Origin of the sequence: Streptomyces sp. NPDC006655, from assembly GCF_040703965.1 — a bacterium.
Classification (GTDB): Bacteria; Actinomycetota; Actinomycetes; order Streptomycetales; family Streptomycetaceae; genus Streptomyces.
The window spans coordinates 111110-166646 of sequence record NZ_JBEYJU010000001.1; the positions used below are offsets into that span (position 1 = coordinate 111110).

Genomic DNA, 55537 nt, shown 5'->3' on the forward strand with positions numbered 1-55537 from the left:
GGTCCTTGAGGGGCAGTTCGAAGCCGGGCGGCAGCGCGTCGCGGGAGGGACCGATGATGCCACCGCCGCAGGTCTTGTAGCGGGGCAGTTCGGCCTTCTCCAGCAACAGCACGCGCCGTCCCGCGACCGCCGCCGCGTAGGCGGCCGAGGCGCCCGCGGGTCCCGCGCCCACCACGACGACGTCCCACACCCGCTGCGCGTCGTCCGCCTGCACGTCGTCCGCCGAAGAATTCTCGCCGCTCACGATGGTCCGCTGCTCCGATCAAGCCGTATCAAGCCTTGTCAAGCCGTATCAAGCTGTGGGCCGGGCCCCGTCGGTCCCTGTCCGTGGGCCGACACCTGTCACCTGTCCCCCCGCATCCTACGGCGGAGATCGCCGCAGGCCACTGTGGGAGGATCGGTGGACACACCAGTTCAACGTCGCACCCACGAGGAGCGTGCCCATGCCGTCCAATCCGGTCGCCGAGACCGTCGCCGCCCTGCTGCCCAGGGCCAAGGCGGAGCTCGCCGAGCTGGTGGCCTTCAAGTCGGTGGCGGACTTCGCCCAGTTCCCGAAGAGCGAGAGCGAGGGGGCCGCGAACTGGGTGGCCGACGCGCTGCGCGCCGAGGACTTCCGGGACGTCGCCGTACTGGACACCCCGGACGGTACCCAGTCGGTGTACGGCTACCTGCCTGGTCCGGAGGGTGCCAAGACGGTCCTGCTGTACGCGCACTACGACGTGCAGCCGCCGCTGGACGAGGCCGCCTGGACGACCCCGCCCTTCGAGCTGACCGAGCGGAACGGCCGCTGGTACGGGCGCGGTGCCGCCGACTGCAAGGGCGGCCTGATCATGCACCTGCTGGCGCTGCGGGCGCTGAAGGCGAACGGCGGTGTGCCGGTCCACGTGAAGGTGATCGCCGAGGGTTCCGAGGAGATGGGCACCGGCGGCCTGGAGCGGTACGCCGAGCAGCACCCGGAACTGCTCACGGCGGACACGATCGTCATCGGTGACACGGGCAACTTCCGCGTCGGGCTGCCGACCGTGACCACGACCCTGCGCGGCATGACCCTGGTCCGCGTCCAGATCGACACACTCCAGGGCAATCTGCACTCCGGGCAGTTCGGCGGCGCCGCCCCGGACGCCCTGGCCGCGCTGATCCGCGTGCTGGACTCGCTGCGCGCGGAGGACGGTTCGACGACGGTCGACGGGCTCACGCCGGAGTCGGGCTGGGAGGGTCTGGAGTACGACGAGGAGCAGTTCCGCAAGGACGCGAAGGTGCTGGACGGCGTCGGGCTGATCGGTGACGGGTCGGTCGCGGACCGCATCTGGGCCCGTCCGGCGGTCACGGTGCTCGGCATCGACTGCCCGCCGGTCGTCGGCGCCACCCCGTCGGTGCAGGCCGGCGCCCGCGCCCTGGTCAGCCTGCGGGTGCCGCCGGGCGTGGACGCGGCGGAGGCGAGCAAGCTGCTCCAGGCCCATCTGGAGGCGCACACGCCGTGGGGCGCGCGGGTGCGGACGGAGGCGGTCGGCCAGGGCCAGCCGTTCCGTGCCGACACCGCGAGCCCGGCCTACCAGGCGATGGCCGACGCGATGAAGGTCGCCTACCCGGGCGAGACCATGCAGTACGCCGGTCAGGGCGGTTCCATCCCGCTGTGCAACACCCTCGCGAGCCTCTACCCGCAGGCGGAGATCCTGCTGATCGGCCTGAGCGAGCCGGAGGCACAGATCCACGCGGTCGACGAGAGCGTGTCCCCCGAGGAACTGGAGCGGCTGTCGGTGGCGGAGGCGCTGTTCCTGCGCAACTACGCGGCGGGCTGAACCGCTCCGTCCCCGGCAGGGGACCCTCGTCTCCGGACGGGGGTCCGCTACGGGGTCGGGCCGTCGGCGGACCGGGTTCGGCACATGAGGAGAACCGGCCGCGCGCACGGGGACGACGAACCGGGTGCCGGCGGGCCACTTCCCCGGCTTGCCGCTGCCGCATCACTGGCGGGTACTGCCGTCCGCCCCGCTCCCCCTTCCCGACGAACTGGACGAACTGGCGGACGCCGAGGGGGCGGTGGCGCACGGGGACGGTGCCGCGGGTCTACGGGCACGTGTCCAGGAGCTGCGGGACCCCACAGCGAGCCTGACCCGGTGGGGTCAACCGACCGGGACACCGGCCTCGAGGTAGAGCGCGGCGCCGCGTTCACGGGCCCGCAGCGCCCAGCGCAGTCGTTCGTAGCGCACCGGCGGCAGCAGCTCGGCGGCCTCCTGCTCGGTGACGAAACGCCAGTCGCGCAGCTCCGGCCCGGGCAGCACCAGCCGGCCCGCCTCGGCCGAGTCCAGTCGGCCGCCGTCGAAGAGCAGCCGCAGTCCCCCGTAGCGGGGCGGCGTGGGCCGCTCCCAGTCGATGACCAGCAGCCCGGGCGTCTCCTCCAGCCGTATCCCGGTCTCCTCCTGGACCTCGCGGACACCCGCCTGCGCGGGAGCCTCGCCGGGCTCGACGACGCCGCCGGGGAACTCCCAGCCGGCCTTGTAGGTGGGATCGACGAGGAGGACGCGGTCGTGTTCGTCGAAGAGCAGGACGCCCGCGGCCACGGTCTCGGCGGTGGGTTCGGGCGTCTGCACGATGTCGCAGACCGCGGCCTCGCCCCGGTCCACGGCCGCCGCGATCCGCACCGCCGTCTCGTACGGGGTGAGTTCGCTGCTGTCGACGAGATGGGCGTCGGCGCTGATCCAGGAGGCGAGGGCGGCGCGGTAGGGCTCGATCCGGTCGTACGACCACTGCCGGACCCGCATCTCGCCGTCGGGGAGGTCGAGCGGGATCTCCCGCCCGGCTATTCGCTCGCGCAGGATCGTTTCGGCCGGTGCGAGGCACAGATGGCGGACAGGTATCCGGCGGGCGGCGAGGCCGCCGAAGATCTCGTCCCGGTACTCCTGGCGCAGCAACGTCATGGGAACCACCAGGTTTCCGCCCAGCTCGGCGAGCATCGCGGCCGCCGTGTCGATCACCAGCCGGCGCCAGATCGGCAGGTCCTGGAAGTCGCCGACCTCGGCGAGGCGCTTGGCCGGCAGCAGCTGTGTCAGCGCCGCGCCGATGACCTCGGGGTCGAAGAGCGTGCTGTTCGGGATCAGTTCGATCAGTTCACGTGCGGTGGTGGTCTTCCCCGCACCGAACGCGCCGTTGACCCAGACGATCACGGACTCCCCCTCTTCTGTTCGGCCCCCTGTGGCTTGCCCGCTCCACCCTGCCACGGAAACCAGTTCCCGTTGAGGGCGCGCATGACGAAGTGCCGGTGTTCCGCCGCGGAACACCGGCACCCCTGACCGCCCCTGCCGCGCCGGGCTACTCCTGCCCCAGGAAGTCCGGGTCGACGTGGAAGCTGTCCTGGCTCACCCCGGGGTCGACGTGTTCCAGGGTGTCCGAGACGTTCAGGTCGCCGAGCGATCCGTTGTCCGCCGAGTGGGACGGGGTGATGGCAGCCACGACGAATCCGGTGGCCAGGCTGGCGATGGCGAGCATGCTGCGCTTCTTCATGCCCGTTTCAACTGCGCGAGGCGAAAGGAGTCACGGGCGGCCCCGCGAGCGGAGCAACGAGCAGCCCCGGAGACGGCACCCGTCCAGGGCGGTCGATCTCCACCGAACTCTTTCCAACAGAGTCGACCACGTCCTACCGCAACCGCGCACAATGATCAGGCGTCACCGAAGCCTGGTCGGCTGGACCTGAACTCCGGCCGACCGGGCTCGACGCCGTCCCGAGCGCCGCGAGCGTCTCAGACCCCGGCCGCGGTCGCGTCCGGCCTGCGGGCCAGCGCGGCGGCGGCGGCACCCACCAGACCCGCGTCCGTGCCCATCTGGGCGGGCACGACGGTCAGGCGCTGGACGAAGGAGAGCGTCGCGTAGTCGGTGAGCGCCTTGCGCAACGGCGTGAGGAGGATGTCCCCCGCCTTGCCCACACCCCCGCCGATGACGGCGATGTCGATCTCGACCAGGGTCGCGGTGGCCGCGATCCCCGCCGCCAGCGCCTGCGCGGCCCGCTCGAAGGACGCCACGGCGACCGGGTCGCCTGCCCGGGCGGCGGCCGCCACGGCCGCCGCCGAGGTGTCACCGTCGGGACCGGGCCGCCAGCCGTCCTCCAGCGCGCGGCGGGCGATGTTCGGGCCGCTCGCGATCCGTTCGACGCAGCCACGCGATCCGCAGGGGCAGGGGTCGCCGTCGAGATCGACACTGATGTGGCCGATGTGACCGGCGTTGCCGGTGGGCCCCGGGTGCAGCTTGCCGCCGAGCACCAGACCGCCGCCGACACCCGTCGACACCACCATGCACAGCGCGTTGTCGTGGCCGCGGGCCGCGCCCTGCCAGTGTTCGGCGGCCGTGATGGCGACACCGTCGCCGATCAGCTCGACGGGCAGCCCCCCGGCGGCCGCGCGCACCCGCTCGACGAGCGGATAGTCCCGCCAGCCCGGCACGTTGACCGGGCTCACGGTACCGGCGGAGGCGTCCACCGGGCCCGCGCTGCCGATCCCGAGCGCACCGGCCCGCTCCCACAGCGGTGAACCGGCGAGTTCGCCGACCACCTCCTCGACGGCCCCCATGACCGTCTCGCCGTCCTGCTGGGCGGGCGTCGCGCGCTGGGCCCGCGCCTGGATCCGTCCGTGGCCGTCCACCAGCGCGCCGGCGATCTTGGTGCCGCCGATGTCGAGGGCCGCCACGAGGTCGGTGTGCATCAGGTCAGATCTCCCCGTCAACCATGAGTAGCCGAGTAAAGAACAGGCCGGTCAAGCGGTGGGGGCGCAGGCCGGAGATTGCGGTGGACAGTCTCCCTTGCATCTGACAACGTTGTCCAGGCTCTATGCTCGACGCCACATCCTCATACAAACGCATGAGCTTGTGTATCCCTGATACAAACCTTGAGCCAGGACACCGACCCGTGGGCCCCGTGCCTCCCGTGGACGACAGGACAGGACGCCGTATCGTGCCCGAGACCTCCCGCCGCGCAGACCGTCTTCCCGGCTCCCGCTATGGGACCCGGCCGACGATGAAGGACGTGGCGGCGCGGGCCGGCGTGGGCCTGAAGACGGTGTCCCGGGTGGTCAACGGCGAGCCCGGGGTGACCCCGGACACCGAGCGCCGGGTCCAGGAGGCGATCGACGCGCTCGGCTTCCGCCGCAACGACAGCGCGCGGGTGCTGCGCAAGGGCCGGACCGCGAGCGTCGGTCTCGTCCTGGAGGACCTCGCCGACCCGTTCTACGGCCCGCTGAGCCGCGCGGTGGAGGAAGTGGCCCGTGCGCACGGGGCCTTGCTCATCAACGGCTCCAGCGCCGAGGACCCGGAGCGCGAGCAGGAGCTGGCCCTCGCGCTGTGCGCGCGGCGGGTGGACGGTCTGGTGGTGATCCCCGCCGGGGACGACCACCGGTATCTGGAGCCGGAGATCAGGGCGGGCGTGGCGACGGTGTTCGTGGACCGTCCGGCCGGGAAGATCGACGCCGACGTGGTGCTGTCCGACAACTACGGCGGCGCCCGGGACGGGGTCGCCCATCTGATCGCGCACGGCCACCGGCGGATCGGGTTCATCGGGGACATGCCCCGGATCCACACCGCAGCCGAGCGGCTGCGCGGCTACCGGGCCGCGATGGAGGACGCCGGGATACCCGTCGAGGAGGCGTGGACCTCGCTCGGGGTGACGGATCCGGAGCGGGTGCGCCGGGCCGCCGAGGAGATGCTGTCCGGGCCCGCCCCGGTCACGGCGGTCTTCGCGGGCAACAACCGGGTGACGGTCACCGTGATCCGGGTGCTGGCGGAACTGTCCCGCCCGGTCGCCCTCATCGGCTTCGACGACATCGAGCTCGCCGATCTGCTGCACCCCGGGATCACGGTCGTGGCCCAGGACTCGGCTTTGCTCGGCCGGACCGCCGCCGAGCGGCTCTTCCGCCAGCTGGACGGCACGCTCATGGCGCCGGAGCGGATCGAGCTGCCGACCCGGTTGATCACCCGCGGCTCGGGCGAGCTGCCCCCGGCGGACTGAGCCGCGCATGACGGGCCGTACGCTCGCGGAACTCGGCCTCGACAGGGCGCCTCGTGACCATCCGCTGAGCTACCCGGGCAGTTGGCCGGCGGACTCCGGACTCCTCGACGGCGACCGGCTGTTGCCCCTGGACCGACTGGTGCACGACGACGGCCGGGTGCCGGTGCTCGCGGTCGGCTCCAACGCCTGCCCCGCCCAACTCCAGCACAAGATGGCCGAGTCCGCGGTCGTCGGGCCGATCCCCATGGTGCGTGCCCGGGTGACGGGCCTCGCCGTGGGTGTCTCCGCGCACGTCAGCCGCCTCGGCTACGTCTCGGCGTCGCCGTTCCGATCCGCCACGGCGGTACGCGAGTTGTTCGTCGTGTGGCTGGACGGACGGCAGCTGGAGGTGATCGACGCGAGCGAGGGCGTGCCGCTGCCGGACGGCAACTTCCGTCGGGCCTGGCTGCCCGCCCCGGCCGTCCACGTCGGCCTCGCGGACGGCACCACGCTCCCGGGCGTGCACGCCTACGTCAACCGCCACGGCGTCCTTCACGACGGCACCGGCGCTCCTCGGCGTCACCCCGGCCAGCGCCCCCTCCTCACCGAACTCCTCGCCGGTTCGGCCGAGTTGCGGGAGCTGTTCGGGAGCACGCCCGAGGAGTTCTGCGCACGGGCGCGGGCCGACTCCGCGCTGTGCCGACGGGGTACCCGGCTGTTCGCCGAGCGGAGCTGGACGGTCGGGTCGGGTCTGGAGCGGTACGTGGACGTTCAGCAGACGGGGAGTCCGGGGAGCGGCTCGTCGTTGTCGCCGCCCTCGATGTAGACGTCGCTGATGTACACGCCGGTGTTGCCGCTGTCGTCGTCGGTCTCGGCCCACCAGACGTTGGTCCACCGGCCGTGTGTCGCGCGGCGGCCGAGGTCTGCCTGGCAGGAGAACGCGTGGGCGCCCGGGTGGACCTTGCCGACCACGTCTCCCGAGGTGGAGTAGGACTTGGCGGCGCTCCGGACCTCGCAGGTGTAGCCGCCGGTGCCGGTGGCCTGGCAGGCCGGAGTGACCGTGACGGAGGGGCTGGAGGTGGCGGGCGTGGTGGCCGAACTCACCGAGGGGCCGGGGTCGGAGGCGTTCGACGACGGGGCTGAGGCGGACGGGTGGACCGACGCCTTGCCGTCCTTGGGGTGGAGGGTGCCGCCGGTCGGGGCGGTGGTGGTCTCCTCGCCCTGCCCCAGGGGGTCCGGCTCGACCGAGTGCCCGGTCCCGGCACCGCGGACGCTCGCCGAGGCGCCGGCCGGGGCCGAGAAGGGCGGGGCCGCGTCCGGCTTCGCCGGGTGCCCCTTGTCGTTCAGGACGGCGATGGTCAGACCGAGGGTGGCGAGGACGACGGCGACGGCGATCGTGGCGAGCCGGCCGGCCCGGCGGCCCGGCCGACGGTCCCCGCGGCGCCCCGGGTGCGGTGGGGCGGGTCTCGACCGGCCGTCGGGCCCGGGGCGCCGCGGTGCGCGCCCTAAGCCGCGCGTGGCCTCCTGCTCAGCCGCCTGCCCGTCCACCGCGGGAACGTCGCCCGGCCGCCCCTGTGCCGCCGTCTCTCCGCCCGTCTCGGCGTCCCCGACGGGCACTCCGGCGGCCACCACACCGCCCGGCCGCCCCTCGACCGCCCCGCCGCCGGCCACCTCGGCTTCACCCGACCGCCCCTCGGCCACCCCGACGTCGACCGCCTCGACCTCACCCGACCGCCCCTCGGCCACCCCACCGCCGACCGCCTCGGCCCCGGCCACCCCCCGCCCGGCGGGCACCCCCGCCTCGACCGGCTCAGCTGCACCCGACGGCCCCTCGGCCACCCCGACGTCGACCGCCTCGACCTCACCCGACCGCCCCTCGGCCACCCCACCGCCGACCGCCTCGGCCCCGGCCACCCCCCGCCCGGCGGGCACCCCCGCCTCGACCGGCTCAGCCACACCCGACCGCCCCTCGGCCACCCCGACGTCGACCGCCTCCGCCTCGGCCACCCCCCGCCCGGCGGGCACCCCCGCCTCGACCGGCTCAGCCACACCCGACCGCCCCCCGGCCACCCCGACCTCGCCCGACCGGCCCTCGGTCACTCCGATGCCGCCCATCTCGGCCCCGGCCACTCCCTGCCCGGCGGGCACCCCCGCTCCGGGCTGCCGGGTCGGCGCGCCGACCGGCGTTCCGAGGGACCCTGGGTGCCCCCGCAGGGCCGTCGTCGGGGTGTCCTGGTCCGGTTCCCGCGCCACCGCCCGCAGCAGCTCGCAGGCCTCCTCGGCTCCCGGTCGGGCTTCGGGGCGTTTCGCCATCAGGCGCCGCAGGACGGGGGCGAGCGGTCCGGCCCGGTGGGGCTCCGGGAGGGGCTCGTCGACGATCGCGGTGAGCGTCGAGAAGGTGGACGTACGGCTGAAGGGCGAGGCTCCCTCGACGGCCGCGTAGAGGGCGGCGCCGAGCGCCCACACGTCGGCGGCGGTGCCGGGCTCGGCCCCCCTCGCCCGCTCGGGGGCCATGTAGTCGAGCGAGCCGACGAGTTCGCCGCCGCGGGTCAGATGCGTGGCGGAACCGTCACCGGGGTCGGCCATGGTGGCGATGCCGAAGTCGGTGAGGACGACCCTGCCCGAGCGGTCGAGGAGGATGTTGCCCGGTTTGACGTCCCGGTGCAGGACGCCGACCCGGTGGGCCGCGGCCAGGGCGTCCAGGACCTCGGCGCCGATGCGGGCGGCCTCGCGCGGGCCCAGGGTGCCGCGCTCGCGCAGCACGTCGTCCAGAGAGGGTCCGTCGACCAGTTCCATGACGATGAGCGGCCGGCCCTCGACCTGGGTGATGTCGTGCACCACGATCACCGCGGGATGGCGCACCCGGGCGGCCGCCCGTGCCTCACGCTGCATCCGCAGCCGCAGGTCGGCCAGTTCGGGCCCCGCGCTGTCCGTGTAGGCGCGCAGTTCCTTGACGGCGACCTCGCGGCCGAGGACCTCGTCCACGGCGCGCCACACCACGCCCATGCCCCCGCGCCCGAGCCGGGCCACGACCCGGTACCGCCCGGCCAGCAGGCGCCCGGTCCCGTCAGCCTGTCCGTACGTACCCGACACCACAGCCCCGCTCCTGACACTCCGTGAATGGCGCACCAGAGTACGGGGCGGTGACAGGGACGGTTCAAGTGGCCCGCACATGCTGTGACTTGGCCGCTACCTGACCGTGCCGCGACGCCGCCCGACGAGGGTGTGGACCAGGCCGGGGTCGACGAGGGGAAGCTAGTGGGCGGAAGCCGTCAGGTCGCCGCGCCGGGGTGCCGCGAAGCTCTCCAGGTCGGCGCGGGTCAGACCGGTCAGGCGGGCCACCTCGGGGATGTCGAGGGCACCGCAGTCCAGGCCGCGCAGCAGATAGCCGCCGAGGGCCTTGGCGGTGGCGGGCTCGTCCATGACGTCGCCGCCGGTGCGGTTGGCGTACCGGGCGAGGCGGGCGGCGGCCTGCTCCAGGCCCTCGCGGTAGAAGGCGAAGACGGCAGCGTACCGGGTGGGGAGGTGACCGGGGTGCATGTCCCAGCCCTGGTAGTAGGCGCGGGCCAGGGCGCGGCGGGTGAGGCCGTAGTGCAGCCGCCAGGCTTCGTGCACGTGGGCGGTGGGCCCGACCGGCAGTACGTTGGTGGAGCCGTCGGACACGCGGACCCCGGTGCCCGCCGCGGCGACCTGCATGACCGCCTTGGCGTGGTCGGCGGCCGGATGGTCGCCGGCCTGGTAGGCGGCCGAGACGCCGAGGCAGGCGCTGTAGTCGAAGGTTCCGTAGTGCAGTCCGGTGGCGCGGCCCTCGGCGGCCTGGATCATCCGGGCGACGGTCGCGGTGCCGTCGGCGGCCAGGATGGCCTGGCTGGTCTCGATCTGGATCTCGAACCCGATCCGGCCGGGCGCCAGGCCGTGCGCCTTCTCGAACGCCTCCAGGAGCCGGACCATGGCGGTGACCTGCTCGGGGTACGTCACCTTGGGCAGGGTCAGCACCAGCCCGTCGGGCAGGCCGCCGGCCTGCATCAGGCCGGTGAGGAAGATGTCCAGGGTGCGGATGCCCCGGTCCCGCACCGCGGCCTCCATGCACTTCATGCGGATGCCCGTGTACGGCGCCGCGGTTCCGTTCCGGCAGGCCTCCGCCGTCAGCCGGGCCGCCCGGGCCGCCGTCGCGTCCTCCTCGGGGTCGGGGCGGGGGCCGTAACCGTCCTCGAAGTCGACGCGCAGGTCCTCGACCGGCTCGCGTTCCAGTTTGGCGCGGACCCGGGAGTACACGGGTTCGGCGAGGTCGTCGGAGAGGCCGAGCACGCGGGCGAAGGAGGCGGCGTCCGGGGCGTGTTCGTCGAGGGCGGCGAGCGCCCGGTCACCCCACGAGCGGATGGTGCCTGCCTCGAAGGCGTCCGCGGGGACGTACACGGTGTGGACGGGCTGGCGGGTCCCGGGGTCACCCGGATAGCGGCGCTCCAGTTCGGCGTCGACGGGCGCGAGGGAGGCGCCGACCTCCTCGCTGACGGCGCCCGCGAGGCTCGTCGCCACCTTCTCCTGCTGGCCCTGGCCCATCCCACACCCTCCTGTTTTCCACTGTACGGAATCAACAATCCGTTGATTGAAGTTATCCGGGGGCCTTCGCGGCGGTCAACACCATGTCCACGGGACGACACGCCCCCATCTGGGCATGTTCACGCTCATCACACACCTGGGTATCACACTGCTCGTCGCCCGCCCGTCCGGCTTGTGCCCCCTGAAGGAGCCGTCGTGCCGAACCAGCGCCGAGTCACCCGTCGGCTGGGACTGCAGGTCCTGTTGGCCGCAGCGGTCACCCTGCCCCTCTCCAGTGCCGCCGTCTCCGCCTCGTCCGCCTCCTCCGCGGCACCGCGCGCCCGCCGGACCGCCGCCCTCGCGGCACCGGCCGGGCCGGTCCCCCGCCTCGACGTCATGACCTTCAACCTGCGGTACGCCGACACCGCCGAGCCGAACAGCTGGGCCGACCGCCGGCCGGTGATGCGCGAACTGCTGCACCGGGCGCGGCCCCAGGTGATCGGCACCCAGGAGGGGCTCTACCAGCAGCTGCTCGACATCGACGCCGACCTCGGGCCGCACTACGACTGGATCGGCACCGGCCGCGAGGGCGGCAGCCGGGACGAGTCCACCGCCGTCTACTACGACCTGCGGCGGCTGGCTCCCGTGGAGCACTACACCTTCTGGCTCTCCGACACTCCGGAGGTCATCCGCTCCAACACCTGGGGCGCCGCCTTCCCCCGCATCGTCACCTGGGTCCGCTTCCGCGATCTCGCCGACGACGGACGGGAGTTCTACGTCGCCAACACCCACTTCGACCAGCGGAGCCAGTACGCGCGCGAGCGCAGCGCCACGCTCCTGGCCAAGCGGATCGCCGAGTTCGACCCGACGCTGCCGGTCGTGGTGACCGGCGACTTCAACGCCTACGCCCACAAGAACCCGGCCTACGACACCCTGCTGGACTCCGGGCTCGTCGACACCTGGGACGCGGCGGAGCACCGCGGCCCCCGGTACGCGACCTTCCACGGCTACCACCGGCTCAAGCCGGACGGCGACCGGATCGACTGGATCCTGACCTCGCCGGGTGTGACCACGCACCGGGCGACGATGGACACCTTCTCGATGCACGGCCAGTTCCCGAGCGACCACCTGCCCGTACAGGTCTCGCTGAGCCTGCGCTGACGAGCCCGGGCCGATGAGGCTGCGCCACACGAAGAGGCCCCCGTGACCGGTGCCGGTCACGGGGGCCTCGGGCAGCCTGGCGGCGGTCAGCCCTTGCGGGCCTTGACCTCGTCGGTGAGCTGCGGGACGACGTCGAAGAGGTCACCGACCACGCCGAAGTCGACCAGCTCGAAGATCGGGGCCTCGGCGTCCTTGTTGACGGCCACGATCGTCTTGGAGGTCTGCATGCCCGCGCGGTGCTGGATGGCGCCGGAGATGCCGTTGGCGATGTACAGCTGCGGGGAGACGGACTTGCCGGTCTGGCCGACCTGGTTGGTGTGCGGGTACCAGCCGGCGTCGACGGCGGCACGCGAGGCGCCGACGGCCGCGCCGAGGGAGTCCGCGAGGGCCTCGATGATCGCGAAGTTCTCGGCGCCGTTGACACCGCGGCCGCCGGAGACCACGATCGCGGCCTCCGTCAGCTCCGGACGCCCGGTCGACTCACGCGGGGTACGGCCGGTCACCTTGGTGCCGGTCGCCTGGTCCGAGAAGGTCACCTCGAGCGCCTCGACCGCACCGGCGGCCGGGGCGGCCTCCACGGCGGCGCTGTTGGGCTTGACCGTGATGACCGGCGTGCCCTTGGAGACACGGGACTTGGTCGTGAAGGAGGCGGCGAACACCGACTGGGTGGCCACCGGGCCCTCGTCGCCGGCCTCCAGGTCGACGGCGTCGGTGATGATGCCCGAACCGAGGCGCAGCGCCAGACGCGCGGCGATCTCCTTGCCCTCCGCGGAGGAGGGGACCAGGACGGCGGCCGGGGACACGGCGGCGACGGCGGCCTGCAGCGCGTCCACCTTCGGCACGACCAGGTAGTCGGCGTACTCGGACGCCTCGTGGGTGAGGACGCGGGTCGCGCCGTGCTCGGCGAGCGCGGCGGCGGTCTCCGCGGCGCCCGCACCGAGGGCGACCGCGACGGGCTCGCCGACACGGCGGGCCAGGGTCAGCAGCTCCAGGGTGGGCTTGCGGACGGCACCGTCCACGTGATCGACGTAGACGAGGACTTCAGCCATGGGATTGCTCTCCTGCGAAACGAAGTTGAGGTGCGGTCGGCGACTGCGGGGCTCAGATGAACTTCTGGCCCGCGAGGAACTCGGCGAGCTGCTTGCCGCCCTCGCCCTCGTCCTTGACGATCGTGCCGGCGGTACGGGCCGGACGCGCGGCGGCGTCCTCGACCTTGGTCCAGGAACCCTCCAGACCGACCTCCTCCGCCTCGATGTCGAGGTCGGACAGGTCCCAGGAGGTCACCGGCTTCTTCTTGGCCGCCATGATGCCCTTGAAGGACGGGTACCGCGCCTCACCCGACTGGTCGGTCACCGACACGACGGCCGGAAGCTGCGCCTCCAGCGTCTCGGAGGCGGCGTCGCCGTCCCGGCGGCCCTTGACCGTGCCGTCCTCGACCGAGACCTCCGAGAGCAGGGTGACCTGCGGGACACCGAGGCGCTCGGCCAGCAGCGCCGGGACGACACCCATGGTGCCGTCGGTGGAGGCCATTCCGGAGACCACCAGGTCGAAGCCGGCCTTCTCGATCGCCTTCGCCAGCACCAGCGAGGTGCCGATCGCGTCGGTGCCGTGCAGGTCGTCGTCCTCGACGTGGATCGCCTTGTCCGCGCCCATCGACAGCGCCTTGCGCAGCGCGTCCTTGGCGTCCTCGGGACCGACGGTCAGGACGGTGACCTCGACGTCGTCGTCCGAGTTCTCCGAGATCTGCAGCGCCTGTTCGACCGCGTACTCGTCGAGCTCGGAGAGCAGACCGTCCACGTCGTCACGGTCGACGGTCAGGTCATCGGCGAAGTGCCGGTCGCCAGTGGCGTCGGGCACGTACTTCACAGTGACAACGATCCTCAGGCTCACGCCGGCTCTCCTACTGCATCGTCTTTTCTGGGCTGCCTCTTGCAGGCAGCATAGGCTCCTGAAGCGGCTGATCCCGGTCGGGGCGGCCGCGCGCTCCGAACGAAATATTACTCGTCAGTACACTCAGTTCGTTCCCGCTAAGCAAGCGCTTTGAACTGTGACCTTCGCAACGCAGCGTAACCGGAACCCGACGGTCTCGCGGAACCCGGGGCGCGTGATCAATCCCGCAGACCGCTGAAGCCGCCCTGGTGGTAGAGGAGCGGGCGGCCGGCCCTGGAGGGATCGCCGAGGACCACCTCGGCCAGCACGATGCGATGGTCGCCGGCCGGCACCCGGGCGACGATCCGGCAGACCAGCCAGACCAGCACGTCGTCGAGGACGGGGACACCCGCGTGCCCCTCGCGCCAGCCGGTGGACGCCCCGAAGCGGTCGGCGCCGCTGCGCGCGAAGGTGGCCGCGAGCTCCGCCTGGTGCTCGCCGAGGATGTGGACGCCGATGTGCTCGGCGGTGGATATCGCGGGCCAACTGGAGGCGCCCGTGCCGATGCCGAAGGAGAGCATCGGCGGCTCGGCGGAGACGGACACCAGGGAGGTGGCGGTGAAGCCGACCGGGCCGTCGGCGTCGGAGGCGGTGATCACCGCGACGCCGGCCGCGTGCCGCCGGAAGGCGGAGCGGAGCAGATCGGGAGAGGCGAGCTGGGGCGTGCCGAGGTCGGGCGTGGCCGTCATGGAGTTTTCCTTCTGCGGGAGGCGGTCTTCGGGTCCGTCGCTGCTCAACAGCCCGGACAGCGCGCGCTCGCGGTGCGGGCCAGGTCCACGTGGACCCGCCCGAAGAGAAGGAGTTCCTGAGGAGGCATACGGTCAGGCTGACGATAGGTGGTGCGCCCAGTCAAGTACGTCCCGGCATATGGGAGCTGCCTCACCGTCATCGGCACGTCCGTCAGACCGCCTCTCCCAGCGCCGCGATGACATCCGCCCTGCGGGGCTGTCCGGTGGCCCGGCGCACCACCCGCCCCTGCGCGTCGAGCACCAGTACGGTGGGCGTCTTGAGGATGTCCAGCGCGCGCACGAGGTCGAGATGCGCCTCCGCGTCGATCTCGACGTGGGCCACGCCGGGGACCATCCCCGCGACCTCGTCCAGAACCCGTCGGGTGGCCCGACAGGGGGCGCAGAACGCGCTGGAGAACTGCACCAGCGTGGCCCGCTCGCCCAGTTCGCCGCCGAGTTCCGCCGCCCCGAGCCGCTTCCCCTCGTCCCGCCCGCGCACCCGTACCCTCCCGCTCCGCCGCCTGTGCAGCACTCCGTAGACGCTCGCCGCCGCGAGCACCGCCACGCACACCACCAGTCCGGTCACCATCCGGACAGGTTGGCACGCGGCGGCCCGTCACCGGCAGCAGCGTTCACAAGACTGCAAAGATTCCCGGCCCCACCGCGGCCTCCGGGGCGGAATCCTTGGTTCATGGACATCGACGCACGTGGGCCGCGGTTCGGCGCGGCCGTGACGACGGTCGTGCTGGCCGCCGCACTGATCACCCGCAGCCCTTGGATCCTGGCCTGGCAGACGCTGGCGTTCGCGTTCGGCGCGGCCGGCGGGGTGGGCCGCTCACCGTACGGCTGGGTCTTCCGGACCGCCGTCCGCCCGAGGCTCGCTCCCCCGACGGAGTTCGAGGCGCCGGAGCCGCCCCGGTTCGCGCAGGCGGTGGGGCTGGTCTTCGCCGGGCTGGGTCTGGTCGGATTCACCCTCGGCCCCGAGTGGTTGGGGCTGGCGGCGACCGGGGCCGCGCTCGCCGCGGCTTTCCTCAACGCGGCGTTCGGATACTGCCTGGGGTGCGAGATGTTCCTGCTCGTGCGGAGGCTGACGGTACGCGCGGAGTAAAGGGTGGTTAAAAGGACGAGGTGGATCACTAGGCCAACGTGACGAGGATCTCGCCGCTCCCCGGCACCAGGACTGGCTCCCCGTCCGTTCTTCGGGCACGATCTGCGAGACGCCGTTAACCTACGGCTGCGTAACTTACCGCCGGGAGCCCCTTTCCCAGGCAGAGCAGAAAGGGTCCGTCCCGCCCATGGCAGAGCTGGTCTACCGTCCCGTCATCGGTTTCGCCAAGACGCTGTTCAAGGTCTGGGACCTGAAGATCGACTGCCAGGGGTCGGAGAACATCCCGCGCTCGGGCGGTGCGGTGCTGGTGAGCAATCACATCAGCTATCTCGACTTCGTCTTCGACGGCCTGGCGGCACTGCCGCAGAAGCGCCTGGTGCGGTTCATGGCGAAGGAGTCGGTCTTCCGGCACCGGATCTCAGGTCCTCTGATGCGGGGGATGAAGCACATCCCGGTGGACCGCGCGCAGGGCGAGACGGCGTACCAGCACGCGCTCGACTCGCTGAAGTCCGGTGAGATCGTGGGGGTCTTCCCGGAGGCGACCATCTCCCAGTCCTTCACCCTGAAGAGCTTCAAGTCGGGCGCCGCCCGCCTCGCCCAGGAGGCCGGGGTCCCGCTCGTGCCGATGGCACTGTGGGGGACCCAGCGCATCTGGACCAAGGGCCAGCCGCGCAACTTCAAGCGCAACCACCTCCCCGTCACCATCCGGGTCGGCGAGCCGGTCGAGGCACCCCGCGACCAGTACGCGGGCGCCATCACCCGTCGGCTGCGCGGCCGCGTCCAGGAGCTGCTGGACGCCGCCCAGCGCGCCTACCCGGCCCGCCCGAAGGACACCACGGACACCTGGTGGCTCCCGGCCCACCTGGGCGGCTCGGCCCCCACCCCGGAGCAGCTGAAGGCAGCCGAGGCGATCTGAGCCCCACCGCGCCCCGGCCGCGCACCCGGGCCCCGGCCTGGGGCAGGCTGTTCGAGTCCGGCGGCAGGCGATTCCGCGCACTGCACCGCACCGCACTGCACTGCACCGCACTGCCCCGCACCGCACCGCACCGCACCGCACTGCACCGCACCGCACCGCACCGCACTGCACTGCACCGGGCAACGTTCGCCCCGTCGCGGTACCCGGCACACTCCCCCAGCTCCGGCCGAGGGACTCCCCGAGCAGGGTGAGCGCGGGCGCCGTCCGTCCCGCGTCAGAGTGCGGCGGGCAATGTCTTCCAGAGGTGCGCGCGGTCTCGTGCCGCTTTCAGGGCGCCGAGCACGGCCGGGTGCGGTTCGGCGTACAGGAGCGGATAGTCCACCTCGTCGCGCTGCCGGTCCGGGATCCAGGCCAGCCGCTCGCCGTCGAGGGAGAAGCGGGCGTCGACGCCCGGTTTGTTGCCGCGCGGGTCCTGCCGGTGCCAGGCGCCGTGGAAGCGGACGGCGACCAGACCGTGCACCGCCCATCCCGTACCGTCGTCGTGCGCCAGCCGCTGGTAGCACAGGGCCGCCGGGATGTCCTCGGCCCGCAGCAGGGCGGCGAGGGCGTGGGCCTTGGCGTAGCAGATGCCCGTGCGCCGCGCCAGGACGTCCGAGGCGCGCCAGGTGACCCGGGGGTCGCCGGAATCGGCGGAGTGCGGGATTGCGTCCCGTACGAACTCGTACGCCGCCCGCGCATAGGCATACGAGTCGTCCGCCTCCCCCGCCAGCCTCGCGGCCGCCTCACGCACCACCGGGTGGTGGTGGTCGATCGCCTCGTCGGCGGCCAGATATGCGGACAGGTCGGTGGTGTTCTGGATCAGCTCCATGGCGGCACAGCATAGAAACGCGATCACCCGAGCGTCAATGATTTTTCAGGTGACCGCATATCTATGCAGTTACAGGCGCGCCATCTCCTCCTTGAGCGCGGCCACGAACGCGTCCACGTCCTCCTCGGTCGTGTCGAAGGCGCACATCCAGCGCACGTCGCCGGCGGCCTCGTCCCAGAAGTAGAACCGGAACCGCTTCTGCAGGCGCAGACTCACGTCGTGCGGGAGCCGGGCGAAGACACCGTTGGCCTGCACCGGGTACAGGATCTCCACGCCGTGCACGGCACGGACGCCCTCGGCGAGCCGCTGGGCCATGTCGTTGGCGTGCCGGGCGTTGCGCAGCCACAGGTCCTTGGCGAGCAGGGCCTCCAGCTGCACCGACACGAAGCGCATCTTGGAGGCGAGCTGCATGGACAGCTTGCGCAGGTGCTTCATGTGGCTGACCGCGTCCTGGTTGATCACCACGACCGCCTCGCCGAACACGGCGCCGTTCTTGGTGCCGCCCAGGGAGAGGATGTCCACGCCGACGGCGTTGGTGAACGTGCGCATCGGAACGTCCAGGGAGGCCGCCGCGTTGGCTATCCGGGAGCCGTCCAGGTGCACCTTCATGCCGTGCGCGTGGGCGTGCTCGCAGATCGCGCGGATCTCGTCCGGGGTGTAGAGGGTGCCCAGCTCGGTGCTCTGGGCGATGGACACGACCTGCGGCATCGCCCGGTGCTCGTCGTCCCAGCCGTACGCCTGCCGGTCGATGAGCTCCGGGGTGAGCTTGCCGTCGGGAGTGGGCACGGTGAGCAGTTTGAGGCCGCCCATGCGCTCGGGGGCGCCGCCCTCGTCGACGTTGACGTGCGCGCTCTCGGCGCAGATCACCGCGCCCCAGCGGTCGGTGACCGCCTGGAGCGCGACGACGTTCGCCCCGGTGCCGTTGAACACCGGGAAGGCCTCGGCGGTGGCCCCGAAGTGGCTGCGGACGATCCGCTGGAGGTTCTCGGTGTACTCGTCCTCACCGTAGGCCACCTGGTGGCCGCCGTTGGCCAGGGCCAGGGCGGCCAGCACCTCGGGGTGCGCACCGGCGTAGTTGTCACTGGCGAAACCGCGGACCTGCGGGTCGTGGTGGCGACGCGCGTCGGTCTTCGGAGGGTTCACGGCTTCTCGGTCAGCCACAGACGGTTTCCGTTCACTTCGGCGGCGGACTTGCTCCAGACGCCTTCGATGGCCTCGGCCAGGTCCTTGACATCGGTGAAGCCCGCGAACTTCGCGTTGGGCCGCTCGGCACGCATCGCGTCGTGCACCAACGCCTTCACCACCAGGATGGCAGCGGCCGAGGTGGGGCCCTCGGGCCCCCCGGCCTTGCGGAAGAAGTCGGCCAGGGCGAGCGTCCACGCCTCCGCGGCGGCCTTGCCCGCGGCGTACGCGGCGTTGCCCGCGGTGGGCCTGCTCGCGGCGGCCGCGCTGATCAGGACGTACCTGCCGCGCTCGCTGCGCTGCAGCGCCTCGTGGAAGGCGAGGGAGGTGTGCTGCACGGTCTTGACGAGGAGCAGTTCCAGGAAGTCCCAGTCGTCCAGGCTGGTCTTGGTGAAGGTCTCGCTGCCCCGCCAGCCGCCGACCAGGTGCACCAGGCCGTCGACGCGGCCGAAGTCCTTCTCGACGTGGGCGGCCCAGTCCCGGGTGGACCGGAGGTCGAGCAGGTCGACCGTGTCCCCGATGACGCTGGCGCCGCCGGACGCGTAGCGGGCCGCGTCCACGGCCTCCGACAACCGCTGCGGGTCGTTGTCCGCCCCCACGACGGTCGCGCCCGCCTCCGCCAGACGCAGCAGCGTCGCCCTGCCCGCGGGGCCGCCCGCGCCCGCCACCGCGATCACTGCACCACTGAGAGACCCGTTGCCCACCATGTGCTTCCCCTCTTGAGCGGAGTTCCGCGGCCGCTCGCTCACGCGGCGACCGGCTCGGCGCTGTCCGCGGTGATGCCCTTGGTCTCGGCGATCACGTTCTTCAGCTTCTTGGACAGGGCCTCGTAGAACATGCTCAGCGGAAACTCGTCCGGAAGCACGTCGTCCACGAGCTTGCGGGGCGGCAGGCTCAGGTCGAGGGCGTCGGGGCCCTTGGCCCACTTGGAGCCGGGGTGCGGGGCGAGGTAGGTGGCGACCAGTTCGTAGCCGGCGAACCAGTGGACGAGCTTCGGGCGGTCGATGCCGTCCTTGTACAGCTTCTCGATCTCGGCGCAGAGCTGGTTGGTGACCAGCGGGGCGCGCTCCCAGTCGATGGCGAGCTTGTTGTCGGTCCAGCGGACCACGTCGTGCTTGTGCAGGTAGGCGAAGAGCAGCTGGCCGCCGAGCCCGTCGTAGTTGCGGACCCGGTCGCCGGTGACCGGGAAGCGGAACATGCGGTCGAAGAGCACCGCGTACTGCACGTCACGGGCCTGCGGGACGCCGTCGGCCGCCAGCTTGACGGCCTCCTTGAAGGCGGTGAGATCGCAGCGCAGCTCCTCCAGGCCGTACATCCAGAACGGCTGGCGCTGCTTGATCATGAACGGGTCGAACGGCAGGTCGCCGTGGCTGTGGGTGCGGTCGTGGACCATGTCCCACAGCACGAAGGCCTCCTCGCAGCGCTTCTGGTCGTGGACCATGGCGGCGATGTCCTCGGGCAGGTTCAGGCCCAGGATGCCGACGGCCGCGTCGGTGACCCGGCGGAACCGGGCGGCCTCACGGTCGCAGAAGATGCCACCCCAAGAGAAACGTTCCGGCGCCTCGCGCACGGCGATGGTCTCGGGGAAGAGGACGGCGGAGTTGGTGTCGTAGCCGGCCGTGAAGTCCTCGAACTTGATGCCGCAGAACAGCGGGTTGTCGTAGCGGGTGCGCTCCAGCTCGGCCAGCCAGTCCGGCCAGACCATGCGCAGCACGACCGCCTCCAGGTTGCGGTCCGGGTTGCCGTTCTGCGTGTACATCGGGAAGACGACCAGGTGCTGGAGGCCGTCCGCGCGGTCCGCGGCGGGCTGGAAGGCCAGCAGCGAGTCCAGGAAGTCGGGCACCTGGAAGCCGCCGTCCGCCCACGTACGGAGGTCACGGACCAGGGCCCGGTGGTACTGGGCGTCGTGCGGCAGCAGCGGCGACAGCTCCTCGACGGCATCGACCACGACGTCCACGGCCCGCCCGGCGTCGCCGCGTCCCGGCGCGCCCTCGGCGGCGAAGTCGATGGAACCGTCCTTGGACTGCCATGGCCGGATCCGCTCCACGGCATTCTTGAGCACGGGCCACGCCGGGTGCTCGACCACCCTGGTCACGGGAGGAACCTGCTCCTCCGAGCCCACCTGCACAAGAACTTCCGTCATGATCCATCCTCCACGGGAGATGCTTCCGTTAGGACACCGTATGCATACGGGGTTTCTCCCAGCAAGGGGGCCCTCAGGAAATTATCCTGCACCACCGCATCTTCACCGCGCTTTTTCCTGTGTGAAACCGTGAATGCAGTCACATCCACGACCGGAGGTGAAGGTGCGTCAGTTCCGGGGCACCGCATGGATCCGGCCGGTCAATGCACGGCGCAACGCGCCCACGCCCGGGTGACCGCCAGTGGGGTCAGGGACCAGACACCGCGCGCCCGGCGCTCCAATCCCCCCGTGTACATACGGGTTCATCGTGACGGGCGGCCATTAGGCTGCGCCCAGCCGCGTGGACAGCCACGTCCCGTCGTACGGTCCGCGCGCACCCCACCGCCGCCGTCGACGGAAGCGAGATGAATCTTGAACTTCCTTACCATCGGTCATCGCGGAGTCATGGGCGTCGAGCCCGAGAACACCCTCCGTTCCTTCGTCGCCGCGCAGCAGGCCGGCCTTGACCTGATCGAACTCGATCTGCACCTCAGCAAGGACGGCGCCCTGGTCGTCATGCACGACGCCGAGGTGGACCGCACGACCGACGGCTCCGGCCCGATCGCCGAGAAGACCCTGGAGGAACTGCGCGCCCTTGACGCGGGCCGGGGCGAACGGGTGCCGGTGTTCGAGGAAGTCCTGGAGGCGGTGCAGTCCCCGCTCCAGGCCGAGATCAAGGACGTCGCGGCGGCCCGCGCGCTGGCCGAGGTCATGCAGCGGCGGGACCTGGTGTCCCGGGTGGAGGTGTCCTCGTTCCACGACGAGGCCGTCGCCGAGATCGCCAGACTGGTGCCGGGGGTACGGACCGCGCTGATCGCCAGCCGGTACGGCACCGACGTGGTGGAGCGGGCCCGGGAGGCGAGGGCGGCGACCCTCTGCCTCGACATCCGGCGGCTGACCCTGGAGGTCGTCGAGCACGCCCGCAAGGCGGACCTGCGGGTGATCGGCTGGGTGGTGAACACCCAGGACCAGCTGCGGCTGGTCCGCGCCCTGCAACTGGACGGCGCGACCACCGACTACCCGGAGATCAAGCGCACCGCCCGCTTCACCGCCTGAGCTCACCCCACCCGGGGGTCACACCAGGGGCTTGACCAGCAACTCGAACCGCAGATCGGCGCGCAGCGGGATACCGAAGCGCTCGTCGCCGTACGGGAACGGGGTCATCTCTCCCGTACGGCGGTAGCCGCGCCGCTCGTACCAGGCGATCAGGTCGTCGCGGACGGAGATCACCGTCATGTGCATCTCCGTGGCGCCCCAGTCCTGCCGGGCTCGGCGCTCCGCCTCGGCGATGACGGCCTTGCCGAGGCCGGCACCCTGGAGGGCGGGGCTGACCGCGAACATGCCGAAGTAGGCGTGGGTGCCGCGGTGTTCGAGCTGGCAGCAGGCGACGACCCGGCCGTCCCGCTCGACGGTGAGCAGTTCGCTGTCCGGCGACTTGATCACCTGGAGGACGCCCTCGGGGTCGGTCCGCTGCCCGTCCAGGATGTCCGCCTCGGTGGTCCAGCCGGCCCGGCTGGCGTCGCCCCGGTAGGCCGACTCGATGAGCGCGACCAGCACGTCCACGTCGGCGTCGGTGGCGGCGCGGAAGGCAAGTGCGGCGGGGGCGCTGTCCATGGTGTTGTCCACGGGCTCCATGGGCGGTTCTCCGATCTCGGGCGCGGTGAGCCGGGGACGAGCCTATCGCCGCTGTTCGGCTCCGGGATTCCGGGGATCGTCCGCGGCCGGGCACTACGCTCCGGTCCCATGGTGCACGTACTCAGCAGCCGTACCCTGGTCCACCCCACCGACCCCGAGCGCTCCCGCGCCTTCTACGGCGAGCAGCTCGGCCTCCCCGTCTACCGCGAGTTCGGTACCGGCCCGGAGCGGGGCACGGTCTATTTCCTCGGCGGCGGATTCCTGGAGGTCTCCGGGCGCTCGGACGCCGCCGCCGCACCGGCCGTGCAGCTGTGGCTCCAGGTCGCGGACGCCGCGGCGGCGCACGAGGAGCTGGTGGCGAAGGGCGTCGAGATCGTACGGCCGCCGGTGCGGGAGCCGTGGGGCCTGGTCGAGATGTGGATCACCGACCCGGACGGCATCAGGATCGTGCTGGTGGAGGTACCGGCCGACCACCCCCTGCGCTACCGGCCGGGGATCTGATGCGCTACCGGCCCGGGGATCCGGCGGCAGGGGCTCAGACCCGCAGCGCGCCCATCCTGCCCTCCAGCCGGCCCAGCAACTCGGCGAGCAGCCCGGCGAGTTCGCCCTGACCCTGCGGGGCCAGGACGGACAGGACGGCCGTCTCGTAGCCGAGCTGCTCGGGCAGGATGCCGTCGACGAGCTCACGGCCGGCGTCGGTGAGGCGGAGGTGGGCGACCCTGCGGTCCCGGGCGTCACCACGCCGCTCGACCAGACCGCGCTCGGTGAGCTGTTTGAGGCGTTTGGTGACGGCGGCGCCCGAGGAGAAGGTCTCCTTGGCGAGTTCGCTCGGGGTCAGTTCGTGGCCGGTGCGGCGCAGCGCACCGAGCAGGTCGAACTCGGGGCGGCTGAGGCCCGCCCGGCGCAGCGGGGCGTCCTCGGCCTGCTGGAGGAGGGCGGCGCAGCGGTTGATGCGGCCGATCACTTCCATGGGCCCGGTGTCCAGGTCGGGATGGACGGACCGCCACTGCCGGACGACCGCGGCGACGGTGTCGTCCCGGCCCGCGGTCCCGTCCGGGCCCCGCGTGGCCTCGCCGGCCGCGTCCGGTGCCCCGCTCCCTGCCGCTTCCCTCCCCGTCCCGCCGTCGGCCGCCGGTCGTCCGTGGGTCGCCGTCATGGCCGTACGTCCTCCGTTGTCCTCGCGCCGTCCCAGGTGTGCGGTCCCTGGCGTCGTACCGTCGCGGCGAGCGTACGGTGTCCGGACTGTTCGGCGAGCACGACCCGCTCCTGGGGCAGCGCGCGTTGCCACCACTCGCCGGACGCGGCGTCGGCCGTGGCGCGCAGTTCGGCGAGGGCGGCGGCCAGGGTGCGCCGGGCGGTCTCCAGGGCGCGGGGGGCCGGCTGCGGCTCGGCGAGCAGGCGGGCGGCCTGTTCACGGGCCCGTTCGACGGCGGCCAGCGCGTGTTCGATGCGGTCGCCGGCCCGGCGGTTGGTGACGACGACCGCAGTGCCGAAGCCCACCAGCGCGCCGACCAGCGTGTCGACGACCCGTTCGGTGATCAGCTGTCCGGCGTCCTGGGCGCGGGCGAACTCGGTGACGAGCAGGGCCATGGGGGTGACGCAGACGCTGCCGAGCCAGTAGTTGCGGCTGATCAGCGCCTCGGCACCGAAGTTGAAGGCGAGACAGCACAGCACCAGGGCGACCGGGTGCAGATGGGCGAGCGGTACGACGGCGGCGAAGACGAGGACGCCGAGGACGTTGCCGACGACGCGCTGGACGCCCCGGCTCCAGGTGAGGGTGACGTTGGCCTGGTAGAGGGAGGCGGCGGTGACCAGCGCCCAGTACGGGCGGCCGACGCCGAGGGCCAGGGAGGCGTAACCGGCGAGGGCGCAGCCGAGCGCGGTGCGGGCGGCGAGGGGGGTGAGGGGGCCCAGCCGGTGCCACAACGGGCGGTGCGGCGCGGCGAGTTCGGCGTCGAGGCCGAGGAGTTCGTCGTCGGCCCCGGCCACCCGGGGGACGCGTCCGGTGCCGCGCAGGGCGCGGGCCCAGCCGCGGAGCGGGGCCGGGTCGGCGTCGGCGGGTGCGGCGAGGGCGACCTCGGCGCGGACGACGAGGTGTTCGAGGGCACGGCGGGTGCGGTCGGTGCGGGCCCCGGTGGCCAGCAGGGACTGCCAGGCGGCCTGTACGGCGGCGGCCGCGGCGGCGCGGGCCTTCGCGTGGCCGTCCGCCGTTCCGCGTGTGGCGGCGTAGGCGGCGGTGGCGTCGAGGGCGTGGGCGGTGGCCCGGCGCTCGGGGCCGTGCGGGCGCAGCAGCCCCGGCGCCATGCCGACGAGCCAGGCCCAGGCGCCCGTCGCCAGGGCCAGCGCGACATGGCCGGGGACCTGGCCGGGGGTCTGTGGCGCGAACAGCGAGGCGGAACTGATGAACGTGAGGACCACGTTTCCGGGCGGGCCGACGCGGGTGGCGTCGCAGAGGGCCTTCTGTACGGCGGCCAGGAGGGCCCCGACGGTGACCAGGACGACCGCGTTCGTGGTGAGCGAGGCGGTGGTGAGGGCCAGGGCGAGGCCGGCGACCATGCCGAGGATCACCCCGGCGAGCATGCGGGCGCGCGCCGGGTAGGGACGGTTGTGGCCGTAGAGGGCGCACAGCGATCCGGCCATCGTGTACATCGCCAGGTCGAGGCGGCCGAGGGCCAGCAGGGCCAGGTTGGGCGGGGCGACCGCGGCGACCACGCTGAGGGCGGGCTTGAACCAGATGTCCGAGGGCCGGCCGAGGCGCAGCACCCCGGCGAGGGGAAGGGGACGGGTCGGGGTGCTCATACCAGCCAATTTAGCATGTGTTTTACTCGTAAAACACTCACGGACGACGGACCGGCCACCCGGCCCGACACGGGGCACAACCTCCTGATCACGCGCCGTGCTCCGGCGAATGCTCCCCGTGTACACCCTTGCGCTGGCGTGCGCGCTGTCCGGCCGGGGCATCGCATCCATCGATGCGACGTACGACGTCGAGCGGGAGGTGCGCGTGCACGGACCGGCTTCGCCCGGCTGGCTGCTGGTCGCGCTGTGCGCGGCGACCGGGGCCTACTGCCTGCTGCGGATGCGCAGCAGCGTCGAGGCACAGCGGCGCGCCGCGGGCGGCGAGGCGCTGATGGGGTTCGGCATGGCCGCGATGGCCGTGCCGCCCACCGTCTTCACCCCGCCGGGGTGGGCCTGGCCTCTGTACGCGGCGGTGTTCGGCGCGGCGGCGGTGCGTGCGCTGTGGAGCGCGCGCGGCGGCCCGCACCATCTGCACCACCTGGTGGGGGCCGCGGCGATGGTCTACATGGCGGTCGTGATGGCGGCCTCCCCCGGCGGCCACCACCACGGCGGCTCCGGAGTCCCGCTGCTGACCGGGGTGTTGCTGCTCTACTTCACCGGTTACGTCCTGCTGGCCGGGGCGCGCCTGGTGCCCGGCGCGGTGGCGGCCGCCGGAGCCGGGGCGGCCGGCTGGGGCGACCGGCCCGAACTGGCCCGCGCGTGCCGGTTGTCGATGGGGATCGGCATGGTGGCGATGCTGCTGACGCTGTGAGGAAGTGACGGCTCTCGCGGCGCACACGTTGGCTGCGTCACTTTGGCGCAGCGGGCTGTACCCCTGCGCGGCCCCCCGCTCATAGGGTGCTGGCCATGATGGTCCCTGTGGCACTGCTGCTGCTCGGCGCCCTGACGGCCGCCGTCGGACCGCGGCTGCTCGCCCGCGCCGACTGGACGGAACGGGAGCCGGTGGTCGCCCTGTGGATGTGGCAGTGCGTGGTGGCGGCCGTACTGCTGTGCTGCGCGCTGTCGATGACGCTGAGCGCGGCGGCGGCCTGGCAGGCGGTGCGCGGGCACGTGTTCGCGACCGCCCCGAGCCGGGTGGCGGACGCCTACCCGCTCGGTACGGCCGGGCCGTGGGCGGCGGCGACCGCGGTGGCCCTCGCCTGCGCGGGGCTGTGGAGCGGAGCGATGCTGGTGCGCGAGGTGCTGCGGGCCAGGGCCCGGCTGCGCCGCCGGCGGGCCGAACTCCTGTTGCGGGCACCGTTGTTGCCCGGCGAGGAACCGGCGGGCGGCCGGCTCGTCGTCCTGGAGGGCGAGCGTGCCGACGCCTGGTGGCTGCCCGGCCCGGCACCTCGACTCGTCGTCACGACGGCCGCGTTACGGCGACTCAAGGGCCGTCGGCTGGACGCGGTGCTCGCCCATGAGCAGGGGCACGCGCAGGCCCGGCACGACTGGCTGCTGCACTGCTCGGCCGCACTGGCGGACGGGTTCCCGCAGGTCCCGGTGTTCGCCGCGTTCCGCGAGGAGATGCACCGCCTGGTCGAGCTGGCCGCCGACGACGTGGCCTCCCGGCGGCACGGCCGCCTCACCACCGCGCTCGCCCTGGTCGAACTGAACGAGGACAGGGGCGTGTTCGGCCCCGGACACAGCCCGCACGGCCATGTCCCGCAACGTGTCCAGCGGTTGCTCACCGCCCCCGACCGGCTCCCCGCCCGGCACCGGTTGCGGCTGACCGCGACGGCCACCCTGGTCCCGGTGGTCCCCGTGCTGGTGGCGCTCGTCCCGGGTCTGCGCGCGTTCGGCTAAAGCCTTCGGGTAAAGCCTTGTCCAGCTGACCAATTGGCCTTCGGGCAATGATTCGGCAAAGATCACGCCATGCCACCCGCACCCAGCGACCGCCCCGCCCCGCTCCTCACGACCGCCGTTCTGGCCCTGTCCTCGGCGCTGCTGCTCGCCCTCGTCGCCGGCGAGTGGCCGCCCCTTCTCGCGGTGGACGAGAGCATCGCCGGCACCACCCACCGCTGGGCCCTGGCGGACCGGGACACCACCCATGTGCTGCGGATCCTCGCCGACTGGGTCTGGGACCCGCTGACCATGCGCCTGCTCTGCGCGGCCGTCGCGGTGTGGCTGGTGTGGCGGCACTCGGCCTGGTGGACCGCGCTGTGGCTGGCCCTGACCTGTGCGCTGGGCGCGGTCGCCCAGCAGTCCCTCAAGGCCGCCGTGGGCCGTCCGCGCCCGCAGTGGCCGGACCCCGTGGACTCGGCGCACTACGCCGCGTTCCCCTCGGGTCACACGATGACCGCGACGGTGGTCTGCGGCCTGCTGCTGTGGCTGCTGCACCGCTGCGGCACCGGTCGTGCGGTGTGGCGTACGGCGCTGGTGGTGGCCTGGGTGTCGGTCACCGGCGTCGGCGTGACCCGGGTCTGGCTCGGTGTGCACTGGCCCTCGGACGTGCTCGGCGGCTGGCTGCTCGGCGCGCTGGTGGTGGCCCTGGCGGTGCTGGCCTACGAGTGGGAGCGCGGCGGCCGGGGACACGCCTAGTCGGCGCCGTCGGTAGAGTCCGGCGCATGACTGCCGTCCTCTTCGACTTCTCCGGGACCCTCTTCCGCGTCGAGTCCACCGAATCCTGGCTGCGGGCGGTGCTCGCCGCAGCCGAAGTGGGCTTTCCCGAAGGGGAGTTGCTGGACGCCGCCCGCGCGCTCGAGGTGGCCGGGGCACAGCCCGGCGGGGCGAACCCGGTCGCGCTGCCCGAGGAGCTGGCCGAGGTGTGGGCCGTGCGGGACGAGAGCGCGGAACTGCACCGGGCCGCGTACACCGGCCTGTCCCGTCGGGTGACACTGCCGGACCCGGCCCTGCACGACGCGCTCTACGAGCGGCACATGACCCCGGCGGCCTGGGCGCCGTACCCGGACACCGAGGAGGTGCTGCGCACGCTGCGCGCGCACGGCGTCGGCATCGGCGTGGTCAGCAACATCGGCTGGGACCTGCGCCCGGTCTTCCGCGCGCACGGGCTCGACGCGTACGTGGACACGTACGTCCTCTCCTACGAGCACGGGTTCCAGAAGCCGGACCCGCGGCTCTTCGCCCTCGCTCTGGACGCGCTCGGGGCCGTGCCGGCCGGGACGGTGATGGTCGGGGACAGCAGGGCCGCCGACGGCGGGGCGGCGGCGCTCGGATGCCGGGTGCACTTCGTGGACCATCTGCCGGTGGACGAGCGGCCGGACGCGCTGCTGCCGGTCCTCGATCTGGTGGGCGTGGCCCGCCGACCGGCCACGCCCACACAGGCCTGACCCGCCGCGCGTCCGCCCGAGACGCTCCCCCGTGTCGCCCCGGACGGACGGCAGCCCTGACCTGCCCCCGCGCAGTGCGGTGGCCGCCGCGTCGATTATAGTTGGCTGGCAGCCAGTCAACGCAGGAGTTCCAGGATGTCCCCGCGCAGCGCATCGGTCAATGAAGAGTTGCGCCGGCGTTCCCGGGAGCGACTGCTGCAGGCCGCCGTCGAGCTGGTCGACGAGCACGGCTTCGAGGCCACCACGCTGGGCGACATCGCAGACCGGGCGGGGTCGGCGCGGGGGCTTGTGTCGTACTACTTCCCCGGCAAGCGGCAGCTGGTCCAGTCCGCCGTGCACCGGCTGATGCACCGCACGCTGGAAGAGGCGCTGGAGCACGAACCGCACACCGAGGACGGCCGGGAACGGCTGGCGCGGGCCATCGACGCGATCCTGGGCCTCGCCGGCGAGCGGCCGGTGCTGATGCGTCAGCACATGGCGGGCCTGCTCCAGGCCGAGGGGTTCGTGCAGTGCCCCGAGCAGCGCCGGCTGGCGGAACTGCTCGGCGACACCGTCGCCCGGTACGGCTCGCAGGACGTGACGACCGACTACCCGATGCTGCGGGCCCTGCTGATGGGGGCCGTGTACGCGGCACTGGTCCCGGGCGCCCCGATGCCCGTACCGGTCCTGCGGGCGGAGCTGTTCGCACGCTACGGCCTCGACCGGGAGCTGGGCCTTCCGCCGGATTCCGCGCCGTCGGCCGGACGGCGGGACCTGTCCAGGTTCTTCGCGACGGAGGACCGGACGGACCACCGACACGACACCACTGAGCGATAAGATCATCACACTCCGCGCACGTTGACCCGCGCCCGCTTCACCCCTGCGGCCCCTGTCGAGGTCGCCGGGCCGGTGGGATGCTGGAGCCACCAGCCCCTCGGGCAAGGAGTCTCCTCGTGTTGCGTGTCGCCGTCGTCGGCTCCGGGCCGAGCGGGTGCTACACCGCCCAGAACCTCGTCCAGCTCGACTCCACGGTGCGGGTGGACGTCCTGGACCGGCTCCCCTGCCCGTTCGGGCTGGTGCGGTACGGGGTCGCCCCGGACCACGAGAAGATCAAGTCACTGCAGGGCAACCTGCGCACCGTCCTGGAGCACGAGCGGGTGCGGTTCCTCGGCGGGGTGCGGATCGGGGGGCCGGGCGGACTGCCGGTGGAGCGGCTGCGGGAGCTGTACCACGCGGTGGTGTACTGCGTCGGGGCGGCCACCGACCGGCGGCTCGGGATCCCCGGCGAGGAGCTGCCGGGCAGCTGGTCGGCGACCGAGTTCGTGTCCTGGTACAGCGCCCATCCGGACGCCGTCGACGCCGGGTTCGTACGCGACGCCCGGTCGGCGGTGGTCATCGGCGTCGGCAACGTCGCGGTCGACGTGGCGCGGATGCTGGCCCGGGGCGCGGCGGAGCTGAGCCCGACGGACATGCCGCAGGCGGCCCTGACGGCACTCGCGCGAAGCCGGATAAGGGAGGTCCACGTGGTGGGCAGGCGGGGCCCCTCACAAGCCCGGTTCACCACCAAGGAGCTGCGCGAGCTCGGCGGCCTGCCCGACACCGACGTCACCGTGGAACCAGGCGAGTTGGCACTCGACCCGGACTGCGCCGATCCGTCGGCGCTGCCCGCCGCCCAGCGCCGCAACGTGGAGGTGCTGCGCGGCTGGGGCGAGGGCGGCGGCCGGTCCGGTGACCGCCGCATCCGGCTGCGCTTCTTCCTGCGCCCGGTCGAGGTGCTCGACGACGGCGGCCGGGTGGGCGGGGTGCTCTTCGAACGCACCGAGCCGGACGGGCTCGGCGGCGTGCGGGGCACCGGCCGGTACGAGACCGTCGAGGCGCAGTTGGTGCTGCGTTCGGTGGGATACCGCGGAGTGCCGCTGGACGGGCTCCCGTTCGACGAGGAGAGCGGCACCGTGCCGCACGAGGCGGGCCGCGTCCTGCACAGCTGCTTCGGCGTGTCCGGTGACTACGTGGCGGGCTGGATCAAGCGGGGCCCGACCGGCGTCATCGGCACCAACCGGCCCGACGCCAAGGAGACGGTGACGTCCCTGCTGGCGGACGCACCCGTGCTGCTGCGCAGGGAGGTGGCGCGGGATCCGGTCGCCGCGCTGCGCTCGGAGGGCATCGAGCCGGTGGAGTGGACGGGCTGGCAGGCGATCGAGCGGGCCGAGGCGGCGCTCGGCGCCCGGCTGGGCCGGAGCGTGGTCAAGCTCGCCGACTGGGACTCCCTGCTGGCGGCGGCGCGGACGGGGGCACGGCAGGCGGCGGTGCGGACGGAGTCGTAGCGGAGTCGATCGCGTCCCGGCGGGCATGACACGTATCGGCAACCCCCCAGAAATCAACAAACTGTTCAAGCCGCTTACGGTCTCGTGCTGTCCGGATGTCGTCCCCGCACTGGAGCCCCCATGGCCACGACCACCGCCCCCGTCCACCCCGTCGACGAGGTCCCGCCCGTACGGCAGTTGGCCGCGTTCGGCCTCCAGCACGTGCTCGCGATGTACGCGGGCGCCGTCGCCGTGCCGCTCATCGTGGGCGGTGCGATGAAGCTGTCGGCCCCCGACCTGGCGTACCTGATCACCGCCGATCTGTTGGTGTGCGGGATAGCGACGCTCATCCAGTGCGTAGGTCTCTGGCGCTTCGGCGTACGGCTGCCGATCATGCAGGGCTGTACGTTCGCGGCGGTCTCGCCGATGGTCCTCATCGGTACGACGGGCGGCGGGCTGCCCGCGATCTACGGCTCGGTGATCGTGGCGGGCCTGGCGATCATGCTGCTCGCGCCGGTCTTCGGCAGGCTGTTGCGCTTCTTCCCGCCCCTGGTCACCGGCACCGTGATCCTGATCATCGGACTCTCCCTGCTGCCGGTCGCGGGCAACTGGGCGGCGGGCGGCGCCGGTGCCAAGGACTTCGGGGAGCCCAAGAACCTGGCACTGGCCGCCTTCGTGCTCGCGGTGGTGATCGGCGTGCAGCGGTTCGCACCCGCCTACCTGGCCAGGATCGCCGTCCTGACCGGCATCGCGGTGGGCCTCGCGGTGGCCGTGCCCTTCGGGTTCACGGACTTCGGCGGGGTCGCGGACGCCGACTGGCTCGGCATCAGCACGCCGTTCCACTTCGGCACGCCGACGTTCCATGTCTCGGCGATCGTCTCCATGCTGGTGGTGGCCCTGGTGACCATGACGGAGACGACCGGTGACCTGATCGCGGTGGGCGAGATGACCGGCCGGGCGGTCGAGCCCCGGTCCCTGGCCGACGGGCTGCGCGCCGACGGGCTGTCGACCGTCCTCGGCGGTGTCTTCAACACCTTCCCGTACACGGCGTACGCGCAGAACGTCGGCCTGGTGGGGATGACCCGGGTGCGCAGCCGCTGGGTGGTCGCGGCGGCCGGCGGCATCCTGGTGCTGCTCGGCCTGCTGCCCAAGCTGGGCGCGGTGGTCGCGGCGATTCCGGCGCCGGTGCTGGGCGGTGCGGGTCTGGTGATGTTCGGGACGGTCGCGGCGAGCGGTCTGCGCACGCTCGCGACCGTCGACTTCAAGGGCAACAACAACCTGACGGTGGTGGCCGTGTCGGTGGCGGTCGGCCTGCTGCCGGTCGGGGTGCCGGCGGTCTACGGGAAGTTCCCCGACTGGTTCCAGACGGTGATGAACAGCGGCATCAGCGCGGGCTGCCTGACGGCGATCGTCCTGAACCTGCTCTTCAACCACCTTCCGGCGAAGGAGGGTTCGACCCCTGCGCCCGTTCCGACCGAAGCCGGTCCGACCTTCTAGGGCCCTTGGCCGTGTCAGGAGCCCGCGCCGAACAGGTGCGCGGGGACCGCCGCGGCCAGCGCCCGGTAGCCGGCCGGGTTGAGGTGGAGCCCGTCGCCGACCTGGAGGTCGGCGCGCAGTCGGCTGGGATCGGCCGGGTCGCGCACGACCCGGTCGAAGTCGAGCACCGTGTCGAAGTGGCCGGGTTCCCGGATCCAGGCGTCGACCCGCTGCCGCGCCGCCTCCCGCACGCCCGCTCCGTCGTCGTACGCGTTGCCGCCGAAGGGCGTCAGGGTGGCGCCGTAGACACGGATGCCCTGGGCGTGGGCGCGCACGACGATCTGCTGGTAGGCGGCGATCAGGTCGTCGGCGACGGCTCGCTGGGCCTGCGGGGTGGCGGCGGCGGTTCCGATGTCGTTGACACCCTCGAAGACGATCAGCCAGGAGACTCCGCTGCTGGACAGGACGTCACGGTCGAGGCGGGCCAGGAGGTTGGGGCCGAGGCCGTCGTTGAGGACCCGGTTGCCGCCCGCCGCCTGGTTGATCACCGCGATGCCCGAGGTGGCGGGGATGGACCGGAGCCGGTCGTAGAACTGGTCCGGCCAGCGGTCGTTGCCGTTGGTGGTGGAGCCGCGCCCGTCCGTGAGGGAGTCGCCGACGACGGCCACGGCACGGGTCCCGGCCGACGCCCGCACTTCGACGCCGCTGAGCAGGTACCAGTGGTCGACCGGTGTGGCACCGCTGAGGTCCGGGTCCTGGACGTGGTCGCCGCGCAGGAGGTACGACGTGGTGCGCGATCCGGGGTGCGAGGTGAGCGCGTGGTCGGGCTGGCCCTGCGCGGTGTACGCCGTGACGGTGAGTTCGGCACCGGGGTCCAGTTCCAGGTCCACGGGATCGGAGACGACCTGGGCGCCGACGGGTACCACGGTGGCGGCGCGCCCGGAGAAGGTGACGGGCTGGACGCTGCCGGGGACGACGGCGCCGACGCCGGCCCGCCCGCCCTCGGGAAGCGCCACGGTCACCGCGGTGAGCGGGAGCGGGGTGTCGCCGTAGGCGTTGGAGAAACGCAGCCTCAGCCGGTGCCCGCCGGTGCTCACCCGGACGGTCTGGCGCAAGGTGGTGTCGGCCAGCACCGACGTCTCCCCCGTGAAGGGCGCGGGCGGCAGATTGCCGACCTCGGTGAGCTGGGGCATCGCGGTCCAGGTGGCCACCCAGTGGTCGGCACGGGCGGCGCCGGTGGTCACCTGCCGGGGGCCGCGGGCCAGCGCAGTGACGGCGGTGACGGTCACCACCAGGGCGAGGGCGAGGACACAGACGCTGAGGAGCGTGGCGAGTGGCGTTCTGCTGGGCTGCGGCTTCACGGGAACCTTCCTGTCGAGTGGTGACGAGGCCGTCAACTGACCGTGCAGGTGGTGCCGTTGAGCGTGTACGCGGTCGGGGCCGCGCTGTTGCCGGTGTGGCTCGCCTGGGAGCTCCCGGCATCGTGGCATGGACATGGCCCGCCATGGAAGCGCTTCCACGCCACTGCGCGGGGCCCACTGCCCACACCGGTCGAATCCTGCGCGAGGCGTTGACTAGAAAGCGCTTTCACCCTACGTTCCGTCCAGCAGGCTGACCGATGGTCCTGCCGGTGACCCTGCCCACACAGGTTTCTGGCCGAATTGTTCATACCGGCGCCCATCGTTCAGTGGAGAGAACATCGATCCGAAAGGCACCGACCAGGCCCCCTACTAGGCCCTCCCCTCGAAAGAAGGCATACGGGACATGACTTCACGAGTACGGACCAGTGCGCGCGCACTGCTGAGCGGACTGGCCGCCCTGGGACTCCCATTTGGCATGATCATGACTAGCGGCGGCCAGGCGAACGCGGCCACCTGGCCGACCGCGAGCGGCAGCCAGGCGGTCACGGCGACCATCAAGCTGTCCGGCACGAAGGACTACGGGATGCTGCGCCTGTACGGCAGCGGCGCCCTGGGAACCGGCGGCCAGAGCGAGGACCAGGACCCGATCCTCGACCTGGCGGCCGGCACGGTCCTCAAGAACCTCATCATCGGCGCGCCCGCGGCGGACGGGATCCACTGCGAGGGCAGCTGCACGCTCCAGAACGTGTGGTGGGAGGACGTCGGCGAGGACGCGGCGACGTTCAAGGGCTCCTCGTCGTCCAACGTGTACACCGTCTCCGGCGGTGGCGCGAAGGAGGCCAGCGACAAGGTGTTCCAGTTCAACGGCGGCGGCACCCTCAACGTGTCCAACTTCGCGGTGCGGAACTTCGGCAAGCTGGTCCGCTCGTGCGGCAACTGCAAGACGCAGTACAAGCGCACGATCAACCTCAACACGATCGAGGCGACCTACAAGGGCAGCGCGCTGGTCGGCATCAACACCAACTACGGTGACAGCGCGACGCTGAAGAACATCACGATCGTCGGGGACAGCAGCAAGAAGATCGTGCCCTGCCAGAAGTACATCGGCAACAACACGGGCGCGGAGCCGCCGACGAACGGGAGCGGGCCGGACGGGACCTACTGCAAGTACGCGAGTACGGACATCACTTACAAGTGAGCCGGGCGGCCCGGCCGTCACCGCTCAGCGGGCGGTGACGGCCCCCCGTCGGGTCGTCGCGTCAGTGCTGGACCGTGGCGCAGGTGAGTTGGGTCTTCCCGTCGGCCGTCGTCACGACGAACGTGCCGCCGGTGAGCCCGCCGAGGTCGAACCTGCCCGCACTGTCCGTGGAGACGGTGCCCGCGGAGGACTGCGGGGTGGCGCCCGAGTAACTCACCCTCATGTCCCTGGGGAAACCCTCGCCCCACAGGTGATATCGCCCGGCCGAGTCCGTTTCGACATGGCACGCCGCGAGGGACACGGCGCCCGGCGGGACGGCGGCCTGAGCGTGGGCGGACATCGCGGGACTCATCGCGAGCCCGGGGGTGACCAGGAACGCGAGGGCGGCGAGACGACGAGTTCGGTTCATGATTCACCTGCTTCGGTGCTGCGGACGCGGCCGGGGAGCCGTACCGGATCCGCCACTCACGGGAACTCGGGCTGCAACCTGCCTCCACCGTATCGTCCGTCATGTCCCGTGGCATCTCGCGGATCACGGCCGGGCGCGGGGCGGGCGCCCGGGCCGTGTGCTCAGCCGGTGTGCGTCACCAGGGCGTCGATGAGCTCGGGCCAGAGCGGGCGCGGGCGGTCGTGCCCCATGTCCGGGACCAGGAGGAGCTCCGCTCCGGGCACCAGCTCAGCGGTGCGCCGGCCGCCGCTGACGTCGATCAGCGTGTCGTCCAGGCCGTGGATCACCAGGGTCGGCACCCGCAGCTGCCGGAGCGCGTCCGCGCGCGAGCCGCTCAGCACCATCGCGCCGAGCTGGCGTCCGATCCCGGCGGGGTGGTGGGCGCGGTCGTAACTGGCCGCGGCCAGCTCCCGGAGGGCCGCGGGGTCCCCGTAGCGCCTCGACGCCCAGACCAGTTCCCGGTCCGCCGCCGCGATGTACCCCTCGCGGTCCGACGGTCTCGGGCTGAACAGCGCCGCCTGCGCCTCGGGGGTGGACCGGCCATAGGCGCTCTCCCCCGTCGAGGACATCATCGACGTGAGCGTCAGCACCCGCTCCGGCCGGCTGATGGCCATGGTCTGGGCGATCATGCCGCCCATCGACGCGCCGACCACGTGGGCCCGTTCGACACCGAGCACGGTGAGCAGGCCGAGGCCGTCGTCGGCCATGTCCCGCAGACCGTAGGGGACCATGGCGAGGGCTGCGGCCGTGTCCCCCGAGCGCACCGCGGCGATGAACCGGCCGACGTCGACGGGGTGTTCGTCGAACTTGGTGGACAGACCGCTGTCCCGGTTGTCGTAGCGGATCACGTACCGCCCGCGGTCCGCCAGCGCCTGGCAGAAGTCCTCGTGCCAGGCGATCATCTGGGCACCGAAGCCCATCACGAGCAGGACAGGGGGGTCACCGGGATCGCCGAATCCTTCGTAGGCGAGGGACACCCCGGGCGACACTTCAGCGATCGGCATACGCGGATCTTGCCAGCCTCCACCGGCAGAGCGCACTCGGATTGTCCGTGGGGCGGGTGGTGTCGGGCCCGGGTTCCTGTTTCGCGGGCGTCCGGGGGCCCGGCGGAGCGTGGTGGTGGAAGTGACGTCACTTCCGGGTGCGTTCGTCAGGTGGGCGGGAGGAGCGTCGGCTCTCCCAACTCCGCCCGGTAGTGCGCGTACGCGGTGCGCAGGCGGTCGCCCGGCCAGTCGGGTGGGAGGAGGTCCGGGGGCAGGACCGGGTCCGTCAGCAGATGGCGGACCGCGGCCGCGAAGACCGTGAAGCGGGCCGGCGGGAGAGGGGACTCGGCCGTCCGGACCAGAAGGGCTCGGGCCTTGGCGGACCAGGTCGTCAACGGCCAGAGCGCGGACGCCAGTTCGGCCGCCGGGCGGGACGGGCGGGACGTGTACGACTCGGCGATCTCCAGGAGGTCGGCCGGCAGGGCCCGCGCCAGGTTCGCCGGGCGCAGCCAGACCCCCTCGCGGAGCTCGGCGAGCCGGAGAGCGGTCAACCGGGTGCGCAGGTCGGCCCGTTCGGCGGGCCCGCGGCCGGTGGCCGTGATGACCAGCATCTCCCAGTCGCCGTCCCACGCGCGCGTGCGTGGCCGTACCGCCTCGTCCTGGCGGCGCTGCCGGGCCAGCAGCCGGTCACTGAGGCCGTAGACGGCGTCGTCGGTCCGGCGGAGGTCACCTGAGGCCGTCATGCGACTGAGGGCGGCCCTGAGCGTCGAGCCGCCGATCCCGAAGGGCTCGACGAGCCGCACCAGGTCCTTCACCGGCAGCTGCGGGGGGTGCATGCCCAGCAGCAGGCTCAGCACGACCGACCGGGCGGACAGGGGCCGCAGGTCGGCCTCGACGGGCTCGGCGGACACGTTCATGTGCATGGTCACGTACTGTACGGGCGACCCCATGTTGCATCATTGCTACGACCGCAGATGAAGTGCAACATGAAGCCATGGACTCCACCGCCGCGCTTCCGCAGCCACAGCCCACCGCCGCCACCGCCGCCACCCACGACGTCACCAACCAGGCGCCGCCGCTCGCGCCCTACGACGCCTCCGACGACCCGGTCCTCCTCGAAGGGCTCCGCCGGGAGGGTGCCGGGTGGGCCGAGGAGGGGATCCGGCGGCTCGGGGCACGGGCCGGGAGCGCGGAGGCCCAGGAGTGGGGTGAGCTGGCCAACCGGTACGAGCCGGAGCTGCGCACCCACGACCGGTACGGCCACCGCGTCGACGAGGTCGACTTCCACCCCGCCTGGCACCACCTGATGCGGGTGGCGGTGGCCGAGGGGCTGGCGGGGGCGGCCTGGGCGGACGACCGTCCCGGCGCCCACGTCGCGCGGACCGCGGGCGGGCTGGTGTGGGGACACACCGAATCCGGCCATGGTTGTCCGACGTCGATGACCTATGCCGCCGTTCCCGCACTGCGCGCGCAGCCGGAGCTGGCCAAGGTCTACGAACCGCTGCTGACCAGCAGGGTCTACGAGCCCGGCCTGCGGGTGCCGACGGACAAGCCCGGGTTGCTCGCGGGCATGGGCATGACCGAGAAGCAGGGCGGTTCGGACGTACGGACGAACACCACGACGGCCGCCCCCACGTCCGAGCCCGGCGTCTACACGCTGCGCGGCCACAAGTGGTTCACCTCGGCCCCGATGTGCGACGTCTTCCTGGTGCTGGCGCAGGCCCCGGGCGGACTGTCGTGCTTCCTGGTGCCGCGGGTGCTGCCGGACGGGAGCCGCAACACGTTCCGCATCCAGCGGCTGAAGGACAAGCTGGGCAACCGGTCCAACGCGTCCTCGGAGCCCGAGTTCGACGGGACCGTGGCCTGGTCGGTCGGTCCGGAGGGACGGGGGGTGAAGACCATCATCGAGATGGTCAACTGCACCCGGCTGGACTGCGTGATGAACTCGGCGACCCTGATGCGCAAGACGCTGGTGGAGGCCGGTCACCATGTCCGGCACCGCGGCGCGTTCGGGGCACGGCTCGTCGACCAGCCGCTGATGCGCAACGTACTGGCCGACCTGGCGCTGGAGTCGGAGGCGGCGACCACCCTGACGCTGCGTCTCGCGGGGGCCGCGGACCGCGCGGTGCGCGGGGACGAGGAGGAGCGGGCGTTCCGCCGGATCGCGACCGCCGTCGGCAAGTACTGGGTCACCAAGCGCGGCCCTGCCTTCACGGCGGAGGCCCTGGAGTGCCTGGGCGGCAACGGGTACGTCGAGGACTCCGGCATGCCCCGGCACTACCGGGAGGCTCCGCTGCTGTCGATCTGGGAGGGTTCCGGGAACGTCAACGCGCTCGACGTGCTGCGGGCTCTCTCCCGCGAACCCGGCGCCGCCGACGCCTTCTTCGGCGAACTCGCCCACGCGCGCGGGGCGGACGCCCGACTGGACGCCGCGGTCGCCCGGCTGAGGACCGGATCGGCGGAAACCGACCAGGCTGGCGCCCGCCGCCTGGTCGAGCGGATGGCGCTGGCCCTGCAGGCCTCGCTGCTGGTCCGGTACGCCCCCGCGGCCGTCGCCGACGCCTTCTGCGCGACCCGGCTCGGCGGCGACTGGGGGTACGCGTTCGGCACCCTGCCGGCCGGGGCCGGACTCGACCCGATCCTGGAGCGGGCGCTGCCCGGCGCGAACTGACCCCTCCGGGCGTGCCGGTGGCCGGTGACCGCCGACGGATCGCACACAGTCGTCGTCCGATTCCGCATTGTTGTCAGTGCCGTGGTGCAGACTCCGGAACAGGTGGTACTCGCCTGGGGAGGACAACGTGTTCACGGGGATAGACGAGGTCGACTGGACCTCGCTGCGGCACGCCTACGGCAGCGCGGCGGACGTGCCCGGCCTGCTGCGCCGACTGGCCTCGCCGGACGCGGCCGATCGGGAGGCCGCGCTCGACGGGTTGTACGGCTCGGTGCACCACCGGGGGAACGTGTACGACTCGACGCTGGCCTGTGTCCCGTTCCTGTGCGCGCTCGCGGCCCGCCCGGAGGTGCGGGACCGGGGCGCCATAGTGGAACTGCTGGTCAGCATCGGCTCGGAGAGCGCCGGCAGCCGGGCCCGGGCCGCCGTACGCGCGCGTGCCGAGGTGTTCGTGCCGCTCGCCGACGATCCGTGCCCCGGGGTGCGGCGGGCGGCGGCCGACGCGCTGGTCCGGTTCCTGGACGAACCGGCTCGGGTCCTGGAGGTGCTCGGCCGGCGGGTCAGGTCCGAGAGCGACGAACAGGTGCTGCGGGCGCTGGCCGAGGCCCTCGGCCTGTTCGTGGTGCGCCATCCGGCGCAGGCGGCCGGGGCACTGGACCTGCTGGCCGCGCAGAGCGAGCCGCCCTACGCCCCGGGGACACGGCTCGCCGCACTGGGGCAGCTGGCGCTCCGCGCGCCGCAGCGGCTGCCCGCCGATCCGGTCCCGACCGCGGTCCGGCTGCTACGGGAGCGGACCGAGCGTAGGTCGTCCGGTACGGACCGGGCGGAGACGGACACGCTCGTCGGCCGGATACGGCGGCTGCGGCCGTCGGACGAGGAGGGTGCGTCCCTGCTGCGCACCCTGCACCGGGCCCTGGACGACCGGGTGACCGGCCGGATCGACCTGCTCGTAGGCCAGTTGAGCAGCCCGGGGGCGATGGACCGGTGCAACGCGGTGCGGATGTCGGCCGAGCTGTTCCGTGCGTGGCGGGCGGACTTCACGGCCCCCGTCTCCCTGATCGGCGCTCAGCTGCGTTGCGTGGAGGACCAGTTGCGGGACGCGGCCGTCTCGGTGCTCGCCGAACTCTTCGGGCTGGCCACGCCCGCGGCCGACGAGCTGCACTCGCTGGTGACGGTGCGTCCCGACCTGTGGGTGCGGACCTGGGAGCGGGGCAGACCCTCGCTGGGCGGCCCCCTCAAGGCCCTGGCCAGGAGCGGCGATCCGCGCGCGGTGCCGGCCCTGGCCCAGTTACTGGCGGGGCCGGTGGTGCCCGCCGGTCTGGGTTTCGAGGTGGTTCACCTGGGCCGGGCGGCCGCTCCGCTCGCCCCGGCGCTGCGGCACCGGCTCGGCCGTGTCCCGCTGGACGCACCGGACGCCGCCGAGCGGGCCGCCCCGATGCTGGCGGCGGTCACCGCGCTGGCGGACACCGCGGCGGTGCCCGAGGTGCTGCGGCTGCTGCGCGGCGCACCTGACGGGCTGGGGGCGCGGGAGGCCCTGGTCGGGCAGGCGGTGGGGGCACTGGACGCGCTGGGGAGCGCCGCGCGGGCGGCGGTGCCGGTGCTGCGCGGGCTGCTCAGCACCCGGCACGCGGCGGGGGCGGCGGGGGCCTTGTGGGCGGCGGAGGGCGACGCCGATGCCGTGCTCCCGGTTCTGATGCGGGAATTGGCGCTCGGCCGCGGTCGCGGGGTCAGGACCGCTGCCGAGCAGTTGGGCCGGCTGGGCCCCGTCGCCCGGGACGCGCTGCCCGCGCTGCGTGCGCTGGCCGCGTCCGGCCGGGTGCGGGAGCGGACGGGGGCGGCATGGGCCCTGTGGCGGATCGGCGGCGACCCGGAACCGGTGCTGCCGGTGTTCCGGGCCGCCTGGTCGGAGAACCCGTACACACGCCGCACGATCGCCGGGTGCCTGGCGGCGATGGGTCCGGCCGGTGCCCCGCTGCACGACCTGGTGACGGCCGAACTCGCCACCGCTCGGCGGCACACGGCACGGCCGGGCGGCTACGGAAGTCACGACATCGCCCAGGACGAGCGCCTTCTCGTCCATTGCCGGACGGCGCTGAGGAGCTTCTGACCGGGGGCACGGTGGCGCGTGGGTCTCAGCCGGTCGTCCGGCCCCACTGTGGCCCGAGCCGCGACCACTCGGCGTCCCAGCGGTCCATTCGGCGCCGCTCCAGCCGGCTTCGCGCCACCAGTCCGGCGACGAACGGCACGGCCGCCGCGCTCAGCCCGACCAGGCCGCCGATCAGCGCGGAGCGCAGGTGTGCCTCGGCGGCGGTGGCGGGCCGGGTGACGAGGTGGCCCTGCGGATCCGTCCAGACGGTCACCGGGGTGCCCGCCCTGCTGCCCGCCGGGACACGGGCCTGGCCGGTGTGCACCGAGCCGTCGTCGACGCTCCAGCCCACTCTCGCCCAGACCCGTTCACCGCCCAAGGCCCCGGACCCGGAACCGGACTTGGACCCGGACCCGGACTCGGAGGCGGATCTGCCGGGTGCCTTCTCCACGACGTGGGCCACGACCGGGTGCCATTCGACGCGCTCGCGGGCCAGTCCGCCCTCCACCGACCGGGCCGCCGCCAGCCCGGCGAGCACCCCGGCCAGGAGGGTGAACAGCCAGGCGCCGAGCAGCACCCAGGCCTCCAGCGTGTCGGCGCGACGCTTCAGCGGATTGCGCCGCCAGCGCCACAGCCAGACCTTCGGACCACGGAACGCCTTCAAGGGCATCCTCCTCACGCGCGCACGGACAGCCCGGACCGCCCTCCCATACGGCAGAGGCCGCCTTGTTGCTCACGGCTGCTCACGGCGAACCTCCGAGTCGACGGTCGCACGACCGGCCCCGCTCGCGCAGGCGTCTTCCGGAACGCGTTCCGCCGACCTGTTCGACCGATCGACACGACGGCTCCGACCTGCGACGACACGATCCCGCGGGGGACTGTCAGTGGGCGGGTGCAGACTGGCCGACATGTGAGGACTGGCTGTGACGAAGACGTCATGGAGGTGATCGGCATGACCGAGGTACTGCTCGCCGTGGGCACCCGCAAGGGTCTGTTCCTGGGGCGGCGGCGAGGTGGCACCTGGGACTTCGACGAGAGTCCCTACTTCAACGCGCAGGCGATCTACTCGGTCGCCATCGACAACCGGGGCGGCAGGACCCGGTTGCTGGCGGGGGGCGACAGCGCGCACTGGGGGCCCTCGGTCTTCCACTCCGACGACCTGGGCCGCACCTGGACCGAACCGGCCCGGCCCGCCGTGCGGTTCCCCAAGGACACCGGCGCCTCCCTGGAGCGGGTGTGGCAGCTGCACCCGGCCGCCGCCGAGCCGGACGTGGTGTACGCGGGCACGGAACCGGCCGCGCTGTACCGCTCCGAGGACCGCGGGGAGAGCTTCGACCTGGTCCGGCCGCTGTGGGAGCACCCGACGCGTGACAAGTGGGTGCCGGGCGGCGGCGGTGAGGGCCTGCACACCGTGCTCACCGACCGCCGGGACCCGCGGGCGGTGACGGTCGCCGTCTCGACGGCGGGCGTGTTCCGCACCACCGACGGCGGTGCGAGCTGGGCACCGTCCAACTCCGGTGTCTCCGCGGTGTTCCTGCCCGATCCCCACCCGGAGTTCGGACAGTGCGTGCACAAGATCGCCCAGGACGCGGGCAGCCCGGACCGGCTGTACCTGCAGAACCACTGGGGGGTGTACCGGAGCGACGACGCCGGAGCGCACTGGACCGACATCGGTGCGGGCCTGCCCTCCACCTTCGGGTTCGCGGCCGCCGCCCACCCGCACCGCGCGCGGACGGCGTACGTCTTCCCGATCAACGCGGACGCCGACCGGGTGCCCGCCCGCCGCCGCTGCCGGGTCTTCCGCACGACCGACGCCGGCAGCACCTGGGAGCCGCTGTCGGCGGGGCTGCCCACCGACGACCACTACGGCACGGTACTGCGCGACGCTCTCTGCACGGACGACGCGGACCCGGCCGGGGTGTACTTCGGCAATCGCAACGGCGAGGTGTTCGCGTCGGCCGACGACGGCGACAGCTGGCGGCAGTTGGCCGCCCATCTCCCGGACGTGCTGTGCGTACGGGCCGCGGTGGTCGGCTGAGGCCGGCGGGCGACGGAAAAGCGGGGTTCCGGCGCGGGCCGCGGGCTCCCGTCCTCGGCGGTGGTCTCGCCGTGACGTCGCCCGTGCGGCCGCGCACCCGGCGTGCGGATCTGTAGCACCCGGCGTGCGGATCTGTAGCATCCGGCGCATGGACGTGGCGACAGGAGCACTGCCCAGAGGGCTCGGGCTGGTGGAACGGGTGGTCCGGGGGGAGCTCGACAGCCGGGGCGGCCCCGGGGTGGTCCGGCTGGCGGAGGAGAGCGGGCTGGACAAGGGGCAGGCGTCGCGACTGCTGCGGGATCTGGTCGGCACCGGGACGCTCGCCCGGGACGGCCACGAGTTCCGTGCCGGGGCCGACCTGCTGGCCGTCGCGGCCGAGGCCGGCCCCTGGGGGGTGGAGAGCCGGGCGCTGCTGCGGGAGCTGGTGGTCCGGTTCGGGGCGTGTGCGTACGTGGACGTGCTCTGTGGGGCGATGGTGCTCTCGGTGCGGGCCGAGCTGGCGGCCTGGGCCGAGTTCTCCTGGGCGCGCGCGGGACGCCTGACACCGGTGTGGTGCACCGGGGCGGGCCGGGCGCTGCTCTTCGACCACGCGCGCGAGGAGGCCGCCCGGCTCCTCGGCGGCGAGGACTTCATCGGGGCGGGCGGCCCCTACGCGCCGCGGACCGTGGACGACCTGCTGGCGCGGGTCGCCGCGGACGCCGGGCGCGGGGTCGCGGTCTGCGAGAGCGAGTACGACGAGGACGTGCTGGAGGTGGCCGCCCCGGTACGGGACGTACGCGGGGACGTGGTGGCGGCGGTCAGCGCGGTCGTGCCGCACGCGGCGGCCAGGGACGACCGGGGCGAGATCGTCGCAGCCATCGGTGAGGCGGCGACGCGACTGGCCGCCCTGCTCCGCTGAGCCGGGTCCGGTCTCCGCTGAGCCGGGCCCGGACGATCAGGCCTCGTCCGTCGAGCGCAGGGCGGCGGTCAGCCAGGCGCTCCAGCGGACCACCGACTCCGCGCAGGCCGCGGTCGCCGGCTCGAGACGACGGCGCGGGCCGACGACCTGCACGGCGGCGACGATCTCCCCGCGGAAGTCCCTGACCGGAGCGGCGAGCGAGTACAGGCCGGGCTCGGCCTCCTGGTCGACGACCGAGTAGCCCCGCTCGCGGGCCGCGGCCAGCCGGGCCAGGAAGTCGTCCAGGTCGGCCGGGGTGTTGGGGCCGTGCCGGACGAAGGCGGTGCGGGCGAGGACGGCGGCGACCTCCGCGGGGCCCGCGTCGAACAGCAGCGCCTGTCCGGCGTCGCTGCAGTAGGCGGGATAGGCGCGGCCCACCCACGAGACGAACGAGGACAGTGCCGGCGGCATCGATTCGAGGATCGTCACCGAACTGGCGCCCCGCAGGACCCCCAGGTACGCGCACTCCCCCGTGTCGGCGGCGATGCCCTCCAGTGCGGTGCGGCCGTCCCGGCGCAGGCGTGCCTCGGTGATCTGCTGGGCGCGCGCGTACAGCTCCCAGGCGACGGAGTAGCGCAGCGAAGCGGGATCACGGCGCAGGAACCGGGCCGCCTCCAGGCTCCGCAGGATCCGGGAGACCTGGCTGCGTTCGCGGCCCAGCAGCGCCGCGACCTCGGCGGCGGTGTGACCGCGCGGGTCCTGCGACGGGTGCTGGGCGAAGAGGCGTAGTACGGCCAGGCCGCGTCTCAGGCTGCTGTCGGTGGTCATCGCGGGCCGAGCATAGCGCCGGGTCGTGGCGGTGCCGCGGGCGATCATTGCGCGGACATTGCAGGTTCATTGCAAGGTACGTGCAGGATGAGCAACTGGACTTGTCTATTTCGCATCCACGGATAGTCTCCAGCCATCCCTCGCATTTCAGGCTCATCAGGAGTTCGCCTTGTCCGCTCTGCGCCCGCTAGTACTCCTCGGCTCCGCGACGCTGCTCCTGGCGGGCTGTGCCGACCCCTCGGACCCGGCCGGCGCCTCCTCCGGCACGGCGTCCGGCACCTCCTCCGCCTCCGCGTCCGCCGCGCCGATCGCGAGGAACGCCGCGCTCGCCGCCAAGGTCCCGGCCGCGCTGCGGACGAGCGGGATCACGGTCGCCAGTGACGTCAGCTACCCGCCGATGGACTTCTTCGCCTCCGACAACAAGACGGTCGTCGGCGCCGAGGCGGACCTCGACAAGGCCCTCGGCACCGTCCTCGGCGTCAAGGTCACCATCGTGAACGTGCCCTTCGACTCGATCCTGCCGGGGCTCCAGTCGGGCAAGTACCAGCTCGGCGTCTCCTCCTTCACGGACACCGCCGAGCGGGAGAAGGTCGTCGACTTCGTCACCTACTTCGACGCGGGCACGTCCCTGCTGGTCCCCGCCGGGAACCCCAAGGCGCTCAAGCCCGGGGGCGACGCGCTGTGCGGCCGTGCCGTCGCCGTGGCGAAGGGGTCGACGCAGGCGCTCGTGGACCTGCCGGCCCGCGCCAGGACCTGCAAGACCCCGATCAAGGTCAGCACCTTCCCGGACGGCACCGGGGTGAACCTCGCGGTGACCAGCGGCCGCGCCGACGCCGCCCTGGCCGACTCCCCGGTCGCCGCGTACGCGGCCAAGCAGTCCGGAGGCAAGCTGGAGGTCACCGGGGACTCGTACGGCAACGCGCCCTTCGGCATCGCCGTGCCGAAGAACAGTCAGCTGACCGGGCTGCTCAAGTCGGCTCTGGAGGACCTCAAGGCGAGCGGCGGTTACCAGCAGATCCTCGCCAAGTGGGGCCTCGCGTCCGGCGCGCTGGACTCGTTCAAGGTCAACGCGGCCTCATGACCGAGGAGTTGCCGCTCTACCGCCGCCGCAGGCCGGGCCAGTGGGCGTTGACCCTCGTGGTGGTGCTCCTGGCCGCGAGCCTGGTCCAGTCGCTGATCACCAACCCCCGCTTCGGCTGGCACACGGTCGGCGCCTGGCTGTTCAGCCGGACCGTGACGACGGGCCTGCTGACCACCCTGGAGCTCACGGCCGCGGCCATGGCGATCGGGCTCGTGCTCGGCATCGCGCTGGCGCTCATGCGACTGTCGGACAACCCCGTCGCGCGGGCCGTGAGCTGGGCGTACATCTGGCTCTTCCGGGGCACCCCGCTCCTGGTCCAGCTGCTGTTCTGGGGCTTCATATCCGCGCTGTACCCGACGCTGTCCCTGCACCTGCCCCTCCTGCCGGCGATCGGCGGCGTCCCCGCGAACTCCGTCGTCACGACCTTCGCCGCGGCCCTGCTGGGTCTCGGCCTGAACGAGGCCGCCTATCTCGCCGAGATCATCCGCGCCGGGATCGTCTCGGTCGACCCCGGGCAGCTGGAGGCGGCGGACGCGCTGGGCCTGTCCCGGGCCAGGACGCTGCGCCGGATCGTCCTGCCCCAGGCGATGCGGGTGATCATCCCGCCGGTCGGCAACGAGACCATCTCCATGCTCAAGACGACCTCCCTGGTGAGCGTGCTGGCCTACGCGGAACTGCTCTACTCCGTGCAGATCGTGTACGCCCGCACCTACCAGACGATCCCGCTGCTGATCGTCGCCAGCGTCTGGTACCTGGCCGTCACGACCCTGCTCAACATCGGCCAGCACTACCTGGAACGGCACTTCGCGAAGGGCGGCAGCCGATGATGATCGAGGCCACCGGTGTCCGCAAGTCCTTCGCGGGGCGGGAGGTGCTGCGCGGAATCGACCTCTCCGTACCGCGCGGGACGGTCACCTGCGTGATCGGGCCCTCCGGTTCGGGGAAGTCCACGTTCCTGCGGTGCGTGAACCGTCTGGAACGGCCCGACGGCGGCCGGATCCTGGTCGACGGCGAACCGATCGGGTACGAGCCGTACCGGGACGGGCTGCGCGAGCTGCGCCGCCGCGACCTGGCCCGGCAGCGCCGCGACATCGGCATGGTCTTCCAGCGCTTCCACCTCTTCCCGCACCTGACGGCCCTCGCCAACGTCGTCGAGGGACCGGTGGGCGCGGGCCGCCCTCGCGCCGAGGCGACCGGCGAGGCGCTGGCGCTCCTGGACCGGGTCGGTCTCGCCGACCGGCGCGACGCCTACCCGGCCCAGCTCTCCGGCGGCCAGCAGCAACGGGTCGCCATCGCCCGCGCCCTGGCCATGCGGCCGAAGCTCATGCTGTTCGACGAGCCGACCTCCGCCCTCGACCCGGAACTGGTCGGCGAGGTGCTGGACGTCATGCGCGGCCTCGCCGCCGACGGCATGACGATGCTCGTCGTCACCCACGAACTGGGCTTCGCCCGCGAGGTCGCCGACGAGGTCGTCTTCTTCGACGACGGCCGGATCCTGGAGTCCGGAGCGCCCACCCGCGTCCTGACCGCCCCCGAACACCCCCGAACCCGCGACTTCGTGACGAGAGTGCTGTGACGACCTTCCGCGACGCCCTGGCCGCCGGACCCCTCGTCCTGGACGGCGGCATGTCCAACGAACTGGAGGCCCAGGGCCACGACCTGAGCGGCACCCTCTGGTCCGCCCGCCTGCTCCGCGACGACCCCGACGCGATCGCGGCCGTCCACCGCGCCTACTTCGCGGCGGGCGCACAGGTCGCCATCACGGCCGGCTACCAGGCCACCTACGACGGATTCGCCCGGCTCGGCATCTCCCGCGCCGAGACCACGGCGCTGCTGAAACGCAGCGTGTCCCTGGCCCGCGAGGCCGCCGAGGCCGCCGAGGCCGCCGAGGCCGCCGAGGCCGCCGAGGCCGCCGAGAGCACCCTGGGCGAGTCCCCGCGGAGGCGCTGGGTCGCGGCGTCCGTGGGGCCGTACGGCGCGATGCTGGCCGACGGCTCGGAATACCGGGGCGACTACGGCCTCAGCGTGGCCGAGCTGACCCGATTCCACCGCCCCAGGCTGGAGGCGCTGGCCGAGGCCGCCCCCGACGTCTTCGCCGTCGAGACCGTCCCGGACCTGCGGGAGGCCGAGGCCGTGCTGATCGCCCTGGACGGCCTGGGCATCCCGGCGTGGCTGTCGTACAGCATCCGCGGGACGACCACCAGCGCGGGTCAGCCGCTGGCCGAGGCCTTCGCCCTGGCCCGGAGCAGCGACGCCGTCGTCGCCACGGGGGTGAACTGCGCCCCTGCCGCCGACGCGACCGCCGCACTGGCCCTGGTCGGCGGAGTGCCCGGCGTCGTCTACCCGAACGGTGGCGGCGTCTGGGACGCCGCCACCCGGAGCTGGCTGGGCGCCCAGGACGAGATCGCGGACCTGGCACCGGCCTGGCTGCGCGCCGGAGCGTTGCTCGTCGGCGGCTGCTGTCGGGTCGGCCCCGCCGAGATCGCGGAACTGGCCGCCCGCCTCCGCCCTTCGACAGCGGACCGCTGAGCGACCCCCGAGGTCCCACCACCGACCCCCGACCACACAGGCGTACTCCGTACCCGCACCACCCGCAAGGAACGCCCACCATGTCCCAGCCCGACACCCTCCCGGTCGTCGACCTCTCCGCCCCCGACCGTGACGCGCTCCACCGGGCCGCTCGCGACGTCGGCTTCTTCCAACTGGTCGGACACGGCGTCACCGCCGCCGAGCAGGCCCGGCTGCTCGGTACCGCCCGCGCCTTCTTCGCCCTGTCCGAGGCCGACCGGCACGCGGTCGACAACCTCAACTCGCCCCACTTCCGCGGCTACACGAGGATCGGCAACGAGCACACGCAGGGACGCCGCGACTGGCGCGACCAACTGGACATCAGCAACGAACTGCCCGCCCGCGTGCCGGCCCCGGGCGAGCCGCCCTACTGGTGGCTGGAGGGCCCGAACCAGTGGCCCGCGGCTCTGCCGGTGCTACGGGAGGTCTCCCTGGCGTGGATGGCCCGGCTCAGCGCGGTCGCCCACCGGCTGCTGCACGAGCTGCTCGCCGCCGTCGGCGGTCCCGAGGACTTCTACGACGACGCCTTCTCCGGCCACCCGCGCAACCACCTCAAGCTGGTCCGCTACCCGGGGCGGGCCCCCGAGGGGGACGACCAGGGTGTCGGCGTCCACAAGGACTACGGCTTCCTGACCCTGCTCCTGACCGACGAGGTGCCCGGACTCCAGGTGGAGACGCCGGACGGACAGGGCTTCATCGACGTGCCGTACCTACCGGGGGCGTTCGTGGTGAACCTGGGCGAGTTGCTGGAGGTCGCGACGAACGGCTACCTGAAGGCGACGAACCACCGTGTCGTCTCGCCTCCGGGGGCACGCGAGCGTTTCTCCGCGCCGTTCTTCTACAACCCCCGCCTGGACGCCCGGATCGCGCCGCTCCCCTTCCCCGGCGCGGCGGACGCGCGGGGCGTGACGGAGGACCCGGACAACCCGCTGTTCGCGGAGTTCGGCTGGAACGAACTCAAGGGCTGGGTACGCGCCCACCCCGCCGTGGTGCGCAAGCACCATCCGGAGCTGACGGTCGTGTGACGGCCCACGGCGCACAGCCCACAGCCCACAGCCCACGGCTCATGGCAGGCGCCACTCCACCGGCTGTGCCCCCTGCCGCGCCAGCAGCTCGTTGGCCCGGCTGAACGGACGCGAGCCGAAGAAGCCCCGGTCCGCCGACATTGGGGAGGGGTGGGCCGACTCGATCGCCGGGAGGTCCCCGAGCAGCGGCCGCAGATTGCGCGCGTCACGCCCCCACAGGATGGACACCAGGGGCTTGCCGCGCCCCGCCAGCGCCCGGATCGCCTGCTCGGTGACCTCTTCCCAGCCCTTGCCCCGGTGCGCACCAGGACTGCGGGGGGCCGTCGTCAGCGCCCTGTTGAGCAACAGCACCCCCTGCCGGGTCCACGGCGTCAGATCACCGTTGGACGGCCTGGGCAGACCCAGGTCCGTGTTCATCTCCCGGAAGATGTTCTCCAGGCTCCCCGGCAGCGAACGGACTTCCGGCGCCACCGCGAAACTCAGTCCGACGGCCATCCCCGGGGTGGGATAGGGATCCTGGCCGACGATCAGGACGCGCACGTCGTCGAAGGGCTGCTGGAACGCCCGCAGGACGTTCGCCCCGGACGGGAGATACGTCCGGCCGGCCGCTATCTCCGCCCGCAGGAAGTCCCCCATCGCGGCGATCCGTCCGGCCACCGGGTCCAGGGCCTTCGCCCAGCCGGCCTCTACAAGTTCGTGCAACGGTCGTGGTGCCACAGCGCGTCACCCTACTGGCACACACCGGCGGCACGCACATACGGAGAGCCTCCGCCCCCGGACGCCGCCCGCGGGGTTACCCTTCCTCCCCGTCGAGCTCGTCGCCCCGGTCCCGCAACTCGCGCCGCCGGTAACGGAGACGGAGGGGAGAGCCCCGTGCCGCCAGTGATCCTCCGGGAGCCGGACACCGGCCGACGGGTGGCCCGGTGCATGCCGTGACCGGCGCCCGGCCCGAGAGAGGGCTCTCCGGGTTCCTCGCGGTCGATTCCGGTGGCTCCGGGCTGCGGGCCGTCGTCGGTGTACCGGGGCGGCAGCCGTCGGCACCACGGGAGTCGCGGGCTCCGGTGCGGACGGGGGCCCGGGGCATCGACCCGGAGCATCTCCTGGAGCAACTCCTGCCCATGGCACGGGCGGCGGCCGACGAGTACGGCCTGGACCGGGTGACCGCGGTCGTCGTGGGCGCCGCCGGGCTGGCCACCCTCGGGGACGCCCTGCGGGCCGAACTGCCCGGCGCACTGGCCCGGGAGCTCGGCGCGCGGACGGTCGCGCTGGCCGCCGACGCGGTGACGGCCTACGTCGGCGCCCTCGGTCCGCGCCCGGGCGCGGTGGTCGCCGCGGGCACCGGTCTGATCGCGATCGGTACCGATCTGGACGGCTGGCGGCGGGCGGACGGCTGGGGTCACCTGCTCGGCGACTGCGGCGGCGGGGCCTGGATCGGCCGGGCCGGGCTGGAAGCGGCGCTGCGCGCCTTCGACGGGCGCCGGGGCGGCTCGGCCGCGCTGCGGGCCCGCGCCGAGGAGCGGTTCGGGCCGCTGCCCGGCCTGCCCGGTCTGCTCTACCCGCGCGCCGACCGGCCCGCCGTGCTGGCCTCCTTCGCGCCGCAGGTCGCGCACTGCGCGGCGGACGACCCGGTCGCGGCCGGGATCCTGCGGGCGGCGGCCCGGCACCTGGCCGAGTCGGCCGCCGCCGTGTGCCCCATGGCCGGTGCACCCCTGATCGCCGTCACCGGTGGCCTGTTGCGGCTCGGGGACCCCCTGCTCGCACCGCTCGCCGCGGAGTTGGCCGAACTGGTGCCGCACGCCCGGCGGGTTGCCGCGGAGGGCGATCCGCTGCACGGAGCGGTACGCGTCGCGAGTGACCTGGTCACCGGACGGCTCACCCTGCCGGGTGATGATCGGCTGTTCTCCGTGGTCCACACAAAAGCGGATTGATCAGACCGCAATCTGAAGTGTCCGGCAGATGGTGGGATCACGGCCGAACCATGCGTAACTCATCAGACAAAACCGGACGGATACCGCTCACCTGCACCCTCCCCGAACAGGGGAGCCCAGATTGCCAGTAACATGCGGCGCCATGAGCTCCCCCACTGGGCCCGCCGGCCTGCCAGTACGAATGCCGCGCCCCCGCCAGCCCGGACGGCACCGCCGTCCCGAGCCGCTGGTCGCTCCTCAGGACGCGCCCGCGCTCGTCCTCGCGGTGCCCGGTACGCCCAGCGCGGCCACGCGCGGACTCGCCGAGGAGGTCGTGAGCATCGCCCGTTCCGAGCTGCCCGGCCTGGACGCCCGGATCGGGTACCTGGACGGGGAGGACGCGGAGTTCCCCACCCTCCAGTCGGTGCTCGCCCGTGCCGCCGAGGAGCGCACCGCGCGCTACGAGCAGGCCGTCGCGGCCGGCGTCGAGGGCATAAAGGCGCCGGACGGCCCGGTCGCCGTCGTCGTGCCCCTGCTGGCCGGTCCGGACGGTTCGCTGCTGCGCCAGGTCCGCCAGGCCGTGATGGAGAGCCGGGTCGCCGCGGACCTGACCGATGTGCTCGGTCCGCACCCGCTGCTCGCCGAGGCCCTGCACGTGCGTCTGTCGGAGGCCGGTCTGGCCCGCGCCGACCGGGCCCGGCTGTTCACCGTGGCGACGGCCGCGGACGGCATCATCCTGGCGTCGGTGGGCGGCGACGAGGCGGTGCAGGCAGCCGGGATCACCGGCATGCTGCTCGCCGCGCGCCTCGCCGTGCCGGTGATGGCCGCCGCGCTGGACCAGGAGGGCTCGATCGCCTCGGTCGCCGAGCAGCTGCGGGGTTCCGGTTCGCAGCAGCTGGCGCTCGCGCCGTACCTGATCGGCCCCGAGATCGACGCGGCGCTGCTGGCCGCCGCCGCGGAGGAGGCCGGTTGCGCCACCGCCGAGCCGCTGGGGGCGTATCCGGCGATCGGCAAGCTGGCGCTGGCCAAGTACACGACGGCGCTGGGGATCGCTCCGCAGCAGCCGCAGGGGGCGCCGGTCCGCTGACGCGGCCGCGCTTCGGACGGGGTCCCTTCCCGGGGGCCTTTCCCGGGGCCCCGTCGGTTCCCGGGGGCCCCGTCGGTTCCCGGGGGCCCCGTCGGTTGTTCCGCGGGGTGGCACGGTCCGGTCCCGGCCGCGGGCCGGTGGGGGTCGTTCGCGCAGTTCCCCACGGTCCGAGGGGCGCTCCCGGGCGACCTCAGTCGAAGACGACGCAGGACGGTGCCGGGATCTCCACCTGGCCGTCGTAGCGGGGTACGCCCGTCTCCTCGTCGACGGTGAACCAGGTGATGTTCCCCGAGCGTTCGTTCGCCGCGTACAGGTGGCCGTCGGACTCGGCGAGCGCCCGGGGCCAGTGGCCCCCGCAGGGGACCGCCGCCGTCAGGTGCAGGCGGTCCCCCTCGACCGCGAACGTCGTCAGGACGTCCTCGCCGCGGGTCGCCGTCCACAGGAAGCGGCCGTCGGACGAGACCGCGATGCCGGACGGGTAGGCGTCCCCGGCGGGGGCGCCGGGCAGTACCGGCGTCTCGCTGAGCGGCCGCAGTGACCCGGTGGCGGCGTCCCACCGGCAGACCGTGACGGTCGGGGTGAGTTCGTTGACGACGTAGGCGTACCGGCCGTCGGGGTGGAAGGCCAGGTGGCGGGGGCCCGAGCCGGGGCGCAGCGCGAACTCGCGGTGCAGCACGGGGACGCCGTCCACCACGGTGCAGACGCGCACCGAGTCGGTGCCCAGGTCGACGCTGACCACCCAGCGACCGCTGGGGTCGGGCTGCACCTGGTGGGCGTGCGGGGCGCGCTGGCGCCGCTCGTGCGGGCCGGAGCCGGTGTGCTGGAGCACCCCGGAGGCGGCGCCGGCCGGCGTGCCGTCGGGGCGGACCGGGACGGCGCTGACGCTGCCCGAGCCGTAGTTGGCGGTCAGCACGTGGCCGTCGAAGACGCTGAGGTGGGTGGGGCCGCTGGCGTCGACCGGCACCGGCGGCCCGGCGAGGCGCGGCTTGTCGTCGTGGACGTGGTACGCGGCCACCGCGCCGTCCGCGGTCTCGCTGACCGCGTACAGGGTGCGCCCGCCCGGGGCGAGCGCGAGATACGACGGGTCGGGCACCCCGTCGACGCTCTCCAGGAGGGCCAGGGCGCCGCTGTGCGGGTGGACGGCGGCCGTGACGACCCCGGGCCCGCCCGCCGCCGTGAACGACCCGATGAACGCCCTGCGCCGCCTGCCGCCGTCTGCCACCGCTGTCCCCTCTCGCTACGGTCTCGATACGGGCCGGTACGAGTCGGTACGGGCCGGTCCGGGGCCGACGGTAGCAGTTCGCGGTCTAGACCAAGGGGCGGGGCACGTCTCAGGCGCCGACCAGGGGGGAGCCCGGGGGCGTCCGCAGGGGCTCGGCGAGGTCGACCAGCGCCCGCTCCAGACCGTGCAGATGGGCGAGGGCGGGTTCCGTGGGCGGCTCGGCGGGGGCGGTGATGTGCTCCGAACCCCTGGTGAGGGCTTCCACGGCGGCCTCGACCCGCCAGCAGGCGGCGGCCAGCCGGGCGTCGTGGGAGGCCTCCGGGTCGCCGGCGACGGCGACCAGGCCGCGGACCTCCCGCGCGCACTCGTCCAGGAGCGCGAGGACCCGGCGGGCGCGGCGCTTGCGGCCGGACATCGGGTTGAGGGGGTGCACGAGCGGGGCGACCGAGAGCCGTACCCGGCCGAGCAGCTGTTCCAGTTCGGCCACCCGGGGCGCCGGGTCGGCGGCGGTGGCGCCGGCCAGCCGGGCGGCGGCCTCGGCCGTGCAGGCGTGCACACAGCGCAGGGCGCGCCTGATCCAGGCGTCGGTGGTGAGGTGGGTGGTGACCGGCAGCACGAACAGCACGGCGAGTACGGCGCCGAGTGCGCCCACCGCGGTCTCGGCCAGGCGCAGCGCCAGCAGGTCCGGGGTGAGGACGCCGAGCAGGCCGTAGAGCAGTGCGGCGAGGAAGGTCACCCACAGCATCATCCACGTGTAGGAGACGGCGGCCGTGTAGAAGACGCCGAAGACGGCGACGCCGACGAGCACGGCGGTGGGGACCGGGGCGCCGTGCACGGGGGCGGCGGCCAACAGGCCCAGGGCGATGCCGATGACCGTGCCGAGGACCCGGCGGAAGCCCCGTACCAGCGTCTCACCGCGTGAGGCGGTGTTGACGAAGATCCACCAGGTGGCGCCCACCGCCCAGTACCAGCGCTGGCCGGACACCAGCTGGCCGACGACCAGCGCGAAACCCGCGCCCGCGGTCGCCTGCACGGCCTGCCGGGTGGTCACCCGGGCCAGGCCGGTGCCGGCGGGCGGGGCGGGCACGGGCGGCGCCGTGGGCAGTCGCCGTTCGTAGCACCACAGGCCGAAGCGGACGGCGGCGGCGCAGAGCACGGACAGCAGGACGGCGGCAGACAGTTCCGGCAGCTGGACGGGGGTGGCGTGCAGGAACTGCGCCACGAAGTAGGTCATGAAGGCGAACACGCCGAGGCTGTGACCGCGCGGCCCCCAGCGACGTGCGTACACACCGGCGCCGACCACGGCGAGGAAGACCAGGTCCCGGGCGACCGGTACGCCGTGCAGTCCGGCCGCGACCGCGAGGACCGGCAGGCCCACGACGGGCAGCAGCACCGTGGTGACGGCCTGCCCGCGAACGGTGGGGTCGGTGACCGTGAACAGGGCGAGCAGTGCGGTGAGACCGCCGGTGACGGCGCCCATGAGGGAATGCCCGGCCAGGGCGCAGACCACGACGGCGAGCCCGATGCCGAGCACGGCCCGCGCGGCGAAGCGCAGTCGCACCCGCCCCGGGTCAGGAGCCGTGAACACCCTCTTCAGCACTGATTCCCCTCCCACGGGCGGCATGGAAATGGCGCCGCGGGGACCCGCAGCGCCATCGACACGAACATGAGAGCACTGCGGGGGCAGCTGGCTCAAGTGAGGCCGAATTCACTGTGCCATCGGTCCGGCGAAGAGGCGGTCGCAAGCGTGACTGTGAGGCCATTGGCCCAGCTCGGCGCGGGCGCGACGTGAGCCATTGGTACAGTCGGCATTGGTACAGTCGTAGCTGATGACCGTGGACGAGCTGGACACCCGCATTCTGCGGCTGCTGCTGGAGCAGCCGCGTACCAGCGTGCGCGAGTACGCCCGGATCCTCGGTGTCGCCCGGGGCACCCTGCAGGCCCGGCTGGACCGGCTGGAGCGGGACGGTGTGATCACCGGGACCGGACCCGTGCTCTCCCCCGCCGCGCTCGGCCATCCGGTGCTGGCGTTCGTGCACATCGAGGTCACCCAGGGACATCTGGACGACGTGGGGGAAGCGCTGGCCGCCGTGCCGGAGATCGTGGAGGCGTTCTCGATCA

The 55537-nt window shown here is 73.0% G+C and carries 54 protein-coding genes (2 of these 54 cut by a window edge); 28 read left to right on the forward strand and 26 right to left on the reverse strand.

Annotated elements, in window-relative coordinates; translation table 11 throughout:
• Positions 1-244 carry the start of a geranylgeranyl reductase family protein gene (locus AB0958_RS00540; RefSeq protein ID WP_366888061.1) on the reverse strand. The gene continues 1052 nt to the left of window position 1, outside the view, so 244 of the gene's 1296 nt are visible here — the first part of the coding sequence; the start codon lies at positions 242-244; its stop codon lies off the left edge, out of view.
• Positions 245-443: 199 nt separating this feature from the next.
• Between AB0958_RS00540 and AB0958_RS00545 the strand changes: the two genes are divergently transcribed.
• Positions 444-1799 (forward strand): dipeptidase, encoded by a 1356-nt coding sequence (locus AB0958_RS00545; RefSeq protein ID WP_366888064.1) that lies wholly within the window; start codon positions 444-446, stop codon positions 1797-1799.
• A 321-nt stretch (positions 1800-2120) separates the two neighbouring features.
• Here the strand turns inward: AB0958_RS00545 and AB0958_RS00550 are convergent, their stop codons facing one another.
• The 3 genes from AB0958_RS00550 to AB0958_RS00560 form a co-directional block, all read right to left on the reverse strand.
• Entirely contained in the window at positions 2121-3161 is a 1041-nt protein-coding gene (locus AB0958_RS00550) for an NUDIX domain-containing protein (protein ID WP_366888065.1), read from the reverse strand.
• Between the two features lie 145 nt (positions 3162-3306).
• Positions 3307-3498 carry a hypothetical protein gene (locus AB0958_RS00555; protein ID WP_132887456.1) on the reverse strand — a complete coding sequence of 64 codons (192 nt, stop codon included), beginning with the start codon at positions 3496-3498 and terminating at the stop codon, positions 3307-3309.
• Positions 3499-3734: 236 nt separating this feature from the next.
• Positions 3735-4688, reverse strand: coding sequence for an ROK family protein (locus AB0958_RS00560; RefSeq protein ID WP_366888066.1), 954 nt, complete (start codon positions 4686-4688; stop codon positions 3735-3737).
• A gap of 248 nt (positions 4689-4936) precedes the next feature.
• Here AB0958_RS00560 and AB0958_RS00565 point away from each other — a divergent pair, with 248 nt between their 5' ends.
• Both AB0958_RS00565 and AB0958_RS00570 read left to right on the forward strand, forming a co-directional pair.
• On the forward strand, positions 4937-5986 hold the full coding sequence (locus tag AB0958_RS00565; protein WP_366888067.1) for a LacI family DNA-binding transcriptional regulator: 1050 nt from the start codon (positions 4937-4939) through the stop codon (positions 5984-5986).
• 7 nt (positions 5987-5993) lie between these two features.
• Positions 5994-6791, forward strand: coding sequence for a hypothetical protein (locus AB0958_RS00570; RefSeq protein ID WP_366888068.1), 798 nt, complete (start codon positions 5994-5996; stop codon positions 6789-6791).
• Here AB0958_RS00570 and AB0958_RS00575 read toward each other — a convergent pair.
• Positions 6737-9058, reverse strand: coding sequence for a protein kinase (locus AB0958_RS00575; protein ID WP_366888069.1), 2322 nt, complete (start codon positions 9056-9058; stop codon positions 6737-6739). The genes AB0958_RS00570 and AB0958_RS00575 overlap by 55 nt on opposite strands.
• 162 nt (positions 9059-9220) lie before the next feature.
• Entirely contained in the window at positions 9221-10525 is a 1305-nt protein-coding gene (locus AB0958_RS00580; RefSeq protein ID WP_366888070.1) for an aldolase/citrate lyase family protein, read from the reverse strand.
• A 195-nt stretch (positions 10526-10720) separates the two neighbouring features.
• On the opposite strand from AB0958_RS00580, the gene AB0958_RS00585 reads away from it, so the two are divergent.
• Positions 10721-11665, forward strand: coding sequence for an endonuclease/exonuclease/phosphatase family protein (locus tag AB0958_RS00585; protein WP_366888071.1), 945 nt, complete (start codon positions 10721-10723; stop codon positions 11663-11665).
• Positions 11666-11751: 86 nt separating this feature from the next.
• On the opposite strand, the gene AB0958_RS00590 is transcribed toward AB0958_RS00585, so the two are convergent.
• The 4 genes from AB0958_RS00590 to AB0958_RS00605 all read right to left on the reverse strand — a co-directional run bounded on the left by AB0958_RS00590 (position 11752) and on the right by AB0958_RS00605 (position 14908).
• Complete coding sequence (locus tag AB0958_RS00590; protein WP_366888072.1) at positions 11752-12714, reverse strand: electron transfer flavoprotein subunit alpha/FixB family protein; 963 nt, start codon at positions 12712-12714, stop codon at positions 11752-11754.
• A gap of 52 nt (positions 12715-12766) precedes the next feature.
• Complete coding sequence (locus AB0958_RS00595; protein ID WP_366888073.1) at positions 12767-13555, reverse strand: electron transfer flavoprotein subunit beta/FixA family protein; 789 nt, start codon at positions 13553-13555, stop codon at positions 12767-12769.
• Between the two features lie 218 nt (positions 13556-13773).
• Positions 13774-14283 (reverse strand): flavin reductase family protein, encoded by a 510-nt coding sequence (locus tag AB0958_RS00600; protein WP_366888074.1) that lies wholly within the window; start codon positions 14281-14283, stop codon positions 13774-13776.
• Positions 14284-14494: 211 nt separating this feature from the next.
• Positions 14495-14908, reverse strand: coding sequence for a thioredoxin family protein (locus AB0958_RS00605; RefSeq protein ID WP_366888168.1), 414 nt, complete (start codon positions 14906-14908; stop codon positions 14495-14497).
• Between the two features lie 105 nt (positions 14909-15013).
• Between AB0958_RS00605 and AB0958_RS00610 the strand changes: the two genes are divergently transcribed.
• Both AB0958_RS00610 and AB0958_RS00615 read left to right on the forward strand, forming a co-directional pair.
• Positions 15014-15430, forward strand: coding sequence for a DUF4395 domain-containing protein (locus AB0958_RS00610; RefSeq protein ID WP_366888075.1), 417 nt, complete (start codon positions 15014-15016; stop codon positions 15428-15430).
• A 187-nt stretch (positions 15431-15617) separates the two neighbouring features.
• The gene (locus AB0958_RS00615) at positions 15618-16346 is read left to right on the forward strand and encodes a lysophospholipid acyltransferase family protein (RefSeq protein ID WP_366888076.1); all 729 of its coding nucleotides are present in this window, start codon (positions 15618-15620) and stop codon (positions 16344-16346) included.
• Positions 16347-16620: 274 nt separating this feature from the next.
• Here AB0958_RS00615 and AB0958_RS00620 read toward each other — a convergent pair whose 3' ends face one another.
• From AB0958_RS00620 to AB0958_RS00635, 4 genes are all read right to left on the reverse strand, one after another.
• Positions 16621-17214 (reverse strand): transglutaminase domain-containing protein, encoded by a 594-nt coding sequence (locus AB0958_RS00620; RefSeq protein ID WP_366888077.1) that lies wholly within the window; start codon positions 17212-17214, stop codon positions 16621-16623.
• A 69-nt stretch (positions 17215-17283) separates the two neighbouring features.
• Positions 17284-18357 (reverse strand): low specificity L-threonine aldolase, encoded by a 1074-nt coding sequence (locus AB0958_RS00625; protein WP_366888078.1) that lies wholly within the window; start codon positions 18355-18357, stop codon positions 17284-17286.
• Positions 18354-19100 carry an SDR family NAD(P)-dependent oxidoreductase gene (locus tag AB0958_RS00630; protein WP_366888169.1) on the reverse strand — a complete coding sequence of 249 codons (747 nt, stop codon included), beginning with the start codon at positions 19098-19100 and terminating at the stop codon, positions 18354-18356. Before AB0958_RS00630 ends, AB0958_RS00625 begins: the two co-directional genes overlap by 4 nt.
• A 41-nt stretch (positions 19101-19141) precedes the next feature.
• The gene (locus AB0958_RS00635) at positions 19142-20539 is read right to left on the reverse strand and encodes a DUF6421 family protein (protein WP_366888079.1); all 1398 of its coding nucleotides are present in this window, start codon (positions 20537-20539) and stop codon (positions 19142-19144) included.
• Between the two features lie 411 nt (positions 20540-20950).
• Here AB0958_RS00635 and AB0958_RS00640 point away from each other — a divergent pair, with 411 nt between their 5' ends.
• Positions 20951-21634, forward strand: coding sequence for a glycerophosphodiester phosphodiesterase family protein (locus AB0958_RS00640; protein WP_366888080.1), 684 nt, complete (start codon positions 20951-20953; stop codon positions 21632-21634).
• Between the two features lie 18 nt (positions 21635-21652).
• Here the strand turns inward: AB0958_RS00640 and AB0958_RS00645 are convergent, their stop codons facing one another.
• Positions 21653-22192: a GNAT family N-acetyltransferase gene (locus tag AB0958_RS00645; RefSeq protein WP_366888170.1), complete on the reverse strand. Its 540-nt coding sequence runs from the start codon at positions 22190-22192 to the stop codon at positions 21653-21655.
• 129 nt (positions 22193-22321) lie between these two features.
• Here AB0958_RS00645 and AB0958_RS00650 point away from each other — a divergent pair, with 129 nt between their 5' ends.
• Positions 22322-22714 (forward strand): VOC family protein, encoded by a 393-nt coding sequence (locus AB0958_RS00650; RefSeq protein WP_360513649.1) that lies wholly within the window; start codon positions 22322-22324, stop codon positions 22712-22714.
• Between the two features lie 34 nt (positions 22715-22748).
• Here AB0958_RS00650 and AB0958_RS00655 read toward each other — a convergent pair whose 3' ends face one another.
• Positions 22749-23369, reverse strand: coding sequence for a MarR family transcriptional regulator (locus AB0958_RS00655; RefSeq protein ID WP_366888081.1), 621 nt, complete (start codon positions 23367-23369; stop codon positions 22749-22751).
• The gene (locus tag AB0958_RS00660) at positions 23366-25012 is read right to left on the reverse strand and encodes an FUSC family protein (protein ID WP_366888082.1); all 1647 of its coding nucleotides are present in this window, start codon (positions 25010-25012) and stop codon (positions 23366-23368) included. Before AB0958_RS00660 ends, AB0958_RS00655 begins: the two co-directional genes overlap by 4 nt.
• A 205-nt stretch (positions 25013-25217) precedes the next feature.
• Here AB0958_RS00660 and AB0958_RS00665 point away from each other — a divergent pair, with 205 nt between their 5' ends.
• From AB0958_RS00665 to AB0958_RS00695, 7 genes are all read left to right on the forward strand, one after another.
• Complete coding sequence (locus AB0958_RS00665) at positions 25218-25763, forward strand: DUF5134 domain-containing protein (RefSeq protein WP_366888171.1); 546 nt, start codon at positions 25218-25220, stop codon at positions 25761-25763.
• A gap of 95 nt (positions 25764-25858) precedes the next feature.
• Positions 25859-26794, forward strand: coding sequence for a M56 family metallopeptidase (locus AB0958_RS00670; protein ID WP_366888083.1), 936 nt, complete (start codon positions 25859-25861; stop codon positions 26792-26794).
• A gap of 69 nt (positions 26795-26863) precedes the next feature.
• Positions 26864-27529: a phosphatase PAP2 family protein gene (locus AB0958_RS00675; RefSeq protein ID WP_366888084.1), complete on the forward strand. Its 666-nt coding sequence runs from the start codon at positions 26864-26866 to the stop codon at positions 27527-27529.
• Between the two features lie 26 nt (positions 27530-27555).
• Entirely contained in the window at positions 27556-28278 is a 723-nt protein-coding gene (locus AB0958_RS00680) for an HAD-IA family hydrolase (protein ID WP_366888085.1), read from the forward strand.
• A 135-nt stretch (positions 28279-28413) separates the two neighbouring features.
• Positions 28414-29094, forward strand: coding sequence for a helix-turn-helix domain-containing protein (locus AB0958_RS00685; protein WP_366888086.1), 681 nt, complete (start codon positions 28414-28416; stop codon positions 29092-29094).
• A 116-nt stretch (positions 29095-29210) separates the two neighbouring features.
• Positions 29211-30581 carry an FAD-dependent oxidoreductase gene (locus tag AB0958_RS00690; protein WP_366888087.1) on the forward strand — a complete coding sequence of 457 codons (1371 nt, stop codon included), beginning with the start codon at positions 29211-29213 and terminating at the stop codon, positions 30579-30581.
• Positions 30582-30701: 120 nt separating this feature from the next.
• On the forward strand, positions 30702-32057 hold the full coding sequence (locus AB0958_RS00695) for a nucleobase:cation symporter-2 family protein (RefSeq protein ID WP_366888088.1): 1356 nt from the start codon (positions 30702-30704) through the stop codon (positions 32055-32057).
• Positions 32058-32071: 14 nt separating this feature from the next.
• Here the strand turns inward: AB0958_RS00695 and AB0958_RS00700 are convergent, their stop codons facing one another.
• Complete coding sequence (locus AB0958_RS00700; protein ID WP_366888089.1) at positions 32072-33397, reverse strand: SGNH/GDSL hydrolase family protein; 1326 nt, start codon at positions 33395-33397, stop codon at positions 32072-32074.
• Between the two features lie 403 nt (positions 33398-33800).
• On the opposite strand from AB0958_RS00700, the gene AB0958_RS00705 reads away from it, so the two are divergent.
• A complete protein-coding gene (locus AB0958_RS00705) occupies positions 33801-34595 on the forward strand; it encodes a pectate lyase (RefSeq protein ID WP_366888090.1) in 795 nt (264 codons plus the stop codon).
• A 61-nt stretch (positions 34596-34656) separates the two neighbouring features.
• Here AB0958_RS00705 and AB0958_RS00710 read toward each other — a convergent pair whose 3' ends face one another.
• The 3 genes from AB0958_RS00710 to AB0958_RS00720 all read right to left on the reverse strand — a co-directional run bounded on the left by AB0958_RS00710 (position 34657) and on the right by AB0958_RS00720 (position 36949).
• On the reverse strand, positions 34657-35004 hold the full coding sequence (locus tag AB0958_RS00710) for a hypothetical protein (protein WP_366888091.1): 348 nt from the start codon (positions 35002-35004) through the stop codon (positions 34657-34659).
• A gap of 161 nt (positions 35005-35165) precedes the next feature.
• A complete protein-coding gene (locus tag AB0958_RS00715) occupies positions 35166-36047 on the reverse strand; it encodes an alpha/beta hydrolase (protein WP_366888092.1) in 882 nt (293 codons plus the stop codon).
• A 146-nt stretch (positions 36048-36193) separates the two neighbouring features.
• Positions 36194-36949 (reverse strand): PaaX family transcriptional regulator C-terminal domain-containing protein, encoded by a 756-nt coding sequence (locus AB0958_RS00720; RefSeq protein ID WP_366888093.1) that lies wholly within the window; start codon positions 36947-36949, stop codon positions 36194-36196.
• 71 nt (positions 36950-37020) lie between these two features.
• Here AB0958_RS00720 and AB0958_RS00725 point away from each other — a divergent pair, with 71 nt between their 5' ends.
• Positions 37021-38697 (forward strand): DNA alkylation response protein, encoded by a 1677-nt coding sequence (locus tag AB0958_RS00725; protein ID WP_366888094.1) that lies wholly within the window; start codon positions 37021-37023, stop codon positions 38695-38697.
• A gap of 127 nt (positions 38698-38824) precedes the next feature.
• Positions 38825-40804 (forward strand): HEAT repeat domain-containing protein, encoded by a 1980-nt coding sequence (locus AB0958_RS00730; RefSeq protein ID WP_366888095.1) that lies wholly within the window; start codon positions 38825-38827, stop codon positions 40802-40804.
• Between the two features lie 25 nt (positions 40805-40829).
• Here AB0958_RS00730 and AB0958_RS00735 read toward each other — a convergent pair whose 3' ends face one another.
• Positions 40830-41453, reverse strand: coding sequence for a hypothetical protein (locus tag AB0958_RS00735; protein WP_366888096.1), 624 nt, complete (start codon positions 41451-41453; stop codon positions 40830-40832).
• A 282-nt stretch (positions 41454-41735) separates the two neighbouring features.
• Between AB0958_RS00735 and AB0958_RS00740 the strand changes: the two genes are divergently transcribed.
• Together AB0958_RS00740 and AB0958_RS00745 are read left to right on the forward strand one after the other, a co-directional pair.
• Positions 41736-42821, forward strand: coding sequence for a sialidase family protein (locus AB0958_RS00740; RefSeq protein ID WP_366888097.1), 1086 nt, complete (start codon positions 41736-41738; stop codon positions 42819-42821).
• 148 nt (positions 42822-42969) lie between these two features.
• Positions 42970-43719: an IclR family transcriptional regulator C-terminal domain-containing protein gene (locus tag AB0958_RS00745; protein ID WP_366888098.1), complete on the forward strand. Its 750-nt coding sequence runs from the start codon at positions 42970-42972 to the stop codon at positions 43717-43719.
• Positions 43720-43755: 36 nt separating this feature from the next.
• On the opposite strand, the gene AB0958_RS00750 is transcribed toward AB0958_RS00745, so the two are convergent.
• Positions 43756-44526: an IclR family transcriptional regulator gene (locus AB0958_RS00750; RefSeq protein WP_366888099.1), complete on the reverse strand. Its 771-nt coding sequence runs from the start codon at positions 44524-44526 to the stop codon at positions 43756-43758.
• A 169-nt stretch (positions 44527-44695) separates the two neighbouring features.
• Between AB0958_RS00750 and AB0958_RS00755 the strand changes: the two genes are divergently transcribed.
• From AB0958_RS00755 to AB0958_RS00775, 5 genes are all read left to right on the forward strand, one after another.
• Positions 44696-45607 carry an ABC transporter substrate-binding protein gene (locus tag AB0958_RS00755; protein WP_366888100.1) on the forward strand — a complete coding sequence of 304 codons (912 nt, stop codon included), beginning with the start codon at positions 44696-44698 and terminating at the stop codon, positions 45605-45607.
• Positions 45604-46434, forward strand: coding sequence for an amino acid ABC transporter permease (locus AB0958_RS00760; protein WP_366888101.1), 831 nt, complete (start codon positions 45604-45606; stop codon positions 46432-46434). The genes AB0958_RS00755 and AB0958_RS00760 overlap by 4 nt, the downstream gene beginning before the upstream one ends.
• Positions 46434-47183, forward strand: a complete 750-nt coding sequence (locus tag AB0958_RS00765; RefSeq protein WP_366888172.1) for an amino acid ABC transporter ATP-binding protein — start codon at positions 46434-46436, stop codon at positions 47181-47183. The genes AB0958_RS00760 and AB0958_RS00765 overlap by 1 nt, the downstream gene beginning before the upstream one ends.
• Entirely contained in the window at positions 47180-48136 is a 957-nt protein-coding gene (gene mmuM / locus AB0958_RS00770) for a homocysteine S-methyltransferase (RefSeq protein WP_366888102.1), read from the forward strand. Before AB0958_RS00765 ends, mmuM begins: the two co-directional genes overlap by 4 nt.
• Positions 48137-48216: 80 nt before the next feature.
• On the forward strand, positions 48217-49200 hold the full coding sequence (locus tag AB0958_RS00775) for a 2-oxoglutarate and iron-dependent oxygenase domain-containing protein (RefSeq protein ID WP_366888103.1): 984 nt from the start codon (positions 48217-48219) through the stop codon (positions 49198-49200).
• A 39-nt stretch (positions 49201-49239) separates the two neighbouring features.
• Here AB0958_RS00775 and AB0958_RS00780 read toward each other — a convergent pair whose 3' ends face one another.
• Positions 49240-49917 (reverse strand): uracil-DNA glycosylase, encoded by a 678-nt coding sequence (locus AB0958_RS00780; protein WP_366888104.1) that lies wholly within the window; start codon positions 49915-49917, stop codon positions 49240-49242.
• A 215-nt stretch (positions 49918-50132) separates the two neighbouring features.
• Between AB0958_RS00780 and AB0958_RS00785 the strand changes: the two genes are divergently transcribed.
• The gene (locus tag AB0958_RS00785; RefSeq protein ID WP_366888173.1) at positions 50133-51128 is read left to right on the forward strand and encodes a BadF/BadG/BcrA/BcrD ATPase family protein; all 996 of its coding nucleotides are present in this window, start codon (positions 50133-50135) and stop codon (positions 51126-51128) included.
• Between the two features lie 142 nt (positions 51129-51270).
• Positions 51271-52194, forward strand: a complete 924-nt coding sequence (locus AB0958_RS00790) for a hypothetical protein (protein ID WP_366888105.1) — start codon at positions 51271-51273, stop codon at positions 52192-52194.
• 190 nt (positions 52195-52384) lie between these two features.
• Here the strand turns inward: AB0958_RS00790 and AB0958_RS00795 are convergent, their stop codons facing one another.
• Together AB0958_RS00795 and AB0958_RS00800 are read right to left on the reverse strand one after the other, a co-directional pair.
• On the reverse strand, positions 52385-53416 hold the full coding sequence (locus AB0958_RS00795) for a lactonase family protein (protein WP_366888107.1): 1032 nt from the start codon (positions 53414-53416) through the stop codon (positions 52385-52387).
• A gap of 109 nt (positions 53417-53525) precedes the next feature.
• A complete protein-coding gene (locus AB0958_RS00800) occupies positions 53526-55016 on the reverse strand; it encodes an FUSC family protein (protein ID WP_366888109.1) in 1491 nt (496 codons plus the stop codon).
• 229 nt (positions 55017-55245) lie between these two features.
• Here AB0958_RS00800 and AB0958_RS00805 point away from each other — a divergent pair, with 229 nt between their 5' ends.
• A protein-coding gene (locus AB0958_RS00805; RefSeq protein WP_358973378.1) for an Lrp/AsnC family transcriptional regulator crosses the window boundary here: on the forward strand, positions 55246-55537 show its 5' portion. It continues 185 nt past the right edge of the window; the window shows 292 of its 477 coding nt (coding positions 1-292); the start codon lies at positions 55246-55248; the stop codon falls past the right edge of the window.

Excerpts from the sequence above, each read along its gene's own strand:
- AB0958_RS00545 (WP_366888064.1), top strand. The coding sequence starts at position 444 with ATGCCGTCCAATCCGGTCGCCGAGACCGTCGCCGCCCTGCTGCCCAGG.
- AB0958_RS00555 (WP_132887456.1), bottom strand. The coding sequence starts at position 3,498 with ATGAAGAAGCGCAGCATGCTCGCCATCGCCAGCCTGGCCACCGGATTC.
- AB0958_RS00560 (WP_366888066.1), bottom strand. The coding sequence starts at position 4,688 with ATGCACACCGACCTCGTGGCGGCCCTCGACATCGGCGGCACCAAGATC.
- AB0958_RS00570 (WP_366888068.1), top strand. The coding sequence starts at position 5,994 with ATGACGGGCCGTACGCTCGCGGAACTCGGCCTCGACAGGGCGCCTCGT.
- AB0958_RS00580 (WP_366888070.1), bottom strand. The coding sequence starts at position 10,525 with ATGGGCCAGGGCCAGCAGGAGAAGGTGGCGACGAGCCTCGCGGGCGCC.
- AB0958_RS00590 (WP_366888072.1), bottom strand. The coding sequence starts at position 12,714 with ATGGCTGAAGTCCTCGTCTACGTCGATCACGTGGACGGTGCCGTCCGC.
- AB0958_RS00600 (WP_366888074.1), bottom strand. The coding sequence starts at position 14,283 with ATGACGGCCACGCCCGACCTCGGCACGCCCCAGCTCGCCTCTCCCGAT.
- AB0958_RS00610 (WP_366888075.1), top strand. The coding sequence starts at position 15,014 with ATGGACATCGACGCACGTGGGCCGCGGTTCGGCGCGGCCGTGACGACG.
- AB0958_RS00615 (WP_366888076.1), top strand. The coding sequence starts at position 15,618 with ATGGCAGAGCTGGTCTACCGTCCCGTCATCGGTTTCGCCAAGACGCTG.
- AB0958_RS00620 (WP_366888077.1), bottom strand. The coding sequence starts at position 17,214 with ATGGAGCTGATCCAGAACACCACCGACCTGTCCGCATATCTGGCCGCC.
- AB0958_RS00635 (WP_366888079.1), bottom strand. The coding sequence starts at position 20,539 with ATGACGGAAGTTCTTGTGCAGGTGGGCTCGGAGGAGCAGGTTCCTCCC.
- AB0958_RS00645 (WP_366888170.1), bottom strand. The coding sequence starts at position 22,192 with ATGGACAGCGCCCCCGCCGCACTTGCCTTCCGCGCCGCCACCGACGCC.
- AB0958_RS00650 (WP_360513649.1), top strand. The coding sequence starts at position 22,322 with ATGGTGCACGTACTCAGCAGCCGTACCCTGGTCCACCCCACCGACCCC.
- AB0958_RS00655 (WP_366888081.1), bottom strand. The coding sequence starts at position 23,369 with ATGACGGCGACCCACGGACGACCGGCGGCCGACGGCGGGACGGGGAGG.
- AB0958_RS00660 (WP_366888082.1), bottom strand. The coding sequence starts at position 25,012 with ATGAGCACCCCGACCCGTCCCCTTCCCCTCGCCGGGGTGCTGCGCCTC.
- AB0958_RS00670 (WP_366888083.1), top strand. The coding sequence starts at position 25,859 with ATGATGGTCCCTGTGGCACTGCTGCTGCTCGGCGCCCTGACGGCCGCC.
- AB0958_RS00675 (WP_366888084.1), top strand. The coding sequence starts at position 26,864 with ATGCCACCCGCACCCAGCGACCGCCCCGCCCCGCTCCTCACGACCGCC.
- AB0958_RS00680 (WP_366888085.1), top strand. The coding sequence starts at position 27,556 with ATGACTGCCGTCCTCTTCGACTTCTCCGGGACCCTCTTCCGCGTCGAG.
- AB0958_RS00685 (WP_366888086.1), top strand. The coding sequence starts at position 28,414 with ATGTCCCCGCGCAGCGCATCGGTCAATGAAGAGTTGCGCCGGCGTTCC.
- AB0958_RS00695 (WP_366888088.1), top strand. The coding sequence starts at position 30,702 with ATGGCCACGACCACCGCCCCCGTCCACCCCGTCGACGAGGTCCCGCCC.
- AB0958_RS00705 (WP_366888090.1), top strand. The coding sequence starts at position 33,801 with ATGACTTCACGAGTACGGACCAGTGCGCGCGCACTGCTGAGCGGACTG.
- AB0958_RS00710 (WP_366888091.1), bottom strand. The coding sequence starts at position 35,004 with ATGAACCGAACTCGTCGTCTCGCCGCCCTCGCGTTCCTGGTCACCCCC.
- AB0958_RS00715 (WP_366888092.1), bottom strand. The coding sequence starts at position 36,047 with ATGCCGATCGCTGAAGTGTCGCCCGGGGTGTCCCTCGCCTACGAAGGA.
- AB0958_RS00720 (WP_366888093.1), bottom strand. The coding sequence starts at position 36,949 with ATGCACATGAACGTGTCCGCCGAGCCCGTCGAGGCCGACCTGCGGCCC.
- AB0958_RS00725 (WP_366888094.1), top strand. The coding sequence starts at position 37,021 with ATGGACTCCACCGCCGCGCTTCCGCAGCCACAGCCCACCGCCGCCACC.
- AB0958_RS00735 (WP_366888096.1), bottom strand. The coding sequence starts at position 41,453 with ATGCCCTTGAAGGCGTTCCGTGGTCCGAAGGTCTGGCTGTGGCGCTGG.
- AB0958_RS00740 (WP_366888097.1), top strand. The coding sequence starts at position 41,736 with ATGACCGAGGTACTGCTCGCCGTGGGCACCCGCAAGGGTCTGTTCCTG.
- AB0958_RS00745 (WP_366888098.1), top strand. The coding sequence starts at position 42,970 with ATGGACGTGGCGACAGGAGCACTGCCCAGAGGGCTCGGGCTGGTGGAA.
- AB0958_RS00750 (WP_366888099.1), bottom strand. The coding sequence starts at position 44,526 with ATGACCACCGACAGCAGCCTGAGACGCGGCCTGGCCGTACTACGCCTC.
- AB0958_RS00760 (WP_366888101.1), top strand. The coding sequence starts at position 45,604 with ATGACCGAGGAGTTGCCGCTCTACCGCCGCCGCAGGCCGGGCCAGTGG.
- AB0958_RS00765 (WP_366888172.1), top strand. The coding sequence starts at position 46,434 with ATGATCGAGGCCACCGGTGTCCGCAAGTCCTTCGCGGGGCGGGAGGTG.
- AB0958_RS00775 (WP_366888103.1), top strand. The coding sequence starts at position 48,217 with ATGTCCCAGCCCGACACCCTCCCGGTCGTCGACCTCTCCGCCCCCGAC.
- AB0958_RS00790 (WP_366888105.1), top strand. The coding sequence starts at position 51,271 with ATGAGCTCCCCCACTGGGCCCGCCGGCCTGCCAGTACGAATGCCGCGC.